The sequence below is a fragment of the Micromonospora sp. NPDC005215 genome (genome assembly GCF_040607915.1).
Lineage (GTDB): Bacteria > Actinomycetota > Actinomycetes > Mycobacteriales > Micromonosporaceae > Micromonospora.
In genome coordinates this window covers 18,174-75,515 of the sequence record NZ_JBEXHQ010000011.1, presented here as the reverse complement: position 1 = coordinate 75,515, position 57,342 = coordinate 18,174, and the positions used below count along the sequence as shown (strand labels likewise).

The 57,342-nt window shown below is 69.5% G+C and carries 50 protein-coding genes and 1 pseudogene (1 of these 51 cut by a window edge); 27 read left to right on the top strand and 24 right to left on the bottom strand.

Annotation, left to right across the window (positions count from 1 at the left end):
- Positions 1-2,438, bottom strand: partial view of an AAA family ATPase gene (locus ABZU25_RS11540; protein WP_355029253.1) — the 5' portion only. It extends 1,774 nt beyond the left edge of the window; the window shows 2,438 of its 4,212 coding nt (coding positions 1-2,438); the start codon lies at positions 2,436-2,438; its stop codon lies beyond the left edge, outside the window.
- Between the two features lie 36 nt (positions 2,439-2,474).
- A complete protein-coding gene (locus tag ABZU25_RS11535; RefSeq protein WP_355029252.1) occupies positions 2,475-3,326 on the bottom strand; it encodes a hypothetical protein in 852 nt (283 codons plus the stop codon).
- A gap of 309 nt (positions 3,327-3,635) precedes the next feature.
- Between ABZU25_RS11535 and ABZU25_RS11530 the strand changes: the two are divergent.
- From ABZU25_RS11530 to ABZU25_RS11520, 3 genes and pseudogenes are all read left to right on the top strand, one after another.
- A pseudogene (locus ABZU25_RS11530) lies at positions 3,636-3,812 on the top strand (site-specific integrase); the annotation flags it as partial.
- Between the two features lie 243 nt (positions 3,813-4,055).
- Entirely contained in the window at positions 4,056-4,556 is a 501-nt protein-coding gene (locus ABZU25_RS11525; protein ID WP_355029251.1) for a hypothetical protein, read from the top strand.
- Positions 4,553-5,248 (top strand): hypothetical protein, encoded by a 696-nt coding sequence (locus tag ABZU25_RS11520; protein ID WP_355029250.1) that lies wholly within the window; start codon positions 4,553-4,555, stop codon positions 5,246-5,248. Before ABZU25_RS11525 ends, ABZU25_RS11520 begins: the two co-directional genes overlap by 4 nt.
- Positions 5,249-5,516: 268 nt before the next feature.
- Here the strand turns inward: ABZU25_RS11520 and ABZU25_RS11515 are convergent, their stop codons facing one another.
- Entirely contained in the window at positions 5,517-6,995 is a 1,479-nt protein-coding gene (locus ABZU25_RS11515; RefSeq protein WP_355029249.1) for a tyrosine-type recombinase/integrase, read from the bottom strand.
- A gap of 2 nt (positions 6,996-6,997) precedes the next feature.
- The gene (locus tag ABZU25_RS11510; RefSeq protein ID WP_355029248.1) at positions 6,998-7,291 is read right to left on the bottom strand and encodes a helix-turn-helix domain-containing protein; all 294 of its coding nucleotides are present in this window, start codon (positions 7,289-7,291) and stop codon (positions 6,998-7,000) included.
- 6 nt (positions 7,292-7,297) lie between these two features.
- Here ABZU25_RS11510 and ABZU25_RS11505 point away from each other — a divergent pair, with 6 nt between their 5' ends.
- From ABZU25_RS11505 to ABZU25_RS11495, 3 genes are all read left to right on the top strand, one after another.
- Positions 7,298-8,008 carry a hypothetical protein gene (locus ABZU25_RS11505; RefSeq protein ID WP_355029318.1) on the top strand — a complete coding sequence of 237 codons (711 nt, stop codon included), beginning with the start codon at positions 7,298-7,300 and terminating at the stop codon, positions 8,006-8,008.
- A 413-nt stretch (positions 8,009-8,421) separates the two neighbouring features.
- On the top strand, positions 8,422-9,390 hold the full coding sequence (locus tag ABZU25_RS11500; RefSeq protein ID WP_355029247.1) for a replication-relaxation family protein: 969 nt from the start codon (positions 8,422-8,424) through the stop codon (positions 9,388-9,390).
- Positions 9,391-10,000: 610 nt separating this feature from the next.
- Entirely contained in the window at positions 10,001-10,936 is a 936-nt protein-coding gene (locus ABZU25_RS11495) for a replication-relaxation family protein (RefSeq protein ID WP_355029246.1), read from the top strand.
- A 304-nt stretch (positions 10,937-11,240) separates the two neighbouring features.
- Here ABZU25_RS11495 and ABZU25_RS11490 read toward each other — a convergent pair whose 3' ends face one another.
- Positions 11,241-11,411 carry a hypothetical protein gene (locus tag ABZU25_RS11490; protein WP_355029245.1) on the bottom strand — a complete coding sequence of 57 codons (171 nt, stop codon included), beginning with the start codon at positions 11,409-11,411 and terminating at the stop codon, positions 11,241-11,243.
- Between the two features lie 736 nt (positions 11,412-12,147).
- On the opposite strand from ABZU25_RS11490, the gene ABZU25_RS11485 reads away from it, so the two are divergent.
- Together ABZU25_RS11485 and ABZU25_RS11480 are read left to right on the top strand one after the other, a co-directional pair.
- Positions 12,148-12,756 carry a very short patch repair endonuclease gene (locus ABZU25_RS11485; RefSeq protein WP_355029244.1) on the top strand — a complete coding sequence of 203 codons (609 nt, stop codon included), beginning with the start codon at positions 12,148-12,150 and terminating at the stop codon, positions 12,754-12,756.
- A 386-nt stretch (positions 12,757-13,142) separates the two neighbouring features.
- Positions 13,143-14,459 carry an ATP-binding protein gene (locus ABZU25_RS11480; RefSeq protein ID WP_355029243.1) on the top strand — a complete coding sequence of 439 codons (1,317 nt, stop codon included), beginning with the start codon at positions 13,143-13,145 and terminating at the stop codon, positions 14,457-14,459.
- Here ABZU25_RS11480 and dcm read toward each other — a convergent pair.
- The 5 genes from dcm to ABZU25_RS11455 form a co-directional block, all read right to left on the bottom strand.
- Positions 14,449-16,341: a DNA (cytosine-5-)-methyltransferase gene (dcm, locus tag ABZU25_RS11475; protein ID WP_355029317.1), complete on the bottom strand. Its 1,893-nt coding sequence runs from the start codon at positions 16,339-16,341 to the stop codon at positions 14,449-14,451. The genes ABZU25_RS11480 and dcm overlap by 11 nt on opposite strands.
- 453 nt (positions 16,342-16,794) lie before the next feature.
- Positions 16,795-18,867, bottom strand: coding sequence for an AIPR family protein (locus tag ABZU25_RS11470; protein ID WP_355029242.1), 2,073 nt, complete (start codon positions 18,865-18,867; stop codon positions 16,795-16,797).
- 9 nt (positions 18,868-18,876) lie between these two features.
- The gene (locus ABZU25_RS11465; protein ID WP_355029241.1) at positions 18,877-19,836 is read right to left on the bottom strand and encodes a PD-(D/E)XK motif protein; all 960 of its coding nucleotides are present in this window, start codon (positions 19,834-19,836) and stop codon (positions 18,877-18,879) included.
- Entirely contained in the window at positions 19,829-22,537 is a 2,709-nt protein-coding gene (locus ABZU25_RS11460) for a Z1 domain-containing protein (protein ID WP_355029240.1), read from the bottom strand. The genes ABZU25_RS11465 and ABZU25_RS11460 overlap by 8 nt, the downstream gene beginning before the upstream one ends.
- Positions 22,534-23,997: an ATP-binding protein gene (locus ABZU25_RS11455; protein ID WP_355029239.1), complete on the bottom strand. Its 1,464-nt coding sequence runs from the start codon at positions 23,995-23,997 to the stop codon at positions 22,534-22,536. Before ABZU25_RS11455 ends, ABZU25_RS11460 begins: the two co-directional genes overlap by 4 nt.
- A 1,362-nt stretch (positions 23,998-25,359) precedes the next feature.
- On the opposite strand from ABZU25_RS11455, the gene ABZU25_RS11450 reads away from it, so the two are divergent.
- Together ABZU25_RS11450 and ABZU25_RS11445 are read left to right on the top strand one after the other, a co-directional pair.
- Positions 25,360-25,668 (top strand): hypothetical protein, encoded by a 309-nt coding sequence (locus tag ABZU25_RS11450; RefSeq protein ID WP_355029238.1) that lies wholly within the window; start codon positions 25,360-25,362, stop codon positions 25,666-25,668.
- A 168-nt stretch (positions 25,669-25,836) separates the two neighbouring features.
- Positions 25,837-26,919: an NAD-dependent epimerase/dehydratase family protein gene (locus tag ABZU25_RS11445; protein WP_355029237.1), complete on the top strand. Its 1,083-nt coding sequence runs from the start codon at positions 25,837-25,839 to the stop codon at positions 26,917-26,919.
- Here ABZU25_RS11445 and ABZU25_RS11440 read toward each other — a convergent pair.
- From ABZU25_RS11440 to ABZU25_RS11420, 5 genes are all read right to left on the bottom strand, one after another.
- Positions 26,913-28,112 carry a hypothetical protein gene (locus tag ABZU25_RS11440; RefSeq protein WP_355029236.1) on the bottom strand — a complete coding sequence of 400 codons (1,200 nt, stop codon included), beginning with the start codon at positions 28,110-28,112 and terminating at the stop codon, positions 26,913-26,915. The genes ABZU25_RS11445 and ABZU25_RS11440 overlap by 7 nt on opposite strands.
- Before the next feature lie 86 nt (positions 28,113-28,198).
- Positions 28,199-28,948 carry a ZIP family zinc transporter gene (locus ABZU25_RS11435; protein ID WP_355029235.1) on the bottom strand — a complete coding sequence of 250 codons (750 nt, stop codon included), beginning with the start codon at positions 28,946-28,948 and terminating at the stop codon, positions 28,199-28,201.
- Between the two features lie 54 nt (positions 28,949-29,002).
- On the bottom strand, positions 29,003-30,193 hold the full coding sequence (locus tag ABZU25_RS11430; protein WP_355029234.1) for a GNAT family N-acetyltransferase: 1,191 nt from the start codon (positions 30,191-30,193) through the stop codon (positions 29,003-29,005).
- Positions 30,194-30,281: 88 nt separating this feature from the next.
- Positions 30,282-31,001, bottom strand: coding sequence for a protein phosphatase 2C domain-containing protein (locus tag ABZU25_RS11425; protein WP_355029233.1), 720 nt, complete (start codon positions 30,999-31,001; stop codon positions 30,282-30,284).
- 115 nt (positions 31,002-31,116) lie between these two features.
- A complete protein-coding gene (locus ABZU25_RS11420; RefSeq protein WP_355029232.1) occupies positions 31,117-31,674 on the bottom strand; it encodes an XRE family transcriptional regulator in 558 nt (185 codons plus the stop codon).
- Positions 31,675-31,730: 56 nt separating this feature from the next.
- Between ABZU25_RS11420 and ABZU25_RS11415 the strand changes: the two genes are divergently transcribed.
- Positions 31,731-32,996, top strand: a complete 1,266-nt coding sequence (locus tag ABZU25_RS11415) for a benzoate/H(+) symporter BenE family transporter (RefSeq protein ID WP_355029231.1) — start codon at positions 31,731-31,733, stop codon at positions 32,994-32,996.
- A 25-nt stretch (positions 32,997-33,021) separates the two neighbouring features.
- On the opposite strand, the gene ABZU25_RS11410 is transcribed toward ABZU25_RS11415, so the two are convergent.
- The 4 genes from ABZU25_RS11410 to ABZU25_RS11395 all read right to left on the bottom strand — a co-directional run bounded on the left by ABZU25_RS11410 (position 33,022) and on the right by ABZU25_RS11395 (position 34,976).
- Positions 33,022-33,393, bottom strand: a complete 372-nt coding sequence (locus tag ABZU25_RS11410; protein ID WP_355029230.1) for a hypothetical protein — start codon at positions 33,391-33,393, stop codon at positions 33,022-33,024.
- A gap of 58 nt (positions 33,394-33,451) precedes the next feature.
- Positions 33,452-33,703, bottom strand: a complete 252-nt coding sequence (locus tag ABZU25_RS11405) for a hypothetical protein (protein WP_238678688.1) — start codon at positions 33,701-33,703, stop codon at positions 33,452-33,454.
- 82 nt (positions 33,704-33,785) lie between these two features.
- Positions 33,786-34,244: a large conductance mechanosensitive channel protein MscL gene (mscL, locus tag ABZU25_RS11400; RefSeq protein ID WP_355029229.1), complete on the bottom strand. Its 459-nt coding sequence runs from the start codon at positions 34,242-34,244 to the stop codon at positions 33,786-33,788.
- Positions 34,245-34,283: 39 nt separating this feature from the next.
- A complete protein-coding gene (locus ABZU25_RS11395) occupies positions 34,284-34,976 on the bottom strand; it encodes an FCD domain-containing protein (RefSeq protein WP_355029228.1) in 693 nt (230 codons plus the stop codon).
- Between the two features lie 179 nt (positions 34,977-35,155).
- Between ABZU25_RS11395 and ABZU25_RS11390 the strand changes: the two genes are divergently transcribed.
- Entirely contained in the window at positions 35,156-36,307 is a 1,152-nt protein-coding gene (locus tag ABZU25_RS11390) for an MFS transporter (RefSeq protein ID WP_355029316.1), read from the top strand.
- A 13-nt stretch (positions 36,308-36,320) separates the two neighbouring features.
- Here the strand turns inward: ABZU25_RS11390 and ABZU25_RS11385 are convergent, their stop codons facing one another.
- Positions 36,321-36,677 (bottom strand): STAS domain-containing protein, encoded by a 357-nt coding sequence (locus tag ABZU25_RS11385; protein WP_355029227.1) that lies wholly within the window; start codon positions 36,675-36,677, stop codon positions 36,321-36,323.
- Between the two features lie 163 nt (positions 36,678-36,840).
- Between ABZU25_RS11385 and ABZU25_RS11380 the strand changes: the two genes are divergently transcribed.
- Genes ABZU25_RS11380 through ABZU25_RS11355 form a run of 6 tightly spaced genes read left to right on the top strand, consistent with a single transcriptional unit; the run spans position 36,841 to position 42,438 of the window.
- A complete protein-coding gene (locus ABZU25_RS11380) occupies positions 36,841-37,701 on the top strand; it encodes an STAS domain-containing protein (RefSeq protein WP_355029226.1) in 861 nt (286 codons plus the stop codon).
- Positions 37,701-38,111, top strand: a complete 411-nt coding sequence (locus ABZU25_RS11375; protein WP_355029225.1) for an STAS domain-containing protein — start codon at positions 37,701-37,703, stop codon at positions 38,109-38,111. The genes ABZU25_RS11380 and ABZU25_RS11375 overlap by 1 nt, the downstream gene beginning before the upstream one ends.
- Positions 38,108-38,527 carry an ATP-binding protein gene (locus tag ABZU25_RS11370; protein ID WP_355029224.1) on the top strand — a complete coding sequence of 140 codons (420 nt, stop codon included), beginning with the start codon at positions 38,108-38,110 and terminating at the stop codon, positions 38,525-38,527. The genes ABZU25_RS11375 and ABZU25_RS11370 overlap by 4 nt, the downstream gene beginning before the upstream one ends.
- Positions 38,524-39,537, top strand: a complete 1,014-nt coding sequence (locus ABZU25_RS11365) for a SpoIIE family protein phosphatase (protein WP_355029315.1) — start codon at positions 38,524-38,526, stop codon at positions 39,535-39,537. The genes ABZU25_RS11370 and ABZU25_RS11365 overlap by 4 nt, the downstream gene beginning before the upstream one ends.
- Positions 39,534-40,895 (top strand): sensor histidine kinase, encoded by a 1,362-nt coding sequence (locus tag ABZU25_RS11360; protein WP_355029223.1) that lies wholly within the window; start codon positions 39,534-39,536, stop codon positions 40,893-40,895. Before ABZU25_RS11365 ends, ABZU25_RS11360 begins: the two co-directional genes overlap by 4 nt.
- 4 nt (positions 40,896-40,899) lie before the next feature.
- Positions 40,900-42,438 (top strand): SpoIIE family protein phosphatase, encoded by a 1,539-nt coding sequence (locus tag ABZU25_RS11355; protein WP_355029222.1) that lies wholly within the window; start codon positions 40,900-40,902, stop codon positions 42,436-42,438.
- A gap of 12 nt (positions 42,439-42,450) precedes the next feature.
- On the opposite strand, the gene ABZU25_RS11350 is transcribed toward ABZU25_RS11355, so the two are convergent.
- Complete coding sequence (locus ABZU25_RS11350; RefSeq protein ID WP_355029221.1) at positions 42,451-43,248, bottom strand: AraC family transcriptional regulator; 798 nt, start codon at positions 43,246-43,248, stop codon at positions 42,451-42,453.
- Between the two features lie 31 nt (positions 43,249-43,279).
- Between ABZU25_RS11350 and ABZU25_RS11345 the strand changes: the two genes are divergently transcribed.
- The 4 genes from ABZU25_RS11345 (at position 43,280) to ABZU25_RS11330 (ending at position 46,712) form a co-directional block, all read left to right on the top strand.
- Positions 43,280-43,861: a TIGR03086 family metal-binding protein gene (locus ABZU25_RS11345; RefSeq protein WP_355029220.1), complete on the top strand. Its 582-nt coding sequence runs from the start codon at positions 43,280-43,282 to the stop codon at positions 43,859-43,861.
- Positions 43,862-43,948: 87 nt separating this feature from the next.
- Positions 43,949-44,485 carry a PadR family transcriptional regulator gene (locus ABZU25_RS11340; protein ID WP_355029219.1) on the top strand — a complete coding sequence of 179 codons (537 nt, stop codon included), beginning with the start codon at positions 43,949-43,951 and terminating at the stop codon, positions 44,483-44,485.
- Complete coding sequence (locus tag ABZU25_RS11335; protein ID WP_355029218.1) at positions 44,482-45,183, top strand: ABC transporter ATP-binding protein; 702 nt, start codon at positions 44,482-44,484, stop codon at positions 45,181-45,183. Before ABZU25_RS11340 ends, ABZU25_RS11335 begins: the two co-directional genes overlap by 4 nt.
- The gene (locus ABZU25_RS11330; RefSeq protein ID WP_355029217.1) at positions 45,180-46,712 is read left to right on the top strand and encodes an FtsX-like permease family protein; all 1,533 of its coding nucleotides are present in this window, start codon (positions 45,180-45,182) and stop codon (positions 46,710-46,712) included. Before ABZU25_RS11335 ends, ABZU25_RS11330 begins: the two co-directional genes overlap by 4 nt.
- Before the next feature lie 64 nt (positions 46,713-46,776).
- Here ABZU25_RS11330 and ABZU25_RS11325 read toward each other — a convergent pair whose 3' ends face one another.
- The gene (locus ABZU25_RS11325) at positions 46,777-46,962 is read right to left on the bottom strand and encodes a hypothetical protein (RefSeq protein WP_355029321.1); all 186 of its coding nucleotides are present in this window, start codon (positions 46,960-46,962) and stop codon (positions 46,777-46,779) included.
- A gap of 143 nt (positions 46,963-47,105) precedes the next feature.
- Complete coding sequence (locus ABZU25_RS11320) at positions 47,106-49,202, bottom strand: S9 family peptidase (protein WP_355029216.1); 2,097 nt, start codon at positions 49,200-49,202, stop codon at positions 47,106-47,108.
- Between the two features lie 95 nt (positions 49,203-49,297).
- Here ABZU25_RS11320 and ABZU25_RS11315 point away from each other — a divergent pair, with 95 nt between their 5' ends.
- The 4 genes from ABZU25_RS11315 (at position 49,298) to ABZU25_RS11300 (ending at position 53,414) form a co-directional block, all read left to right on the top strand.
- Entirely contained in the window at positions 49,298-50,656 is a 1,359-nt protein-coding gene (locus ABZU25_RS11315) for an FAD-binding oxidoreductase (RefSeq protein WP_355029215.1), read from the top strand.
- A gap of 222 nt (positions 50,657-50,878) precedes the next feature.
- Complete coding sequence (locus ABZU25_RS11310) at positions 50,879-51,865, top strand: HIRAN domain-containing protein (protein ID WP_355029214.1); 987 nt, start codon at positions 50,879-50,881, stop codon at positions 51,863-51,865.
- Between the two features lie 431 nt (positions 51,866-52,296).
- On the top strand, positions 52,297-52,980 hold the full coding sequence (locus ABZU25_RS11305) for a DUF433 domain-containing protein (RefSeq protein ID WP_355029213.1): 684 nt from the start codon (positions 52,297-52,299) through the stop codon (positions 52,978-52,980).
- Positions 52,977-53,414, top strand: a complete 438-nt coding sequence (locus ABZU25_RS11300; RefSeq protein ID WP_355029212.1) for a hypothetical protein — start codon at positions 52,977-52,979, stop codon at positions 53,412-53,414. The genes ABZU25_RS11305 and ABZU25_RS11300 overlap by 4 nt, the downstream gene beginning before the upstream one ends.
- A 73-nt stretch (positions 53,415-53,487) precedes the next feature.
- On the opposite strand, the gene ABZU25_RS11295 is transcribed toward ABZU25_RS11300, so the two are convergent.
- Positions 53,488-55,542 (bottom strand): SpoIIE family protein phosphatase, encoded by a 2,055-nt coding sequence (locus ABZU25_RS11295; protein WP_355029211.1) that lies wholly within the window; start codon positions 55,540-55,542, stop codon positions 53,488-53,490.
- A gap of 297 nt (positions 55,543-55,839) precedes the next feature.
- On the opposite strand from ABZU25_RS11295, the gene ABZU25_RS11290 reads away from it, so the two are divergent.
- Positions 55,840-57,342 (top strand): HAMP domain-containing protein (locus tag ABZU25_RS11290; protein ID WP_355029314.1); only part of this gene is annotated, 1,503 nt, incomplete at its 3' end.

The window sequence follows — 57,342 nt, the reverse complement described above, 5'->3', positions numbered from 1 at the left end:
CGGTCCACCGGCTCCATCCGGTACAGGGCCAGCGCCGCCCCGCGGTCGAGCGCGATCAGCAGGGCGATGGCGTCGCCGAACGGCAGCGGATTCATCGGGACGAATCGAACATTGGCTGGTAGGTCGCGGCGGAGCTGCTGCGGCGGTCCGCCCGCGACCGTCAGGACCAGCGTCGTCGGGTGCCCAGGGCGACCGGCCAGCTCCATGACCAACGCGCCCAGCTCACGGTCTCGGAAGGCACCGTCATCGAGCAGGTGTTCCGCGGCATCGAGGATCACCACGACCGTGGTGTTCCGAAGTGCTGCCAGCACATCGGTCAGCTTCTGGCGCCACTCGACCGGGTCGTTCAGACGCTCCTCGAGCCGTGCCCGGCCCGAACTCTCCGGGAGTGCCCGGGCCAGGTCGGCGAGTACGACGGCCACGTTGATGGGACGGTATCCGTCGGCCGAGAGGTAGACGACGGCATCCGCCTCGGCCTCCGCCTCCCGCGCGGCGAGCCGGCGCCGGAGCTCCGCCGCGAACGCCGTCTTGCCCACGCCCGCGGCCCCGTGGACCACGACCACCCGGGTTGAGGCGTCGGCTATGGCCTCCTCTACCCGGTGCTTCTCGGACACCCGATCGTGGAACTCGGCCGCCGGGACGATCGGCGCCTGGTTGACCAGCCGGACGCGGCCGTCCGAGACGTTCTCCTGGGTGAGGTCTGCGGGCCCGGCCGCGTCACGACGGCGGCCGGCGGCGCTCCGGCGGCGAAGTTCGTCCTCCAGCCGCACCCGCTGCTCACGGTTGTGAATCGCGAGCCTTCGCCGCTGCGCGCCGTCCGCCCGTTGCTCCTCCGCCTCGGTCCGGGACAGCTTCTCCTCGAGCACCCGGCCCACTCGTCCCTGCATAGAGATCTCGGTGATCCGGCCAACGAGATCGGCAAAGCCCTCGTCTCCGCAGTCGAGCACCGGCGCCCCGCGCAGGTCTTCGTGCGGCACCTCGATCCCACCGGTCCGGAAACCGATCAGATCGATGGCGCCGGTCAAGGCTGCCCTGATCTCGCGCTTGCAGCCGGGGTCTATGGCGCTGCGCTCGGAGAGCAGGACCACCACAACGTCCGGACGGCGCAGACTGCGGGGCGACTCGCCGGCCTCATCCCGGTGCCACAGGACGTGAATCGTCCAGTTCGGCGCCCCTTTGACGACGTCAACCAGCCGGCGCTGCAGGTCGTAGGCGGCGGTCCGATCAGCCGCAGCCGACACCAGGGACACGATCACCTGCTCCGGCTTCTCGTCCGTCTCCGGCTCTGCCGGGATCATGTCCCTTTCTTCCGCGAACCGTAGGAACTCCGCCCCGGCCCTGGTCGCGACATGGAAGAACCAGCGCTGCACGGCATCGCTGTGGTTCCGGTAGGTGGTGTGCGCCAAGGCGCCGGCGAGCAACGAAAGCAGATACTGCGCCCGCCATTCGACCCGGAAGGGCGCGGGTTGTTCGGCCGCCCGTAGGACGGCCCTGAGGATTTTGCCCGTCTTCTCCTGTCCAGACGGTTCGCCGGTGCCGGCCAGGAGCAGACGGACCAGATCCTCCGATACCGACGCCTCAGGCGTGACGCCGAGCTCGGCCGCGGCGGCCGAGAGGCATAGCGCGACAAGATCGCGGGTCAGCGAAGCGGCCGGGTCGAACGCCGCCAGGTCGACGACCCTGATCCGCTTAGGCTCCAGCGGCAAGGCATCAGGGACGAGGATGTTCCCGCGGTGCAGGTCGCCGTGGCTCAGGCCATACATGTACTGGAACACGACATGCCGCACGGATAGGCCGGATCGGACCATCGCGACGGGATTGGGCAGCCGGTCAACGCCGACATGCTCGTCCCCGGGCCGCACCAGGCCGCGCTCGTCCGCCCAGCGCTCAATCCGCTCGACTGGCTCTCGTAGCTCGTGACGCAGATAGTTGTCGACGGCGTCCCGGTCGAGCGTCACTCGGTCCCGCCATCGGTCGCCGTTCCACTCGGTCAGGACTAGCCGCGCTACGGCCGCGCAGCCTGCCTCCTGAATCTCGGGAGATAGCTTGTCGATCGGGCGATAGTCCAGCAGGTCGCCCGCGATGTCCTGGAACATGATGTAGCGCCCGTCGCCCACCTCGCAGGGCCGGCCCAACTGGCGAACCAGATAACGCTTGGCGAACTCGGTGTTCTGCTTCCAGGCCAGCTCGTGCAGGCCCGTCTCCCACTCCTTGCCTGCCGGGATCACCTTGATGATCCGCTTACGCGAGCGCCACCTACCATCGGGGTGCCGATCCTTGAAGAGAATTGCGGTCACCACGGCACCGGTGAAACCCGACGCGCTCCATTTGTGGTCCGGCAGCTCGACGATGCCCCCACCGGCCGTAGCCCAGCGCCGCAAGGCCAGCGCCACCTCCGCACCCAGGAACTCGGCGAGCGGATCGACCGTCGGCGTCATCCGGTGCCGCCTCCTTGCATGATGTCGGCCACAGGGTCAGCGCAGAGCGGGCAGGTCTTCATGGATTCGGCGTGTGCTCAGTAGGAACGCCGACTGCGGACTGATCAGGAACTGCTCGCGGCGACCGTCCTCGATATCGGCGACCCGGGCGAGCACGATCTCGGTCTCCGCCGCGTCGTGCGCCAACTCCAGCATGCGGCGCCGCAGCTCGACGGCTTCGGGCGAGTCGAGGATCGGGTCGTACACCTCGAAGGACCGCATCGTGCGGTGCTGCTTGCCCGGCGTGGGCCGCGGCCCGTCGACGACCGACCTGATCAGCTCGAATCGAAGCTTGCCGGCCAGCGGCGCGAGTTCCGGGTGCCCGGCCTCGGACAGCTCCTCGCGCAGCTCCCGCCGCAGGCATTCGGGACCGGACTCGCGGCCGGTGCAGCGGTCGTACCAGCGCAGGAATCCGATGCCATGCCGGGTAGGGACAAATCCACGCAAGTCGCGTCTCATTGTCAGCTCGCGGCCGGCCGGGCGCTGCTCGACGAACCCCACTGCGTCTAGGGCTCCGCGCGCCTCGTCGGTGTACTTGACCACGCCGCCCGGCGGCCCGTACACGCCCGGCCGGAACGGATGGTGGATCAGGACATAACCGTCGTCGTCCTTGATGCGCAGCAGCGCCGCAACCGACACGCGCAGCCGCCCGGACGTCAGAGTGGTCCGCAGCAGTCCGAGGTGCTTGCGGTGGCGCAGGGCCAAGCCGCCGGCTGCGAGCAAGGCGGCCGTGATCAGGCCGGCCACGATGTTGATGAGCATGAAGCCCTCCCGCTCGCGACTACACAGTGACGCGACCTTGATGCTGCGGGTGATGCCGGCTCCCGTCAACCTTCGCCACTTGCCCATTCGCGCTCGCTCAGCCACGCCGGCCGGCGGCGATCAGTACGGCTGGAGAACCGCGGGGTCGATCGGCAGCGGATCGATCCGGTGGTCGACGCGGTCGATGCCTTCCTTCCCACCTTCAGTCAGGCGCGTTCGACGATGTAGCGGCGTGGGCTATGGCATAGCGGATCGCGGCGGATTTGGCGAACGTGGCGTTGATCTTCGACAAAAGAGGGCCTCGTTCGCATGGTGGTACCTCCGGCCCACCAGCACTGGCACCCGATCGTCGATCTTCACGTGGTGGACCGCCTTGGGTGGCCTCATGACGACGGCGACGTGGAGACGTCGACACGGCAGGAGTACGTCAAGAAGCTGAACAAGCACGTGCGGCCGTTGCTCGGCAAGCTGCCGGCGGGCCGGCTGGACACCGAGACGCTCAGGTCGTTCTATGCGGCGCTGCGAAAGTCCGGTAACCACCGTCGAGGAGCTTGGAGGGCAATCGAAGCCAAAGTCGATCGCCCTGCCCTGCATGCCCGGCGCCACCCCGGCCTGCATGAAGATGCGCTGCGATCCGGCGGCAATCCGCAGCCACCGGCAAGAATCGCCGTCGATCTTCGCTCCTCTGGCGGACCCGACTGGGCGAACAGAGGACGCAAATCGGGGGGCAGCCGATGGCCAGACTGACCACTATGGTGTTTGGTTGGACTGGGCTGGATGCCCTGGACATTGCCGAGATGTGGGAAGGCCCCAGCGATGGAGGCGTCAGAGTTGGCGCGGGTAGACCTGACTCTCAGGCGACTGTTCGCCGATCATGGATTGACCTGGGTGGTGGAGGCGGTGGATGCCGCCGTTGCTGAGGGCGCCGCCGAGTCGGTGACGGAAGGCAGCAGCAGCCACGGTCAGCGGCGCGGCGGCCGTCTTTTCGGGTATGGCATACGGCCGGACGAACGCAGCCGGATTGAGCCCGAAATTCGGTGGCGGCCGTACACGGATACAGAGCGGGTTCTGCTCTTGCTGGATGCAATGCTCGCGATCTACCGCGATCTGCCGAGCCTCCGCACGGAGACGGTGCGCGTGCTCACCGACGGCTTCCAGGGTCGAGTCGCGGTGCCTGAGCAGATCATCACGGCACTCGACGAGGACAACGAAGAAGCGGTCATCCTCTGGCAGCCCGACCTGGAAGCCGATGCGCAGGGCCGGCAGCGTGTTGTCGGCACCCTGATCGCCCTCCGAGCGGCGGTGGTCCCGGGATGACGGATCCCATCGGCGACTTACTCACTGAGCTGGCTGACGCGATGCAGGGGGTGACGACACCGTTCACCCGATCTGATGAGGCGGATCGCATCTACGAGGGTTACCTGTTCGCCCAGGTGATCGCTACGGCGGCCGAGTGCGGTGCCCGGGTCACCTACGAAGACTGCTACGAGAAGGAAGTGTCGGAGCTCGTCTTCCGAGGCGCCCCCGGCTTCATTCACGCTCGGCGACGACCGTTTACCCACGCGGTTCTGTACTTCGGAGACGCTCGCCCGATCGAGGTCCATCTCCGGGTGAGGGTGCAGGTGCAGGCCAAGAAATTCGACGCAGAATCGGACATTCTGCTCGTCGATACGAAAGCGGCGCGCGTATGCCGGGATAAGACGCAACTACCAAAGGCGTCCGGCTGTGTGCTGACGATCGAGGGCAAGTACTACCCGCTCGGCGTTCCACGAGACGAGGCACTGAAGTATGTCGGTGTGCGGGCCTACTTCCCGCGGACGATGGCGAGCCTGTTCGTGACCAACTCGTTCTCCCCGTCCGCCAACAAATGCCTGAGCCAGACAGCTGGCCATCTACCGTTCGAGTTCGGCGCGATGCCGGGAACCCGGTTCCAGACGTACGTCCGCACACATATCCGTGATGCTCTCAAGAAGTGGGTGGCCGGCTTCGATTTCGATCACCCCACCTGATCGCCGACCGCATGATCACAGCAGCCGGTCGGCCTGTGCGGCCTCCTCCGGGGTTCTGCCTGAAAGGCCCCTCTTCGTGGGGCGGCGGTTATCCGCAGCGGACCATCGGGCAAGGCCTGACGCGCCGTGGCCGCTGGAGTGGCGGACGGCTTGAGCTCCGTCCGCTACTCGCGGACACGGCGGGCAGCGTCGCAGCGGACGGCGTCGGGCTCGGCTGCGGAGGCGGCAGCTTGGGCTGCCGTCCCCGCCTGGCGGGTGCCTTGTCTGTCTATGCGGCGCGCTTGCGTCGGCGGGGGAGTAGTTCGGCGGCGGCTTCGGCTTTGGCGCGTTCGACGTCGAGTTCGGCGATGACCGAGGTGTAGACGTCGGTCATGGCGGCCGAGGAATGGCCGAGGAGTTCCTGGATGTCTTTGAGGTCGGCGCCGGCGGCTTTGAGGTAGGTGGCGGCGCAGTGCCGTAGGTCGTGTAGCCGGATCGGGGGTAGGTCGGCGTCGCGGACGAGGACTTCGAAGCGGTCGGTGACGGCGTTGGGGTGCCAGGGTTTTCCGTCGGGTTGGACGAAGAACAGTCCGGTGTCGGGCCAGGTGTGGCCGGCGGCGAGTTTCCACTGGGCTCGGCGGGCGTGGTGGGCGCGTAGGACGACGCGGGTGATGCTGGCCATGGCCATGATTCGGTTGCCGGACTCGGACTTGACCTTCTTGATCACGGGTGTGTAGCCGTGGGTGGCGATCTGTTGGGTGACGCTGATCAGGCAGCTGTCGAGGTCGACGGCGGCGTCGGTGAGTCCGACGGCCTCGCCTCGGCGCAGTCCCCGGTGCAGGATGAGCGCGAACAGTGGGTAGAGGGCGACGTCGTGCTCCTCGGCGTGGTCGAGGAACGCGCCGGCCTGCTGAGGGGTCCAGACCATGACCGGGCTGGGTCGCTCGCCGGTGTCGCGCCACCGTTGTACGGCTTTGGCGGTCCATACCCGGGCTTTGGGGCGTACCCCAGAGGGCAGTTCGATGTGGGCGGCGGGGTTGAAGTCGATGAGCCGGTTGTTGCCGCGGCGGATGGCGTCGTTGAGTGCCTTGCGCAGGGTGGCGCGAATGCGGTGCATGCTGGCCGGTTTGGTCGTGCGCAGGCCGCGGACGCTGGCGCGGATGGCGGGGTCGTCACTCTGGCGGGCGATCTCGATGGCGGTGCTGCGGTCGGCGATGGCGGCGAACATGGCCTCGACGTGCTCCACCCGTAGTTTCACCAGGGCGATGGCGCCGAGGTGCGGGACCAAGTGGACGCGGATGTGCGACTCGTACGCGATCAGGGTGTTGGGTTGGACGCTGCTGAGGCTGCGGCGGGACGCCAGCCACGACTGCAGGTACTCGCCGACGGTGGTCGTGACGGTGGCGGGCAGTCCTGCGCGGACCCGTCGGGCGATGGTGTCGCGGTCCGGCAGGGGTGCGCCGGCGGTGACGGCGAGGAGCATGTCGGCGATCTCGGCGGCGACTGCCGGGTCGTCAGCGGCGAGGGCGAGCAGGGCTTTGGCGTGGTCGCGGTCGCCGGTGGCGGCGTCGCGGGTGTCGAAGGTGCTGCGGCGTAGTTGCCGTCGCGCCTGGCCGGGGTGGGTGGGCAGTTCGAGTTGGTAGGCCCACCGTCCGTGGGTGGGATTCCACGCTCCGTTCGCCCGGCGCAGCTGCGGGCAGTGGTTGCCGAGTTTGCGCCGGTTGCCGTCGCGGCACGCGCAGCGTTTGAAGACGGATCCTTCCGCCATGATCAGTTGTCTCCCTCGGGTGGGGTGTTCGGCAGCCGGTGGCTGCGGATTGCGTACGGGGTGATCCACGCGTGCCTTCCGCCGCCGATCAAGTCGTCCCCCGGCGATTGGGGTGGCTGATGGCGGTCGTCGCCGTCGGGTAGGTGTAGGGCGTGGAGGATGGCGGCGACCGGCACCCGGTAGCGGCTGCCGAAGCGCAGCACGGCGACCGGGAACTCGCCGCGCTTGGCCAGGTCGTAGGCGACGGAACGGGACAGCCCGAAGATCCGGGCCGCGGTGCTCAGGTCGGTGACCATCCGGCGCTGCGGGACTGGCTGCTGGCGAACCCGCGCGCCTACACCACCCGCGACGCGGTGTGGCGGGAGCTGATCCGTCGTGCCCGCCTGGACGGGCCGCAGTGGGTCATCGCCGCGGTCGGCATGGCGATGCCGGCGCTGCGCCGCTACGCGAGGCGGTTGTCCGACGGCTACCGTGGTGACCCCGACGATATCGGCGCGGAGATCCTCGCGGGTTTCCTGGCTGCGCTGCGCGACCACGTGGACGTGGCTCGCCGGGCGCCGTACGCGTCGTTGTGCCGGGCAGGGTGGCGCGCCGGGCACGCGCTGCGCCAGCAGGCCAGCGAGTTCGTTCTGGTTGAGGACGTGGAGCGCGTCACGGGACCGCGGACCCCGCAGGTGCCCTACGGGCATCCGGACGTGCTGGTACGCCGCGCGGTGCGCCTGGGGATCCTCGACGCCGACGACGAGCAGCCCTACATCGACGTGCGGCTGGGACGGCGGGCCATGGATCCGATCGCGGCCCGGATGGGCATCAGCACCGACGCCCTGCGCATGCGGTTGGGTCGCATCGACACCCGCCTCGCCGAAGCCCTCGCCAGCGGCATGCTGACCGGCGCGGCGTCCCCGCAGGCCGCCGAGGTGTTGGCGGCGCGAGCCGAACGCCGGGCCAGTCTGCGCGCCGCCAGCCGCCGTCGCCTCACCACCACTGCCGCCACGTCGACGGCAGTCGCGTAGGTCGGCTCCCTCTTCTCGCGGCGCCGTCACTTCCCCCGGTGAGGGCTCCTGGGACGGATCACCTCAACTGAGAAACCCCTCGTTGTGAGTGGCTGTGAGTGGTTGTGAGTGGGGCAGGCGTTCGCCAGAGCACACAAGCGGCGGTTTGTTAATGACGGCGCCAGAAGCCGCGCTCGGATTCTCGCCGTACCGCATGAGCGCCGGTGATCCGGCCGCGCGGACCAGCCGGTTCCGTGCCCGGGCGGCCGTCCGGGCACACGGAACGGCGATCTGGCACCGCACTGTCACCCACTGCGATGCACGACCGCGGTGCGTGATCCGCCCGAGGTGTGCCGCACCGACGCGGTCACACAGGCATTCATCCACCCCTGCCACCCCAATTCGGGAGTGGCACCACCTTGGAGGTACCGGTCATGTCGACCACCTACCATCCCCAGTTCACTGTCCCGTCCACCCGACCGATCCCGACGGAGCTGCTCCTGGCCGAGAGCGGCCGCATGCGCCTGCCCGACTGGTGGGCCGTCGAGATGCTCGCCGAGCACCGCGTCCTGACCACCGCGCAGCTCACCGCACTCGGTTTCGCCACCACCACGGCGTCTGCCACCCGACGTCTGGCGATCCTCGCCCGACGCAGCTGGATCGACCGCCTCTGGAACACCGGCACCGCGGCCACCGCCGACACCTCGTGGTGCCTCGGCCCGATCGGCGCCCAACTCACCCCACTCGACGAAGACCTCGACGTCACACCGGCGCAGGTGTACCGGGCCCGCGACCGGCTCCGCGAACATCCGGGCCTGCCCGGCCTGCTGCAGGCCAACGACTTCTTCGTCGACCTGGCCACCCACGCGCTCACCGAACCCGGGAGCGACCTGCGCACCTGGTGGTCACCGCGCACCTGCCGACACGTCACCGCGGCGCGACATGCCGCCTGGCACGGCGAGTACATCCACGACCGCGACCGCCACGCGTTCTGGTACCAGCCCGACCCGGGCGAGATCCGTCCCGCCGACCTCGCCGACCGCATCCACGGCTACCGGCCGCTGGCCGAACAATCCGGCCTGGCGACCCTGCTGTTCCACGCCGCCGACCCGCAGCGAGAGCAGGACCTGCGCCGCTACCTCGAGCGCCGCAACACGCGGCGCCTCACCGTCGTCACCAGCAACCCCGAGCACGGCCACCCGGCCGACCCGGTCTGGCAGCCGATCGGCGAGACACACCGCCTCGCCCTGACCGACCTTCCCCACACCCCCGATCAGTGGCCGCCCGACACCGTGACCTTCAAGGAGGTACGGCCCCGAGCCCCACACCCCATCTACGACCCCGAGCGCCCCTACGAAGAATCCGTGGCCAACGGCGAGTACCACTACCTGCCGCGCCACTGACCAACCGACCGCTGCTCCTCGACCGGCCCACCCGGGCCGGTCGAGGGGCAGACCGGGGCGACCCAGCGAAGCGCTTACCCGGTCATTGTCGGGGGAGTGTCGCTTCGACCCCGGACGGCAACGCCTGCGGCTCACACCGCAGGTCGCAGCCGCTGTGACCAGCCCCGATCGACAGGCGACTTGCTGCCCGCGTCACCGGAAGTTCACCACACACGCGAGGCCAGGGAGGTTGGCGTGTCCCACCAAGCTTCCGGACAGCGACTGCTGACCTCCGCTTGCTCCCGCCCGCTGTGGCCGCGGCGCGCATCAACCTCACACCCGACTCGCACCTGCGAACTTGGAGCAACAACGATGATCACCCCGCACCGCGGACCTCACCAGCGTCACCGGCCCGACTCACACCCACCCTCACCGCACCGTCACACCGAACCCGTTGTGCCCGGCGCTTCAGCGGTCAGTGCCGATCTCCGTTCTACCGTCCGTCTTGATCCTGACCCCCAACCTGACCCCGCACGGCCGCTCACAGCCCAGGTCAGCCCCGCTGTCAGCAGTCCGGGACCGCTCCAGACAGACCCTCCAGTCTCGGGTCTCTCCCCCAGGGCTTGTGCCCATGGGTAAACACCTACCGACCGCGGACCCACTGCTGCGCCTGCAGGCCAGCATCACCGCCCGCGACGACCGGCTGCTGGGCTGGCTCTACGACCACGGCGTGCTCACCACCGACCAGATCGCCGCCGCCCTGTTCCCGTCCCTGGACTTCACCCAACGCCGGCTACGCCGCCTCACCGCCCTGCGGGCAGTCGACCGGTTCCGACCCAACAAAGCCGACGGAGGCTCGCACCCCTACCACTACGTCCTGGACCAACTCGGCTACGACCACGTCCACGCCCAACGCGGACTCCCACGAGGCCGCCGGGACCAAGCCCGCCGCCGCAAACACTCCCTCACCCGCCGGCCGGACCTGCCGCACCTGCTCGGCGGCAACCAGGTCTTCATCGACCTCGCCGCCCACGCCCGCACCCACCCCGACAGCGACCTCGTCCGCTGGCAGCCCGCGTCGGCCTACCACGAACCCGGCACCCTCTACCGCGAAGGCGCCAACCCGCACCTCATCCTTGCCGGAGCGACGGGCCTCCCCCGCCCGGACGGCGCCGGGATATGGACCGAGCACGAACGGTCCGTGCCGTTCTTCCTCGAATACGACACCAGCGGTGAAAACCTGCAGGTCCTCATCGACAAAATCATCAAATACGAGCGGCTCTACCTCCTGAGCACCTGGGCATGGCCGGTGCTGTTCCACCTCCCCTCAGCCCGCCGCGAGGCGAACCTGCACCACCGGATCGCCGGCACCGGCCCGGAGGCGGCCATCGCCACCACCACCGCCGAACTACGCACCGCCCTCGCCGCCAGCCCCGCCCACCAGATCTGGCAACTCCCCGGCCGTACCGGCCGTCACCGCCTCATCGACCTGCCCTACACCGACACCCACCACGACGACCAATACCCCACCCACGACCAGCCCACCTCGGACGAGCGGGCCGCCTAATGTGGGGGAGCGGAACACACGGCGCGCGCGGCGGCCTGCAGGCCGCAAACGCCGCCGAACCACCCCCACCCGCCAGCTCGCCGGGCCGGTAACCGTCACCCGCCCTACGGGCGCGCACCGAGGCGACCGGAAGCGGACCGCGCCTCGATTGGGAAGCTGTCAGGGTCTGTCAGCCACGCTGTCCGGGGACAGCGCCCGCGCCCGCATTCACACCGGCGGCACGCCGCTGTGAGCTGCTGTGAGTGGCGAACGTCTTCACGCGACCCGCCGCCGACTCCGGCGGGCGGAACCCGGCGATCAATCTTCAGCGAATTCCTACCACCGCCCGAAGCGGCGGATCAACCGCGGTGACAACTACCGCTGAAAAGTGACAGTTGTAGCTGACCGTCACAACAAGCTTCGCGCCGCCAGCCGGAAAGCCGAAGAGACCGGACGACTTGATCTCTGGGCAAAGGTGAGCGTCGATCGTGTCCACCGTCCGCCCAGTAGTCCGTGCCGGACGACGTGACCGTCGACGAAAGGGACTTCACCATGCCTCGTGAACGCCTCAGCCTGCTCGCCGTGATCCCCGGCGATGTGATCGACCCACTCCTGTGGCGGCTCGCCCTCGATGTCGCCGTCGCCCACCAACCCGACAACCACGGCAACTGCCGCAACTTGCAGTGCGCCGGCCAGCGCGGCATGTGCGCTGCCGCCCGCACCGCCCGCCGAGCCATGAACCTCGCGCGGCCAGCACGGCCAGCCGCCACCCAGCCCCCAACCCGGCGACCGCAGCGGCGCGCGACCGTGGCCGCCTCCCGGGCGCTGCCGTTTCGTGGCTGGTTCACCACCTCGCCGACACAACCAGCGGCGGACAGGCTCCCGCAGCGATCTCCTCGGCCATCCTTGTCGGCACCGACGGCCGCATAGGACGACACCCGACCTGACCGGCAAGATCCGCCAGCGATTGCCCGCATCTAGGACCGGGCCGTGGGCCTGGCCTGATCAATTGTCGTCTCCTTAACGCCGGGCCAGCGCCGGACCGCCCGCGCGACGGCGCCGAGAATTACCTGGCCGTCGACCTGCGCCCGCGTCATCGTTGGGTTAGCGGCGAGCCAGGGCTCAGGCTGCGTCTTCTCCCCTGCAGCCGAGGGCCTCGACCGCAGGGGATCGCCAGGTATGCCCTCAGAGTGAGCTGCATCCGGGCCTTCCGTCGACGTCGGTCGAGCCCAATGGGTGCTGGTAGACAGGGTGAGAGCTGGCTGGGGAGCCGGGTGGCCCTCTACCGAGATGCCGAGGTGACGACTGTGATGACGAGTGTCGATGGCGGCGACTCCCCGCCGTCTCGGGAAGGTTCTCGAGCCTGGGTGGCCACAGCCCAGGGTTCTCATTTGCGAGGACGGCGTACACGGAACACCGCACCCGAAATGGCGTTGCGCCGCGCCGTGCACGCACTGGGTCTCCGATTTCGCCTGGGGCGGACCCTGTTCAACCGTTGCCGGCCGGACCTCGTGTTCCCCGGTCCGCGCGTCGCGGTGTTCGTGAACGGGTGCTTCTGGCACGGATGTCCGCAGCACGGACCCTCCAGATTCCGTGGTCCCAACGCCGAGAGGTGGAGGACGAAGATCGCCACGAACAGGGCCCGTGATCAGCGGGTCGACAACGAGTTGATCGAGGCCGGTTGGCGAGTGGTCAGGGTGTGGGAGTGCGAGGTTCGTCGAGGGGTGGAAGAGCCGGCGCGTCGGGTTGTTGCCGAGGTGCGCGGCCCGTCATGCGCGGGCACCACTCCCGCGAGTCCGGTCGCCCGGACGGCCGCAAGTCAGAACCTCGCCGCTGGGTAGCTGGGCTGCCTCCTGCGTTCCGGACGCTGCACACCTGTTCCACCTGCGGCTGGCAGGACGAATGCGGTCGGTTCGCTGATCGTCACATCCACCGCGGTCCGCCTGACCGGCTCCAGTCGAGCGCTCTGGTCGTACCCCTGTTCTAATCTGGCGCACGTGTCGAGGGGAGGCGCCGTCATACATCGGAAAGCTCCGGTGAACTCTGCCGAGGGCAGGCAGAGTTCACCGGAATCTCATCCCAGTTCGCGCGCAGGCGACCGCTCGACCGCCCTGCCTTCCGTGTCAAAAGTTGGGCTTCAGGCGCATCGTTGTGCGTCCCATGAGGTGGGTCGCGCAGGAGTGTGACATCCTGGTCCCCGTCGTCGTTGTCGAACGGAGGAAGCGTCGTGAGCGTGCGAAACCTGTACAGCGTGGCGCCGTCTGCTGCGCGGTTGACCGACTCGCTGCGTGACATCGGTTACGACTTTCCGACTGCTGTGGCTGACGTCGTGGACAACAGCGTTGCTGCGGGCGCGAGTCGGGTCGAGATTGACGTCGTGTTCGATGGTTCCGACTCGTGGGTGATGATCGCCGACGACGGCGAGGGTATGAGTGCCAACGGTCTGTTGGAAGCGATGCGTTACGGCAGCCGACGCGACTACGGTCGCGGTGATCTCGGTCGGTACGGGCTGGGGTTGAAGACTGCCTCTCTGTCGCAGTGCCGGTCCCTGACGGTGATCAGCCGCAGGAGAGCGGCCACGGCCCGCACCGTCTCGCGAATGATCGATCTTGACCTGATCGCCGAGGTGGACGACTGGGTCATCGCCGAACCGGCAGACGACGATCAGGTCGCCCGAGCCCGCGAGACGGTGGCGGACACGGGAGGGACCGCTGTGCTCTGGCGCGGTCTCGACCGCGTTCTGCCGGAACGTAAGCCTGAGGGCGGCTGGGCGCGTCGCCGACTGGAGGCGCTGGCAGGCAGGACTGCAGACCACCTGGGTACGGTCTTCCACCGTTTCCTCGAGGGTGAGGTTGGCGGTGGTCTCGTAATCACGATCAACGGCGAGAAGGTCCGGCCGTGGAACCCATTTGCTCCAGATGAGCCCGCCCGCGAGGTGCTTCCTCCGCTGCGCTTCGAGGTCACAGTCGGTGAAGCCGCCGGCACGGTGGCACTACAGCGGTACGTCCTGCCGTCTCGCGATCAGTTCACGTCCCAGGCGGAGTTCGAGCGGCTGTCGGGCCCGCTGAACTGGAACCGTCAGCAGGGCCTGTACATCTACCGCGCCCAGCGGTTGGTCCAGTGGGGCGGCTGGAACGGGATGCGGGGCATCGACGAGCACACGAAGCTCGCGCGGGTAGCACTGGACTTCGACACGGACCTTGACGTGGTGTTCAACATCAACGTGGCGAAGATCAGGGTGGCGATGCCGCCGCAGCTGCGTCAGCTGATCGAACGTCCCGTTCACGAGCTGTGTATGCGGGCGGACGACGCCTACCGCAAGAACTCGCGCAGTGCCGCCGAGGGCTCGAAGGCAGGCTCCGAGCAATTGGCCGCCTTGTCTCGCGGTGAGGCGTCTGGGGCGGCGCCGCCCATGCCAGTTGTCGGTTTGGCGCTGCGCGCCGCAGCAATGCGTGCCGGCGAGTACGCGGCCCTGCAGCGCATCGGTGAGACGTTGCGGGCCGAGGCCCCTGACGTCGCTGCCGCGCTCGGCTTCAGGGACTGACCACCGGCTGCCCTGCGGTCCGATTGCCCCGTTTGGCAGCCTCGCTGCATGCTTCGATCAGCGGGCAGCGGGGACAGGCGGGGTCGGTGGGACGGCAGACTGACGTAGCCAGCTCGATCAGGCCTAGGTGCGCTCGCCGTGCGTTCTTGTCATCACCGATCATTCGGGCGACGGCGAGACGCCCAGCGGTCATCCTGTGGCTTCGTTCGACGTGCTCGCCGGTGAAGCGGGCGGCGACGCGGTGGGTGCCCTTGGTGATCAGCACAGGCTCCTCCGCGTCGTCCTCGCCGCGGGTCGGGATCGCGAGGACGGCGAGGTCGATTACCGAGGCGTCAACCCCGCGGAGGCCTTGGATCTTATCGTCGTCGAGCAGGTCCGGTTGCGACGTGAGCGTGCGCGCCAGTTCGAGCAGCCGCTCGGCTCGGTGCTCGCGGTTGACCCACCGCCCGATCTCGAGAAGTTCGTCGCCGGCGTCAACGGTGTCCTGCGGCTGCTCCCATCGTTCGAGCAGTGACCAGAGGATTCGGATCTGCTCGGGTGCCGCCCGGTCGAGGAGCATCTCGGCGGAGATTACCTGCCACCGCGTCCGGGCACGCAGCCACGGAAGGGTCGGCTCGCCTAGGCCGTCGAACCAGGTGGCGAGGGCCTGGGCGATGTCGTGGCTGCGGTAGGGGGCTGGCCTCAGGGCGTCCAGCGCCGTCATGACGGCGCGTCCGAGCTGGGTGCCGAGCGCCGGGGGTACGGCGTTGCCGATCTGGCGGAACGCCGCCGACGGTGGGCCGGCGAAGCGGAACCGGTCGGGGAAGGTCTGCAGTCGAGCGGCCTCACGCACGGTCAGCGTGCGGTCCTGTCGGGGATGGATGTACCAGTAGCCGTCCTTGGCGATGTGCGCGGTGATGGTGCGGGAGTAGGTGTCCTCGCTCAGGCGCTTGTACTTGTCGTCGAAGATGTCGTCGCGGTAGCGCTTGACGTCCTCCGGCAGGTCCGAGTACCTGGTGCCGGCGTCCATCATGTCGAAGGCGCGCAGGTCATCCTCGCGTACGGGTCGCGTGATGTGGTCGAAGACCTTGCCCGCGTCCGACGGTGCGACACCCCTGCGCATGTGCTTCTGAAAGGCAAACGTCGGACCGGCGTAATCCGTCCAACCGTCCGCCCCACCCTCGGGCCTCCAGCCGCCCTCAACCTCGGGTAGGTCGCTGATCGCGTTCCAGACCGACACCCGGTCCGGTACCTCCTCCGGCCAGTCGAAGGCGACCCCGTCTCGCAGTGCAACCAAGATCAGCCGCTGGCGGAACTGCGGCACGCCGTAGCGCAGGGTGTCGACAACTCGTTCCTCGACCGCGTAACCGATGGACTCCAACTCGTGGACCATGGTGCGGAGGATGAACATCTCCCGGTCGAGTGCCATGTCGGGGACGTTCTCCATGATCACAGCGGCCGGTCTGGCCAACTGGATCACTTCCAAGAACGAACGCCAGAGGTCCCGGCGTTCGTCGTGCGCTGGGCGAAGGCCGTGGCGGACTTGGTGACGGATCAGTGAGCGGCCCGCCCGGGAGAAGGGCTGACACGGCGGACCACCTGCGAGTAGCTCGATCCCCGCTTCCTTGACCAAGGCGGCGATCCGTCTGACATTGGCGGATTCGCCGAGGTCGCAGTCAAGGGTGAGGCCGGGGTTGTGGTGCCGGTGCGTCTCGACGGACTCAGGGTCGCGGTCGGCTGACAGGACCACGCGGAACCCAGCGTCGGTAAGACCCAGACTCAGACCACCGGCACCGCTGAACAGGTCCGCCGCCAGCCGGTCGCCTCGATCACGGCACGCCGCCGCGAAGCGGAGGAACTCGTCGTCATCCTTGCACGCCTGAGGGTGTGGTGCCAGGCGCACGAACGGGCCACGTACGAGCTTGACGCCGTAGCCTGCCCGACGCCGGTCGACGGTGTCGTCCGTCACCTGTGTTACCTCCCTGATCGATCAAAACGCCCTGCGCAGGTTACCTCTGTGGCCCGACGCCGCACGTCGGCTGCCCCCGGCGTCGCCACGACGGCTTGGCCGACGAGTTCGATGAGATTCGTTGGGCTAGACGGTATGAGCGGACCGCTTGACCGGGGCCCGGGCCCCTCACTCGCAAGTTGACGTGGATTGCCGGCGAGGGTGGGCCTCGCTGGTAGTGCCGACACTCGCGGCAGGCCCCGGTGTCGGGCGTATGAAGAGCCTCAAATGAGCTTCGATCCCTGGAGCAGTTGTGGCCTGCTCGTCATGAATCATCGCACCCGACGTTGAACATCTCCGGGCGAGCACGACCGGTCGGACCCGAAGGGAAGAGTCATGCCGTGACGATCAGTGGTCGAGCTCGAAGCCGTTCTCCTCTGCGGTCCTGAGTAAGCCGAGCAATACGGCGCTCTGCTTCTCGGATGGGATCCCTCTTTTTTGCCCGGTCGCGATGTCCAGGATGCCGAGGTGGGTGGGTGTCGCAAGACGCCGCGCCACGACGAACCGCCGCACCGACTCCCAAGCGAGCGCACCCATCTGGAGAACCGTGGTCTGAGCCATGATCCCGGAATCGATCTTCTGAACCGCGACCGCGTCGGCTCGGCGTTGGGCCACCCGCTCGCGAGATTCCAACGTTGCCAGGAAAGCTTCTGGTACGTCCACGGACGCCTTCCGGACCGACTCCCAGCACGCTTCCCGCTTGGCCCATTCCGTCACGTTCGCGATGGGACGGCGCTCATCGGTAAGTAGGTCGAAGACCTTCTTCGCCACAACGAGACTGGTTTCCTCAACCGCAGGTGACACTGCCTGCCGCGCCCAGATGAGGTCGAAGTCGAACGACTTGCCCGGCGCGTGGGTCTCGACGATCACCGCCAACTTGGCCATCGTGTACGTGACGATGTTCGCGAGGTAGCCGCTCTGGTACCAGCTCGCCTTCGCGGCCAGTGCGCGGATGCGGTGGTAGAGAAGCGCTTTCGCCACGAGGTGCTTGAAGTAGACCTCGTTAAAGCTCGCCTCCGAGGTCTCCCACTGGGCGGCCACCTGATCGGCGAAGGCTAGGAAGTTGCGTTGGGCGCCGGCGCTCACCAGATGGGGCTTCTTCGTCCAAGACACCTCGTATTTCGCCGCGTCGGTCTTGGTGATGACCTGCCCCCGAGGGAACAGGGCAGCGAACTTCTTGGCGTCAGCGACGCTCAGCTTACGTTGCTCGTTGGCGTACTGGCCCCGGGTGCGTTCGTAGAACCACTTGGTCTGGAAGTTCACACCGGGCTGTGCCGGCGCGAGAATCCGGCGCGACAGGTCCTCCAGCCTCACGTGGAAGGGGCTGTTGGAGAAGAAGTCCGCCTCACTGACCTTGTTCTGGCTATTCGCGTAACGGGAGATGCGCGGGACCATCTCGACCGCTTGTTCGGGCTGCACCACCACAAGCTTCGTCTGTACGAAGACATCCTCGAAGTGTGGGATGTCCTTGTTGTCGCGGCGGACGTAGAACAGCGTAGCGGTGGTCTGGCCGCCGTTGACGATCTGGAGGTCGCGGATAGTCTTGATCGCTCGTCCGTCGGCCGTCCACTCCAGGTCGGTAGCCGTCGCTGTGATGCCGTTGTTGTAGGCGAGGAACCGTGCCGGCTCCGACAGCAATGTCGAGCGTATTCCCTTGTTCACCTTGCCGGCCGTGCTCAGGTAGGAACGAACGTTGCCCTCCAAGAGCCGGCTTCCGTACCGCCCGTAGAGGTCCGCCAGCACGCGGGCAGGGATGGCGGTGAGGTAGGTCTTGACGTCGGAGGCCGTCTCGGAGGTCCGCAGAGCCTCGAGTCCGCTCGGGAGCCACTCTGAGAGGTCGATCTCCAGCTCCTCGCGGCCCTGACTGGACTCATGTACCTGGAGCAGCCGGCGCAGGTCCCAGATGTGGTAGTCGATCCTGATTCCGTCACGTTCTGAGCTGTTGAACGCCTTCGCGCGTCCGCTCATCTCCATGTTGGTGATGAGGTACATCCGGTAGCGGGTTACATTGCGGCCACGCATGCGGAGGTCCTCGGCGAGTTGGTACTCGGGCCCGCTCTCCTCTCGCCCCTCCTGGAAGACGCCGCGGACGGCCTCGTCGAGATAGTTGGCGAGCGACAGAAACGCCCTGCGGGCGTCGGCAGTGGACAGGGTCAGCGGCTCGTCGGAGTCCGCGAAGACTGACACCGCGAGCGCGACCGACCCGTCCTGGTCAGTCAGGTCGAAACCGTTCACCGCGACCGCTCGTTTACGCTCGCCGGTGCCGACGAAGTGCAGAATGGTGAGCTGCTCGACGTCCTCGGCTTCCGCCAAGCGGTCGGACACCTCGGCCAGGAACGCCGTCGATCGATAGTCGTTCTCAACCTCAGCCCGCGTATCCACGGTGTTCATGAGGTCCTTGTAGAAGTCCGCGAGGTCCATCAATGCCCCCTACTCCGCGGTTCTGCGCCAGCGGTCGGTGATGAAGTCCTTGATCGCGCTGATCCGGATGTCGTAGGTGGCGCCCACGACTGCCTCCGGGATGCCGGAGCGCCGTATGGCCGGGAAGTCAGGCGCCACGTTGTACTCGGTGTATTCCGTGGCGACGAACCAGTGGTCGGCGTAGCGGTGGTCGGCAGAGTCGACCTGGAGCGCGTCGAGGGCCTTGTCGAAGGCGAGCGCGGCGTCCCGGGTCGCAACAAGGTCCGCGCGGGTTCCATCGACCAGCATCGGGAGGTTGACGGCGTCAGCGGTTCCTGCATCGACCTCGACCAGCGTCACCGTCACCAGGATGATCCCGTCCGCGTCGAGTTGCTCGGGTGAGGAGATCCGGATGCTCTTCCCGTCAGTCCGCCGGGACTTGACCTCGTACCTCGGGCCCAACGGGAAGACATAGTCCTGATGACTGCCGTGCGGACCCCGCCAAGCCAGCGCGACCTTGGCTACATCCGCCCGCCGCCCTAGAACGTGGACGCCGAACCACAGCTCGGCGATGAGGCCTCGCAGGGCATCTTCGCTGAGCGGGGGTCGGGGCCCACGAGCGAACATCCGCTTCCACTCGGCGACGACCTTGAGCAGCGTCGCCACGCCCTGCGCCTCGGTGGCCGCATCGGCGGTGCGGGACACCAGGTCGGTAGAGAACTGGAGGTAGGGCTCGAGGAAACGGCGATCGGTCAGTGACAGCGCCAGCGTCCACTTGCGGTCGCCAGTCCGCTGCCGCCGCTCCACCTCGATGATCCCGGACAGATCCGGGAGTGGCGGTTTGTCCTTGACGATGACGAAGATCATCGGTTCACCGCTGTCGTTGACGCCGACGATGAACCGGAGGCAGTGGGAGGAATCGACCTCGAACTTCCCGGGACCCGGCGACGCTATGATCTCCCGCCAGCGCAGGACGAAGTTGTCAGTCATCGACCTCCTCCGCGGTCTCGGACTCGTCGATCTCAATGAACCACTTCCGCTGCGCGACCGTGTTGATGACGTACTCGACGTCGCCCCGTGAGTCCTTGGGATCGCCGGCCCTACCGGGTATGGCCAGCTTCACGGCAACGATGATCTTGTCGACATCGACACCCTGCGGAAGCTTTCCGTCGTCGTCCTGCGGCAGCAGCGGGTACAGCAGCATGGCTGGCCGGCGAAGGCGGCTGTAGAAGACTGTTTCCGGAGGATTCTTGCCTTTGCCATCGATACCTGCGTCGGCCACGGCGGCCTTGATGTCATCGTTAGACAGGAGCACGCGGACGTCGGTTGGGCCTGCTAGTCGGCTACTCGTGCCGCTTACGCGCAGCTCCTTGTCCGCCCCTCTGTCCATCGTTCGCCGCGGAGGGTAGAACTTCGCACCGGCGAACTCCTCCGGGGCCTGCTCCCTCCCGTTGACCACTACGACGTCCCAGGTCTGGAACTCAGGTGCGGTCGCGTGCCTGGCGAATGCACTGAGCGCCGACGCGGAGAAGATGGCGTCCGACGGGTGCGCCTGGTACTGGCGAAGGAAGTCGGCGATGACGCGCTTCGGCACGCCGGTCCATCGCGGCCAGCGATCCGTCCCGTTCCGGGTGGCGGTGCTCGTGGCGATCGCGTCGCCGAGCCGCTGGAACGCCGACCAATTATCGGAGATCACCTTCTTGTCAGGGGACAGCTTGGTGGTCTCGATGCGTTTACCGGCGAGAGAGATGGTCTTGCTTCGGGTCTCGGCGGCCTTCATCTTGTTCTTGGCGGTGATCAGCAGCGCGCCAGGGTGCTTCTTGACCGCAATACCAAAATCCTCCGGAGTGAGCTTCTGGCGGAGCATCAGCCGAAGATCGCGGCGGAGTTCCTCCACCGACTCCGCGACGTGCCGGTAGTCGGAGGCGGATGCCTTGTCGATCCAAACTCGGCAGATGTCCTTGTAGCCATCGCGGTAGCCGAACCAGCGCGCCATCTGCATCAAAGTGTCGGAGGCGACGACCCGGCGGTAGAAGTAGCTCACTGTCAGGCCCTGGAGTGTCAGCCCTCGGCTGAGCACGTCACCGCCGACGGCAATCATCCGCTGCGGCCGGTCCCAGTGCTCGTCCTCCTCGCCTAGGACGCGGTCCTTGTCCGAATTAAACAGCTGAACGCGGATGTCCGCCGCCGCGGCCGCGAGTACGTCCAGGACCTCCTCCCACGTCTCTGTGATGTCCGGGTACCGCCGATCGAAGGTTTCCTTGACGATGTCGAGGGTCCTGTTCGGGTGGCCCCTGCGGTACTGGGCTGCGTGGGCCTCGATCTCGTTACGCAGCGTGGAGACCTCGTCCTGCACCGCGTCGAATACCTGGCTCTGCACGCGCTTGAAACGGGAGACGTTCACGAGCATCGAGCGTGGCGCGCGTTGGCCTCGCAGGTCGCGGACCGCGTTGGCGACGAAGAAGGTGCGGATCGCCTCGCGGAGGGACTCGGGTACCTCTCCGATGTTCCAGTGCACCCTGTGCCCGAGGGGGGTGAACTCCTCGGCGTCGTCCAGCTCCACGAGCATCGCGTCGGAGGGCTCCTCAAGGGATCCGAAGGTGACCTGCGAGCCCACGTAGTTGGACGGTGACTCAAGGCCGTAGATGTAGTGGCGTGGGAATAAATCGTTCTCGACCTCGTGGTCGATGAAGATGTTCGCGAACGGGGTCGCGGTAAATGCGACGTAGGAGCTTCGCGAGAACAGGTCTAGGATGCCACGAATGCCGCTGTTGATGGTGGTCGGGTTGTGGTCCTCCCGTGTGTTGACCGAGGCGTAGTCGGACTCGTCGTCGAGGAGCAGCAGGGGAAGGGGCAGCTTGCCGCCGACCTTGCGTTGCCGGCCCAGCCATTCGGTGAGCGCTTCCAGCACCGCCTTGTTCTTCTTGACCACGAAGACGTAGGGCTCGGCTGAGTCGGTGCCGACCGTGATGTTGGATGCGGCGAGGCTGCTGGTCCGGAAGTCCTGGATTACCGTCGTCATGCCTTGGGCGTTCGCGAGCCGCGAGTCCAATGCCCCGACGCCGATGTAACGGGTCTGGGCGGGGATGCCGGGCCGGGCGACACTGAGGCTGGTGTCGCGACCGATGAGGCCCTCGTCGACGCGCTCCTGGGTCTGCTGGCGCAGCGATTCCGTGTTCCCCGCCAAGACGATGATCAGTCGGTAGCCGGCATCGACCGCCTTGTTGAAGAGCGCGAGGTACGTAGAGGTCTTACCGGACTGAACTTCACCGATGACGAGGCCCCGACGAGCCCACGGACCTGCGGCAGTGGGGTCCCCGGCGAAGTCAAGGATCTCGTCGGTGAGGTCGTCCATCTTGTCGATGACTCGGGGCGGCCGTCCGTCGTTCAACATCCACTGCTTGAAGTTGAGCCATCGCGACCAGTCCATCTGCCGCTTTTTGTCCTGGAGCCATGGCTTGAAGTCCTCGCCGACGATGGCGACGCCCTGCTCGACGTCGATGCTGAGCCGCTCCGTCAGGCGTCGGACCAATGCGGCGACATCCTCGTTGGTGGCGTCGGGCGCGGCCGCTCGGCGGTACTGCTCCACCATCTCGCTGAGGTGTGCCTCCGAGTGGGTCCTGCCAGCGAGCAATGCGCCGACGACCTTCTCCAAGGCCGCAATCTGCTCCTGCCTGTTTCCGTTGATCAAGATGCGGCCCTTCTCAACAGTGCTTCAGGGTTCTTCGAGAGTGTGAACGGTTCGACATACCGCAGTCGGGCGACGAAGTCGTCCGCGGACTCACCGGTTTGGGTGAACACGGACCACAGGGTGGCCGCGTAGTCGAGGAGCTCACCCTCGTCCGAATGCTGGGGCGCGTGGACGTTGTCACCTCCTAGGCGGTTATAGGCGTCCTCGACGGGAAAGGACGACTCGATGTTCCTCAACAGCTCACTCAGCAGCCGACGTGCGCCGTTGTCCAGTTGCTCGTCGAGAGCGGCGAGCAGCGGGTGCTCGCGGTTGAGCTCATATCGGAACGAGCCGCGTTCGTCGATGAGGTTCCACGTCCTGACGACCTTGTCCGAAGCCGCCGCGGGGCGGCCCCGGTACAGCTGAGCGCGCTGGCTCGGGTGAACGATTCGGTCCACCAGGCGCTTGAGCTGGTCTCTGATCTCCGTCGGCGGGACGGCCGCGGACTTCTTGATGTCAAGAGACCACAGGTGGTCGAGGGTGTTCGGGATGTCGACGCGGACGCGCGCCAGCTTGCCGAGGTCGTCCTTCGGCACTAGGCGGAACCACGTTCCCCAGATGACTAGGCGCCTGGCCCGGTAGATGTAGAAGCCCTGGCTGTCGCGCAGCCGGCCGGCGATCTGCGCGGTCTCCTTCTCGGCCGGCGTAAGCTTCGAGATGTAGGGCAGGGTGAACGGCTGCACGTCGATCCGTGCGCCGGCGACGGCAAAGTACTCGGCCGGCCCCCTCTGGGTGGCCCGGTGGGCCGTGAGGAAAGGGTCGACCACCTTCAGCCGGACGCCGTTCAGCTCCATCGTGACCTTGGGCTTGCCGTCCTCGCTCGAGAGGAAGCGATGGAAGACGAGTGAGAGGTGCGCCCGGGCGGAAAGCATCTGCTCGTTGAAGGCCTTGGCGAAGATTGTCTGGCTGGCTGAGGGGAGACGGTCGAGGTGCCGCCAAACGACCAAGGTCCCGCTCGGGTTCGCTTTGATCTCGCCGTAGCGGGGGAGGTTCGAGGCCTCCGCCTCGGAGAGGGTGAGCAGTGCCCAGCGCCTCGAGCGGCTGAGGTAGTCGAGGTCCCAGCGCAGCGCCGTCACCACACCGTCCCGTTTGGTGACCACTGTGAGCTCACGGCATTGGGAGAGTGACGCGGTCTTAAGTCCTAAACCGAAGCGACCAAGGTCGTCGGGCCGCCTGCTCCTAGTGGCGCTCGTGCCCGCCAGACACATCGCAGCGCGAGCCTCGTCGGCGTTCATGCCGGTTCCGTCGTCGACGACGGCGAGGTAGGGCTCAGCTTCCGCGCTGAAGAACACCTCGACACGGTTCGCCTGCGCGGTGATCGAGTTGTCGATCAGATCGGCGACTGCCGCCTCGAGGGAGTAGCCGACGGCTCTAAGCGACTCCATCAGCTGAGGCTCCGGAGGGAGTTCCTCCTCGTTCACACTTTCTCTCCCGCTGGTCAGGGCTGTTGCATAGCCGATTAAGGGATTCTTGACCTGCGGTTTCGTGTGGTGTGGGGTTCACTGGAGACGGGTTCGAGCCATCGGTGATCATGAGATCGTCTAAGCTTCGCGATCCTGGAAAGGGCCGCACCTGCGCATATAATCATCACCGATCAAGGTTCTGCTGCCAACCACCCAGGGGCCACGCCTCGCGCGCCGGTTACTGATCGTGAGCGGCCCGGGTTGCTGGTCGCCGCTCAGGTGGGACTTGCCGTAACGCACCCGCTGGCCAGATCGGTCAACGGCAGACCGGCTCCCTCCCGACGCCGACGCAACTCGGCGCCGAAATCATCCATTGCACACGCCCTCCCGTCACGCCACCGGCAACCGTTTCCCAGGCCCAGTACGAGATGGCATGGACAAACCCCGGTCAGGGATCGCGAAACAGCGACTCGAATGGTTGACGCAAAAACAGGGCTAGGCTGTCGGGTTCACGACGGACCGGTCCAGAAGTCGATCAAGACCGACCGGACGACGGGCAACGGTTGCCCAGCGGGCTCGTCGCGCCAGCCACCCGGACGATCCGTCCGAGCGTACGGGCGAGCCGGTCGGCCAGCAGTCGGGCGAATCGGGACGGGTTGGCCACCCCCACTTTGCCCAATGCCTCACAGGACGAGTTGCCCGGGTCGACCACCAAAGCCGCGCACGCGAACGCGCCACGCTGCTGGCCCAAGCTCTCGCGGAACCGTAGACTGACGCGGCGCGGTATTCACCGGATCTTGGCGAGGGCATGTCAAACCGAGCGAAGAATGCCCTGAGCAGAGCTACGCCCGCTCTGCCGATCTTCGGCAAGCGAGCGCAGTGACGGGCGAGTGCGACCCGCTGAGGTAAAAAGAACAGGAACCCGCAGGTAAAGAGCCCCTGGGTACAGATAGGGCGTCGTCTTAGGAAGCTGATGCTCGTTTCCGGTGGCTGCCTGGTCTGCCCGCACGGTGACGAATCCGCGTGGCAACCGAGCGGCCCACGAGCACCATGGGTCCAAAGTGGATCAGAATCTCTGCGTTTCTGCAGGTCATCGCATGACCGCGTCAGTCTTGGCGGATGAACCTATGGATTAAAAGTCCACAGCTCTGCCGTTGAGCTAGCGGCCCGCGCGCTCAGGTTACCCGACGGTGAGCGTCGGCGGCTCACGGCTTCCGGCCGCCCGTCAATGCCTGCGGCTTCCAGGTTCGACGCACCTGATCATCACCGGTTCGACGGGCTGGTGCCGTCCGGCACCTCGGACATCCCGGGTCGGAAACATGGAGTGGATCAAGCGACGTCGCCCAGTGGTGCATGGGACCGGGTGGATGGGGAACCGGGATGGGCATGAGATCGAGCCGTACCCCGTCGGTAGCCGCGTCCGGGGAGGAGATCGGGTCGGACGGCGTACGCCAGCCGGGCGGGGAGGTGCACGCCTGGCTGCCCGGTCAGAACCAGACGGTCTGCGGCCTGGCGCTGAGCCGGACCCGGTTGCGTCGCTTCCCGCACGTCAGTTTCGACTACTCCGGCACCGACGTGCTCACTGAGGCGGACGCGGTTGGCCGGATCTGCCCGCGTTGCCTGGCCGCCACCACCGGCCGACGGGGAGAGGGCGGGCGCGGCTGGGTCCGAGACTCCCCTCGCCCTTGATCAACTCGGAATGCCGGAAGTCGGGGCTGTCCCGCCCGCCGCGACACCGCGAGTTCCAGGAAGTCGAGTGGATCAAGCCGCGAGGCCACCCGCGAGGCCACCCGCGAGGCCACCCGCGGAGGACGGCGTGGGCGGTTGAGCGGCTGCTGGGCGGGTACGGGGTCGAGCATGCGGATCGTGGTGGTGGGGGCGAGCGGCAATGTTGGTACGGCGGTGCTGCGGCGGCTGCGCCAGGAGCGGGACGTGGAGTTGGCCGGGGTGGCCCGGCGGTTGCCCGGACCGGATGCCGGTGAGCCGTACGACCAGGTGCGGTGGCACTCCTGCGACATCGGCGCGCCGGGCGCGGCGGGGCAACTCGCCGAGGTGTTCGCGGGTGCGGATGCGGTGGTGCACCTGGCCTGGCAGATCCAGCCCAGCCACGATCAGCGGGTGCTGCGTCGGACCAACGTCGAGGGCAGCCGCGCGGTGTTCGAGGCGGTGATCCGGGCTGGTGTGCCGGCGTTGGTGTACGCCTCGTCGGTCGGCACCTACGCCCCTGGCCCGAAGGACCACCCGATCAGTGAGCGGTGGCCGGCCACTGGGGTGCCCGGCTCGTCGTACAGCGAGCACAAGGCCGAGGTGGAGGCGCTGCTGGACGGGATCGAGCGTGATCACCCGACGCTGCGGGTGGTGCGGATGCGACCCGGGCTGATTTTCCAGCGGGCCGCCGGTGCGGAGATCACCCGCTATTTTCTCGGCCCGCTGGCGCCGGTGCGGCTGCTGCGCTTCGGCCGGATTCCGCTGGTGCCGACGAACCGCCGATTGCGGATGCAGGCGGTGCACGCCGACGACGTGGCCGATGCGTACACCCGGGCGGTCTTGGGTGAGGTGCGCGGCGCTTTCAACGTCGCCGCGGACCCGGTGCTCACCCCGGAGCTGGTGGCTCGGCATTTCCACGGTTGGACGGTGCCGGTCGCCGCGCCGGTGCTACGGGTGGCGGCGGCGCTGACCTGGCGGGCGCGGTTGCAGCCGGTCGACGTGGGTTGGGTGGAGCTGGGCCTGAACGCGCCGCTGATGTCCAGCGAGCGGGCGGAGACCGAGCTGGGTTGGCGGCCCAGGATCAGTGCGCTCACCGCGCTCAAGGAGCTTTTCGCCGGGATGGCCGACGGCGGCCACACCGCAAGCCCTCCGCTGTCCGGCGCGCGCGACCTGCCGGGTCGCCCCGCCGCCCTTCTCCAGGCCCGCCCGCCGGGCCAGGGAAACCCCTACTGAAGCTTGGAGCCGGTCACCGTGGGGTTCTGGGCGCCCAGGAAGAAGATGCCGGGGAAGCCTCGGGTCTCGAACTTGGCGCTGGGGTTGCGGCGCAGGGTCGAGCTTTCGATCTTCATCGTGCCGGTGCGGTTGTTGCTGACGAAGAAGACCGCCCCGCCGCCCTCGTTGGCCTTGTTGTTCTCGATGATCGTGCCGGCGATCCGTACGGTGAACTCGTTGCCGTCGCAGTAGATCGCGCCGCCGCTGCCGCCGCCGGGCGTGCCGGACTTGGCCGGGTTGGCGCCGCTGCCGATCGCCTCGTTGTGGCTGAGCACGCTGTTCAGTACCACCCAGGAGACGCCGATGCTGCTCAACGCGCCCCCGTTGGAGCAGGAGCCACCCTGGCCGGACGCGCCGCCGAAGGTGCTGCCCACCACGTACACCGGCTTGTTCTCGAACTGGCTCAGCACCCGGATGGCCGCGCCGCCCAGGTCGGGGCCGGTGCGGTCGCAACGGTTGCGGACGAAGCGCGAGTTGACCACCTTGAACCGGCCGCCGCGGACGAAGATGGCCCCGCCGCCGCCACCCTCGGCCTTCTCGCCTGTGGAGTTGCCGTCGGCGAAGGTCAGGTTCTGCACTGTGAGCTGCGGGTGGTCCTGGTTCTGGCAGTGCGAGGTGGTGAAGCCCTGGGCCTGGTCGCAGGTGTTCAGGTAGAGGATGCGGCGCTGCCCCTGGCCGCTCAGGGTGACAGTGCCGCCGCCGTCCAGCACGACCTTCGGCCCGTTGGCGTTGCGGACCTTCGCGGTGGCGGTCATCTTGATCGTCACCGGGGCGGGTCCACAGTTGAACGTGATGACGCCGCCGGCCGCGACGGCCTTCACGACCGCCGCGGAGGTGCAGCTCGCCGGGGTGCCGGTGCCGATGGTCCGGGTCGGCTTCGAGGTGTCCACCGCCCGTGCCTCGGCCGGAACGGTGGCGTGGCCGTTCGGATTGCCGGCCGCGAGCACCTTCGCGGCGGGCTTCGGGCTCGCGCTGGCCCCCGGGCCACCCAGGCCGGCGCGGGCCTGCGGCGCGTCGGTCGGGGCGCCCGTCGGCGGGGCCACCGGCGAGGCCGACGAGCCGGGTTCGAAGGCGGGGGTCGGCTCGTTGGACGCGCAGGCGGGCAGGGTCGCCGTGGCGACACCGAGGACGAGCAGAGCGGCAAGCGACGTCATGCGCACCCCGTGATGCTAGGAGTCGCACCGGCGTCGCGGCGAATCCACAGTGCGGGATTAAGCAGTGGTTAAGGCGGGGCGCGCGGTCAGGCGTGGGAGAGGGCGAAGGCGGTCAGGAAACCCGCGACAGTGATGAGACCGACAAGCAGGTGGGCGTTCTCGAACGCCTCCGGGACCATGGTGTCGGTGATCATGGCGAGGATCGCCCCGGCGGCAAGCGCCGTGATGCCGGCCAGCACCTCCGGCGGCGCACCACCCAGCACCGTGTTGCCGACCAGCGCGGCCACCCCGCTGATCAGCGCGATCCCGATCCAGAGCAGGAAGACGTACCGCCGGGAGCGGCCGGCCTGGCGCATGCCGGCCGCGCTGGACAGCCCCTCCGGAATGTTGCTGAGGAAGACCGCCGCCACCGTGACCAGGCTGACCGCGCCGCCGCTGAGCAGGCTCGCGCCGATCACCACGGATTCCGGTATGCCGTCCAGCAGCGCACCCACCGCGATCGCCGACCCCGAACCGGGCTGCTCACCCTCGGAGGGCTGCTGGTCGCCGGAGCGCTTCCGGTGCCGTGCGCCGTGCCGGGCGAGGGCCAGATTGGCAAGGGTGTAGGCCACCGCGCCACCGCCCGCGCCGATCGCGGTGGGCAGCAGCCCGCCCTGGTCGTGCGCCTCGGCGATCAGCTCGAACGACACGGCGGAGAGCAGCACCCCCGCCCCGAACGCCATGATCGACGCGATGAGGCGCTGCGGGACCCGGGCGAACCAACCGGCCGCCGCCCCGAGCAGCAGGGCCGATCCGGCCAGCAGCCCCCACCCACCCGCCTGTAACCACTCCGGCATTCCCGGGACCATACCCACAGCAGTCAGGCCGGCAAACCCGGTCGTGAGGCAGGCTCAGAAGTCGACGAAGAGGTACGGCACCCGGCCGGGGAAGATGCCGCGCAACTCCGCGGCGGCGTCCACCGGCACCGCACCCAGGCCCCGCAACGGCAGCTCGGCCGGATCCAGCACCCCGTACGCCAGGGCGGAGAGCCCGGCCGCCGTGAGGGTGGCGGTCGGCGTACTGCCGGTGGTGTCGGCGACCACCTCCAGCGCGCCGGTCGTGCCGTCCAGCAGGTGGGTGCCGGCCAGCCAGCGGTCCCCGGTCAGCTCGATCCGTACCCGACCGGGGCCGGTCGGCAGCCCGCGCAACGCGTCAAGCGACAACAGTCGGGCCATCGGGGCGGACGAACCCGGGATGGCTATTCGGGCCTCGACGTGCACGTCCAGGTCGGTCAGCCACAGCTCCGGCAGCTCGTCCGGCGGGACCTGGACGGTGACCCGTTCGACCTGGTCGACGTGCCGGGCGAAGAACTGCAGCAGCAACGCCCGCGCGAGCGGATCGCTGGCCAGCAGTTCGTTGCCGTGCATCGTGCCGCCGTGCTCGTCGATCCGGTAGGTCACCGCGCCGGTGACCTCGCCGTCGACGCGGGCCGTGAGCAGCCAGTGCTCGTCCCGGTCGCGCATCCCGTTCGCCCGGTAGTCCGGGAACAGCGCGAAGCCGTGCCGCTCCTGCAGACACCGTTCGGTGAACGCGCGCCACGCCGGATAGCCGGCGCCGATGCGCTCCCAGCCCACCTCGCCGGGCAGGTCCGCGCGCAGCAGCGAGCCCAGGTGGGCCGGGGAGAAGGTGACAGTGCGCGACCTGGGCAACCCGGCGTAGCCGAACCGGGCGTAGAAGCTGGGCCGGAACGGGTAGAGCGCGCTGACTGGATGCCCCTCGTCGCGTACCTCGTCGAGGAGTTGGTGCATCAGCGCCCGCACGTGCCCCTGCCGGCGGGCCAGCGGATGGGTGGCGACCCCGGCGACACCCGCCATCGGCAACACCGCCCCGCGCAGGTTCTGCCGCATCGGGATGGACGAGACGGCGGCAAGCGTGACGCCACCCTCCTCGGCGATCAGCGTCCGGTTGCCCTGGTTGTAGGGCAGGTAGTCGCGGAACTCCTCGGTCCGGGCAGCACCGATCGGCGACGACTCGAAGGCGTACGCGGCCAACGGGAAGCTTGTGGTGAGACGCTCGTCAGCGGTCACCCGGCGGATGGTCATCCGCCCATCTCAACCTGCCGTGCCGGCCGGGGCAACCGGATTGACGGTATCCGTGGCCCGGACGCCAGCGTGGGCTGGTCGGCTGAACTCAGCGGGCGACGACGTCGGAGACCACGACAGTGACGTTGTCCGGTGCGCCGGCGTGGTGGGCGAGCTTCACCAACTGCTCGCCACACTGCTGGCGGTCGGCGTACATGCCCAGCGCCGCCGCGATCGCGTCGTCCTCGACGTAGTCGGAGAGCCCGTCGCTGCACAGCAGCAGCCGGTCGCCGGGGACCACGGTGAGCACACCGACCGCCGGTGGGGTGTCGGCGCCCTGCACGGCCCGGGTCACCAGCGACCGCTGCGGGTGGTGGCGGGCCTGCTCCGGGGAGAGGGTGCCCTGGTCGACAAGGGCCTGGACGAACGTGTCGTCCCGGGTGAGCTGGGTCAGCTCCCCGTCGCGCAACAGGTAGCAGCGGGAGTCGCCGACCTGGGCCAGGACCAGCGTCTCGCCGGCCAGCAGCGCCGCGGTGAGCGTGGTGCCCATCCCGTCGCGGCTCGGGTCGACGGTGATGGCGGCGTGGATGCGCTGGTTGGCGGTGCTGACCACGGCACGCAGGGCGTCGGCGGCGCCGTCGGGATCGGTGGGCGGGGCCAGCTCGTCCAGGATCCGGATCACGATCTCGCTCGCCACCTCGCCCGCGGGCAGCCCACCCATGCCGTCGGCGACGGCGATCAGGCGGTCACCGGCGAGGGCGGAGTCCTCGTTGTTGGTGCGGACCAGGCCGATGTCGTTGAGGATGACCGAGCGGAGGATCAGCGTCATGGGGTCAAGCTTGCCAAGAACACCCCGCCTTCGTCTCTACGCCTCCTGCGTGCGTCGAGAAATGATTGCGATTTCCGTCGTCGGGTCGGGCGATTCCCGGCCGATCGGCCGCGAATCAGCGCCGCGGGTAGCGCAGCAGCAGGCTGGCGGCGACCTCCTCGTCACCCACCGCCGCGTAGCTGTGCGGTACGTCGGACACCCAGCGGAGGTGACCGCCGGCCGGCGCGGTCAGCGGCGCGTCGGTCGGGCCCGCGCGCAGCACCCCGGCGAAGACTGTGACGTGCTCGGTGACCCCCGGCTGGTGGGCGGGGGAGACCTGCCCGGGGCCGGGCGCGACCCGCATCCGGTACAGCTCGTAGGTCGCGTCGGTGTCGGTGAACACCTCCAGCAGGGTGGCGGTGACAGCGGTGCCGTGCACGGTGGGCCCCGCGGCCGGCTCGGCCAGCACGGCGGTCAGCGGTACGCCGAGTTGCGCGGTGACCGCCCAGAGCGTCTCCAGGGTCGGGTTGCGGGTGCCGTTCTCCAGGCCGGAGAGGGTGGCCTTCCCGACGCCGGCGAGCCGGGCCAGGGTGGACAGCGAGATCCCCCGCTCCTCGCGTAGGGCGCGGACCCGGCGGCCGACGACGGCAGGAGCCACGTCGAGGTCGGGGCGGCGGGTTGGTGGCTGCGGCACCCGGCTATCGTGCTACACACTGTCGTTCCGTAAACGGAACACCCGGGGAGGGTGGCATGGCCGGACGCGTCCAACCGGTGTTGGCCGGCGTGGTGACCGCCCTGGTCGGCTTCGCCAGCTCGTTCACCGTCGTGCTGGCCGGGCTCCGCGCGGCCGGCGCGTCGGACGCGCAGGCCGCCTCCGGCCTGCTCGCCCTCTGCGTGGCGTGCGGGCTCGCCGCGGCCTGGCTGGGCTGGCGGCACCGGATACCGATGAGCGTGGCCTGGTCCACGCCGGGCGCGGCGCTGTTGGTGGCCACCGGACCACCGCCGGGCGGTTGGCCGGTCGCGGTGGGCGCCTTCCTCGTCTCCGGTGTGCTGATCGTGGCAGCCGGGCTGTTCCCGCCACTCGGCCGTGCGGTGGCGGCCATCCCCAAGCCGGTGGCCGGCGCGATGCTCGCCGGGGTGCTGCTCCCGTTGTGCACCGCCCCGGTCCGCGCACTGGTGGAGCTGCCCGCGGTGGCAGGTCCGGTGGTGATCGGCTGGCTGCTGCTGCACCGGTTCGCCCGCCGCTGGGCGGTGCCCGGCGCGTTGCTGGTGGCGGTGGTCGCGATCGCGCTGACCGCGCCGCCGACCGGCCTGTCCGGTGCCGCGCTGGCTCCGTCGATCACAGTGACCGCGCCGGCCTGGAACGCGTCCGCGCTGATCGGCCTCGCCCTACCGCTGTTCCTGGTCACCATGGCCGCACAGAACGTGCCCGGCATGGCGGTGCTGGCCGGCTACGGCTACCGGCCGCCGTTCGGCGCCGCGCTACGGGCCACCGGCCTGGCCAGTCTGCTCGCCGCCCCGGCCGGCGGGCACGCGGTGAACCTCGCGGCGATCACCGCCGCGCTGGCCGCCGGCCCGGACGCGCACCCGGACCCGGAGCGCCGATGGGTGGCCTCGGTCACCGCCGGCGCCGGCCTGGCCCTGCTCGGCCTCGGTGCCGGCGTGGCAACGGCGCTGGTCGCGGTCGCCCCGCCGATCCTCATCGAGGCGGTCGCCGGGCTGGCCCTGCTGGGCGCCCTCGCCACCGCGCTCGCCGCGGCGGTGACCGACCCGGCCACCCGGGAGGCCGCCGTGGTCACCTTCGTGGTGACCGCCTCCGGGGTGACCCTGATCGGCGTGGGCGGGGCGTTCTGGGGTCTGGTCGCCGGCTGTCTGATGCTGCTGCTCTTCCACCGCCGCCCATCCGCCGCACCCCGCGACCTGCCGACGGCCGCACCCGCCGACGAGCCGGAGAGATCAACACCAGCTCACGGAGACCGCGCTGTCCCAGCCGACCGGACACCGCAACCTCACTGATCCCGTGTGGATCTCGGGGCTGGGGCTACTCCTCGGGTGGCAGGTCCGCCACGCCCACGGCGAGGAGGACCCGGCCGTCGGCCACCGACCCGATCCGGTCGGCCGGTACGTAGACCGCACCCGTGCGGGTCAGCTCGGTGGAGACCTTCAGGTAACCGCTGTGCAGCAGCCGGGCCGCCAGATCGGCCGGAACGTCCGGCTCCTCGACCGCGGTCGCCTCGATCAACTCGTCCAGGCTGCTGCCCGGGTCGGCGGTCGGCGCCTGGACGGTCACCGCGTTCGGGTCGGCCCGCTGGACGAGGTCCACCGTGCCGACCTCGGTGCCGGCCGAGTCGATCACCGGCATCCCGGTGGTGATCCGTGAGATCGTCGCCTGCTGCTCGTCCTGCTGGTCCATCCCACAGCGGTTCCCTGGGCGGTACGCCGCTAAACGCCAGCGCCGACCGGCCGGCCGCTCAGCCGTTCGGGAGGGTCCAGCCGCCGGGCGGGCGGGGGGACAGCTCCCGCCAGGTGTCCGGGCCGTCGAGGAGCGCCCGGACGGTGTCCTCGGCCTCGTCCGCACTGCCGTACTCGTAGAACCGGGAAATGCCCTCGGCGCCGCCGGCCCGCTGCTCGACGTGCCACCGGTCGGCGTCCACCCGGAGGAAGACGTCCCGTCGGGCCAGCCGCCCCCATTTCCCGTTCCACCAGTGCTTTCGCTGCTCCATGGCGGGACTCTATCGAACACACGTACGAGAAGGTGCGGCCCCTGCGGGAATCCCGCAGGGGCCGATGTGCATCCGTTCGGTGTCAGCGTGGCGCCGGGGGTTCGGTGCGTCGGCCCAGCACGTCGTCGAGTGCCCCGCGCTGCTGGCCGGGGCCGGTGTGACCGGCGGAGACCAGCGCGTCCCGGATCTCGGTGAGCAGCTTGATCTCCTCGCTCGGCGCCGCCGGCGGCGGCTCCTCGCCCCGCTGCCGCCGCTCGGCCAGCTTGTTCATGGGGTACACCACGAGGAAGTAGAGCACTGCTGCGGTGAGCAGGAAGGTGATCAGGGCGTTGATGAAGTTGACCCAGGGAAAGTTCACCCCGCCGATGTCCCAGGTGCCCGACTTGAGTTCGCTGCCGCCGCCAATCAGCTTGATCAGCGGCTTGAGGAAGCTCTCCGTGAACGACGAGACGAGTCCCGTGAACGCGGCGCCGATGACGATACCGACCGCCAGGTCGACGACGCTGCCGCGCATGATGAAGTCTTTGAAGCCCTTGAGCATTCGTACTCCCGAGGTGTCCGCTTTTCTGTCCGGCACAACCTATGCCCCTGCGGCGGGCTCCAGAAAAGCGCCGGCTTCGAGCGCCGCCCGGCCCGGATCGCCGGCCCGGATCGCCTCGACCAACCGGGTGTGGTCGACGTAACGCTCGGGCGTGAGCGCGCCCCCCATCGCCTGGGCGACAGTGCTGCGCAGGGCGGTGCCGACCGAGGCGTACAGCTCGGCGAGCATGGCGTTGTGCGCGGCGGCGACCACCGCGACGTGCAGGGCCGCGTCGGCCTCGACGAACGCGTCGACCCGGCCGCCGCGCCAGGCGGCCTCGCGTTCGGCGAGCACGCCGTCGAGCGTCGCCAGGTCCTCCGGGGTACGCCGCAGCGCGGCGAGCCGGGCGGCCTCCACCTCGAAGGCGCGCCGCACCTCGATGACCTCGGTCATCCGGTCGTCGCCGAGCCGGCGGGCCACCACCGGTGCCAGTTCGTCGGTGGACACCACGTACGTGCCGGAGCCCTGCCGGCACTCCAGCACCCCGGCGTGCACCAGGGCGCGGACGGCCTCACGGACGGTGTTGCGCCCCACGCCCAGCGCGGCGACGAGCTGCGGCTCGGTGGGGATGCGCCCGCCGACTGGCCACTCGCCGCCGAGGATCCGGGCGCGGAGCTGCTCGATGGTCTGCCGGACCCGGTGGCCGCGGGGCGGCACCAGCGGTGCGGAGGGGGAACCGACCGACGGTGGCACTTGTTACATCACCGGTCCGAAATTCATCCCATGATTGTAGGTTAGCGGTCATGACCCCGCCACCCACCGCCGCTCCGGCGCCGCCCGCTCCCGTCCTCGTCGACCCACCCTCGACGCGCGACCCCGGTGCCGGCCGACGGACGCACCCGGCGACCGGTGGCGCGCTCGTGCTGGTCGGGATGCTGCTGGTCGCGCTCAACCTGCGCGCCGTGGTGACCAGCCTCGGCGCCCTGCTCGACGAGGTCCGCGACGGGCTGGGGCTCTCCGGCACCATGGCCGGCCTGGTCACCACCCTGCCGACAATCGCGTTCGCCGGCCTCGGCGCGCTCACCCCGTGGCTGGTCCGCCGGGTGGCGCCGGCCCGGGTGCTGGTGGTCGCCATGCTCGCCCTCGCCGCCGGCCAGGTCCTCCGGGTCGTCACCGACTCGGCCTGGATCTTCGTGCTCACCAGCACCCTGGCACTGTCCGGCATCGCGGTCGCCAACATCCTGCTGCCGATGCTGGTCAAGCAACACTTCCCGCACCGGACCGGGCTGGTCACCGGGGCGTACACGATGGCGTTGACCCTCGGCACGACGGTGGCCGCGGCCTCCGCGGTGCCGATCGCGCACGCCTTCGGCTCGTGGCGGGCGGGGCTGGGCGTCTGGGCCGCGATGGCCGCGGTGGCCGTACTCCCGTGGGTGCCACTCGCGCTGCGGACCCGGGCGGGCGCGCGGCGCTCGACCCCGACGGCGGCCGTCACCGCGCCGGTGCGCATCCGGCCGGCGCGGACCCGGCTCGGCTGGGCGATGGCCGTCTACTTCGGGGCACAGTCGCTCAGCGGGTACGCGATCATGGGCTGGCTGGCCCAGTTGTTCCGGGACGCCGGCTACCAGCCGGAGTCGGCCGGGCTGCTGCTCGCCGGAGTGACAGCGCTCGGTGTGCCGATCGCGCTGCTGATGCCCACCGTGGCCGGTCGACTGGGCAGCCTGCGCCCGCTGGTGCTCGGGCTGACCACCTCGTCGGCGCTGGCCTACCTGGGGTTGGCGTTCGCCCCGCGGGGTGCCGCGCTGCTCTGGGTCGCCCTGCTGGCGATCGGCCAGGGCGCGTTCCCGATGATCCTGACCGCCATCGGACTGCGCGCCCGCACCGCCGAGGGGACCGTCGCGCTCTCCGCATTCGCGCAGAGCACCGGATACGTGATCGCAGCCCTCGGCCCGTTGCTGGTCGGCATCCTCTACGAAGTCACCGGCGGCTGGACCGCGCCGATCGGGTTCCTGCTTGGCGCGCTCGCCGTGCAGACGACGGCGGGCCTGGCGATCGCTCGTCCCCGCTACGTCGAGGACGAGTGACGAACGTCTGCGGTCAGGAGGAGGCCGACGTCGGTTCGCCGGCGACTGCCTCGTCCACCGTCGGGTAGGTGTGCAGCACCTCGACCAGACCGCTCACCTCGAGGATGCGCAGCACGCCCCGCTGCGGGGCGGCCAGCCGCACCACGCCGCCGGCCTCGTCGCAGCTGTTCTTGGCGCGGACGAAGACCGACAGACCCGTCGAGTCGCAGAACGACACGTTTGCCAGGTCGAACACCAGCCGGTTGCGACCCTTGTCGAGCAGGTCGGTGATCTGGTCCTGTAGCTGCGGTGCGGTGGCCATGTCCAGCTCGCCCGCGACCGACACGACGACCACGTCGCCGCGCTGTTCCGTGTGTACCGTCAAGGACATTCGCCAGACCTCCTGTTATCGGGGGAACGGTATCCCACGGCGGGGGTCGTACGCAGAACGGGAGCCAGGATCCGGTGACCACGGTCATTCCGTTGCTACGGGGCAAGTAGTTGGTCAGGCCCCGGTGATAGAGTCCGCCCGGTCCAGGTCAAGGGGGTTCCAAATGGCGTTGAGCACCGAAGAAAGTGGTCGGCTCGTCGCGCTGCTCAGCGGGCAGGCCGAACGGGTCACGACTCGGTGGACCGAGATCGTCACCAGCTCGTTGCGGGGCCGACTGAGCCAGGCCGAGCTGCGCCGGCAGGTCCAGGACCTGCACGGTGCCATAATCATCACCGGTAAGCAGGGCGACGTCGACCTGTCCGCCGGCCACGCCGCCGAGCTGCGCGCCGCGCTGTCCGATCTGTCCCGTGGTCGGGCCCGGCAGGGCTTCTCCGCCACCGAGACCACCATCAGCGTCTTCGCGCTCAAGGACGTGCTGGCCGAGCTGGTGCAGGAGTCCGGCGGCGCCAACGGGCTGCACGACTACGTCGCCTTCTCGAAGCTTGTCGACGAGATGGGCCTGTTCACCTTCGAGAGCTTCGTCCGCACCCGGGAGAGCCTGATCGCCGACCAGGCCGAGCAGTTGCTCGAACTTTCCACTCCGGTGGTCAAGCTCTGGGAGGGCGTGGTCGCCGTCCCGCTGGTCGGCACCCTGGACTCCGCTCGGGCCCAGGTCGTGATGGAGCGGCTGCTGCAGACCCTGGTCGACACCGGCTCCCCGTACGCGATCATCGACATCACCGGTGTCCCAGCCGTGGACACCCAGGTCGCCCAGCACATCCTGAAGACCGTGGTGGCCGCCCGGCTGATGGGCGCCGACTGCATCATCTCCGGCATCCGCCCGCAGATCGCGCAGACCATCGTCGCGCTCGGGATCGAGTTCGGCGACATCGCCACCAAGGCGAGCCTCGCCGACGCGCTGCGCCACGTGCTGCGGCTGAACGGGGTGGAGACCGCCCGCCGCCAGCCGCGCCGGGGCGTCTGATGGAACGCGTACCGATCCTCAAGATCGGTGACATCCTGCTCGTCTCGATCCAGCTGGACATGTCCGACCAGACCGCGGTCCAGCTTCAGGAAGATCTCGCCGAGCGGATCGTGGACACCGGCTGCCACGGCGTCATCATCGACATCACCGCGTTGGACATCGTCGACTCCTTCGTCGGGCGGATGCTCTCCACCATCGCGTCGATCTCCAAGGTGCTCGACGCGGAGACGGTGGTGGTCGGGATGCGCCCCGCCGTCGCCATCACCCTTGTCGAACTCGGTCTGTCGTTGAATGGCATCCGTACCGCTCTGAACGTCGAGCGCGGCATGGAGCTGATCGCGGCGGCCCACGCCGACGAGCTCGATTACCAGCTCGACGACGATCCGGACGCCGAGACGGCCACGCCGTGACCACGGGTGTCGACCTGGGCCACCCGCAGGCACAGGTGATCCAGAGCGACGAGGACGTGGTGCGCGTCCGGCAGTTGGTCCGTGCCGTCGCGGTGGCCGTCAAGCTGTCCCTCGTCGACCAGACCAAGGTGGTCACCGCGGCGAGCGAGTTGGCCCGCAACACCCTGGTCTACGGCGGTGGCGGCTCGGCCGAGGTGGCGACAGTGGACAACGGCCGCCGTAAGGGCCTGCGGATCGTCTTCGCCGACTCCGGGCCGGGCATCGCCGACCTCAATCTGGCCCTGACCGATGGCTACACCACCGGCGGCGGCCTCGGCCTCGGGCTCAGCGGGTCCCGCCGACTTGTCGACGAATTCGAGATCGAGACCTCCGAGGGAACCGGCACGCGCATCACCATCACCAAGTGGTCCCGGTGAACGGCGACCCGGTCACCGACAGTGGAATCTGGTTCCGGGTGGAGGCCAGTAGCTCCGCGAGTGCCGTCCGGCGCGCCGCCGAACGCCTCGGCGCCCAGTTGGAGATGGGTGCGGCGCGCATCGCCGACCTGGCCATCGTCGCCGCCGAGCTGACCAGCAACCTGGTCAAGCACGCCGACGACGGCGTCCTGCTGCTTCGGCCGGTACGCCGCGCCGGGGAGGCCGGCGTGGAGTTGGTGGCAATCGACTCCGGACCCGGCATGGCCGACCTGACCGTCTCCCTGCAGGACGGGCACTCCACCACGGGCACGCTCGGCATCGGTTTGGGTGCCATCGTCCGCCAGGCCAGCTGGTTCGACGGCTACTCCCTGCCCGAGCGGGGCACCGTCCTCGCCGTGCAGGTCTGGCCGGCGGAGCCGGCGCGGCCGTCCTGGGCCGGCGCCCTCACACGCCCGATCACCGGCGAAACGGTCAGCGGCGACGGGTACGCCGTCCGGGTCGCCGACGGGCGACACCAGGTGCTGGTCAGCGACGGGTTGGGGCACGGCCCGCTGGCCGGCGCCGCCACCGACGCGGCGCTCGCCGCGTTCCGCAACGCCCCGGCCGGTCCCCCGGCGGCGGTGGTCGGTCACCTGCATCGGAGCATGTCGCACACCCGTGGCAGCGCACTCGCGGTCGCCGAGCTGGTGCCGGCGGCCGGCGTGCTGCACTACGCCGGCCTGGGCAACATCTCCGGTGCCGTCGTCGAGGGCGACGGCAAGCGCCGGGGGCTGGTGTCGCTGCCCGGCATCGCCGGCCACCAACGGCCGACGATCCGGGAGTACGACTACCCGTTCGGTCCGGGTGCCCGGCTGGTGATGCACAGCGACGGGGTGGTCGACCGGTGGCGGTTGACCGACTACCCCGGCCTGGCGGAGCAATCCCCGCTGGTCATGGCGGCGACCCTCCTGCGCGACGCCGGTGTGCGACGTGACGACGCCTGCGTACTTGTCGCGAGGTCCTGGGAATGACCGGCGAGCCGGCCGCGCTGCCGCTGCTGCAGATGGCGCTGCGGGTCGAGCAGGACATCTTCGTCGTCCGCCAGCGGGGCCGCGAGGTGGCCGCGGTGGTCGGTCTGGAACACCAGGACCAGGTGCGGATCGCCACCGCGCTCAGCGAGGTCGCCCGGGACCTGCTGCGAACGACCGGCGGCGCGGACGTCTCCTTCCACCTCGACGCGAATGCCGACGGCCGGTTCCACCTGCGCGCTGATCTGGCCCCGGTGACCCCGTTGCCGGACGGCCGCTACCAGCCGCAGTCCGGCGCGGTGTCCCGACTGGTCGACACGTTGAGCGTGTCGGCCGTCGGCAGGGTTACGGTCGTGAGGATGTCCCGACGAGTTCCGGCCAACGCGCCCACGCCGACCCCGGAGCGGCTCGCCGAGTTCCGCGCCGAACTCGGTCGTACCGCGCCGGCCAGCGCGCTGGACGAGTTGACCGTGCAGAACGGTCAGCTCATCGCCGCACTCGACGAGGTGCGCAGCCAGCGCGACGAACTGGCCGTGCTGAACGAGGAACTGGCCGAGACCAACCGCGGTGTGGTGGCGCTCTACAACCAGCTCACCGAGGAGTTGGAGGAGACCAACCGGGGTGTCGTCGCCCTCTACGCCGAGCTGGACGGGAAGTCGGCCCAGCTGCGCGCGGCGAGCGAGTCGAAGAGCCGGTTCCTGGCCAACGTGAGCCACGAGCTGCGCGCCCCGGTCACCGCGATCATCGGGTTGGGGCGGCTGCTCACCGACTCCGCCTCCGACCCGCTCACCGAGGAGCAGGGCCGCCAGATCGATCTGATCCGCTCGTCGGCGACAGACCTGCTCAACCTGGTAAACGAGTTGCTGGACCTGGCCAAGGCGGAGTCCGGCCGGATCGAGCCGGACTGGGCGGACGTCGACCTGCGTCCGGTCTTCGGCCAACTGCGCGGCACGTTGCGCGCGCTGGCCACCCGCCCGGACGTGGAGCTGGTGGTGGAGGAGCCGGCCGCGCCGGCCACGCTGCGCACCGACGAGGTGCTGCTCGGCCAGGTGCTGCGTAACCTGCTGCACAACGGGTTGAAGTTCACCGAGCGCGGCGAGGTGGGACTGCGCGCCCGCCGGCACGGCGACCGGTGGAACTTCGAGGTCAGTGACACCGGCCCCGGCATCGCTTCCGAGCTGCACGACCGGATCTTCGAGGAGTTCTACCAGGTGCCGGGGGTGACCCGGGTCGGCGGCACCGGCCTCGGCCTGCCGTACGCCCGGCGTCTGGTGACGCTGCTCGGCGGGACGCTGGAGTTGACAAGCGAGCCGGGCGGGGGCAGCACGTTCACCGTCTCCCTGCCCACCGGCGGGGCGTGACGGCGTGGACGGCGCGCCGACGACCATCCTGGTGGTCGATGACAACCCCACCAAGCGTTACCTGCTTGTCAGCTGGCTGACCCGGGCCGGGTTCACAGTGCTCGAGGCCGAGAACGGCACCGAGGCGTTGGATCGGGTCGAGGTGGACCGGATCGACCTGGTGGTCCTCGACGTCCGGCTGCCCGACCTGAGCGGGTACGAGGTCTGCGAACAGATCAAGGCCCGGCACCCGGCGATGCCGGTGATCCACGTGTCGGCGCACGCCGTCGACGTGGCCGACCGTGCCCAGGGGCTGACCCGGGGCGCGGACGCGTACCTGACCGAGCCGATCGAGCCGGAAGAGCTGATCGCGACCACGCGGGCGGTGCTGCGCTACTACCAGGCCCGCCAGCGCGCCGAACTGCTCGCCGAGCGCCTGCTCGGGCTTGCCGACACGACAGTGGCGGTGCACGCCGCGCCGACCTTCGCACGCCTGCTGGAGGCCGCCGCGGAGGGAGCCGCCCAGATCTTCAAGAGCCCGGCGGCGGTGATCGCCGAGACGTTCGACGGTGACTGTCTCGCCGGGACCTGCGCCGGTCCCGGCGCTTCGGCCGAGGTGGTGCCGTGGGTCGTCGACGACACCGGAGTGCCGACCGGTGCCACCGTACGGGTGGAGACCCCGGCGAACTGGGCACTTGTCGACTGGCCGACGGACGACACGGTGACGGTCGCTGCCGCCCGGCTGCGCGAGGATCGGGCCCCGCTGTACGTGGTGGTCCCGACCGCCACCCAGACCGCTCAGACCCCGGTGCTCAAGCAGCTGGCCCAGGCGGTGGCGGCGGCCGTGGAGGGGCAGCGCTCCTTCGACGAGGAGCACCGGATCGCTGTCACCCTCCAACGCAGCCTGCTCCCGCGCGGGCTGCCCACTGTCGCCGGACTCGACTTCGCGGTGCGCTACGAGCCGGCCAGCGCGCAGACCGAGGTGGGCGGCGACTTCTACGAGCTGGTGATGCTCGACGGGCACCTGCTGCTGGCGATCGGCGACGTGGCCGGGCACTCGCTACACGCGGCAACCGTGATGGCTGAGCTGCGACACGCGGTGCGGGCGTACGCCGTGGAGGGGCACCAGCCCGGCGAGATCCTGCACCGGGTCAACGAGCTGATGCGGACACTGTTGCCGAACGAACTGGCGACGCTCTGCGTACTGCTGCTGCACCCGCCGACCGGGCGGATCCGGCTGGCCAGCGCCGGGCATCTTCCCCCGGTGCTCAACCTGGGTGGCACTGTCGAGTTCGTGCAGCACTCCGCGCCGCTGCTCGGCGTCCGCGCGCCTCGACCGGCCGACCTGGAATTCGTGCTGCCGGCCGGTGCCACGCTGGTGTTCTACACCGACGGGCTGATCGAGCGGCGGGACGCCACAATCGACGAGGGGTTGGCCGCGCTGGCCGCGGTCTGCGCCACGGTCGACGACGACCTGGACCGGTTCTGCGCCCGGCTGCTGGTGGAACTGGCCCCACCGGAGATCCAGGACGACGTCGCAGTGGTCGTCGTGCGCCGCCGCTGAGCCGGTGCGGCCTCAGTGCACCGAGCGGGCGTACGCGGCCGGTGACACCCCGGCCACGGCGGTGAAGTCGCGAACCAGGTGAGCCTGATCGCTGTAGCCCAGGTCGGCGGCGAGATCCGCCCAACTCAACGGGCCACCGGCGGCCTGTTCGACGGCCTCCTGGAGTCGGTAGCGCCGGATCACCCACTTCGGCCCGACCCCCACGTACTCCACGAAGAGTCGCTGCAACCGGCGAACCGGAAGGTCGTGCCGCGCGGCGAAGTCGTCGACCCGCAGCACGGTCCGGTCGGTGCGGATCGCCTCGGCCAGCCGGACGGCCTCCTCGGCCATCGGGTCCGGCTCCGGGGCCCAGGCGGTGAGCAGGGCGTCCAACGCGCGGCAGCGCTCGTCGTCGGTGGCCGCGCACACCGGGAAGTCGGGGCGGACCAGCCGACCGGCGGGCAGCGGCACCCGGCGACCGGTCAGTTCGGTGACGGGCCGACGCCAGAACGAGTGGAACCCACCGGGGCGGAACTGCACTCCGCAGACCCGGCCGGTGCCGGTGAGCGTGATCCGGAACAGGTCGTTGCCCACCCCGGCCACCTCGCCGGACTCCGGTCCGTCACCGTCCCGCCGGAACACCACGTTCACCGCCGGATGCGGCACGACGCGCTGCTCGAACGGTGTGCTCAACGCCCAGTCGATCAGCCAGTAGTGCTCCACCCAGGGGCGTAGCGACTCCACCGGCAGGTGCCGACGGAACCGCACCTCGCGCAGCATGCGTCCGGGGTCGAGAATCCCCCGGCTGTCGCCACGCGGTCGGTGTCGCATTTATTCAAGACCACCCTCATACGCTGGCTCTATGACCACTCAGACTAGCGACCTGCTGGCGGCTGCCGCGCCGCGAACCGTCGATGTGGTGCGCGGCATCGCCGACGACCAGTTCGATCTGCCCACCCCGTGCCGCGACTACCTGGTCCGCGATCTGCTCAACCACCTGTTCGAGGTGGTGGTCAACTTCCAGGACCTGGCCGTGAAGCGGCCGGTGGAGTGGGCCGAGAAGCCCGACCACCTGGGCGACGGCTGGCAGGACCGGTTCGAGGAGGAGACCGGTCGGTTGGTCGCCGCCTGGTCGGACCCGTCCACCCTGGAGGGCGTGTCGCCGGGCATGGGCATGCCGCAGACCGTCATCGGCGGTATGGCCCTGCTGGACCTGACCGTGCACGGTTGGGACCTCGCCGTCGCCACCGGCCAGGCGTACCAGCCGGCCCCGGAGGCGGTGGCCGAGCTGCACGGGCTGGTCGAGCAGTTGGGTCCGACCGCCCGCAAGATGGGCGTCTTCGCCGAGCCGGTGCCGAGCCCCGCAACCCCGACCCCTACTCCCGACCTGGCCCACCTGCTGACCCAGACCGGCCGCACTCCCACCTGGCCCACCACCCCGTAACCCACCCCCCACCCCGCCTCCTCCTGATCAACCAGGTGGGGGCGTGGGGTTGTTGACGTGGCTATTCGCTCGGTGAATAGTGGGCGGGTGTCCACGCCGCATGTTCTGCTCGGGTTGTTGGCTGCCGGCAGCCGGCACGGCTACGAGCTGAAGCGTGCACACGACGAGCGGCTGCCCGGGGCTCGGCCGCTGGCCTTCGGGCAGGTCTACGCCACCCTCGGCCGACTGGAACGTGACGGCCTGGTGGCCACCGCCGGGCAGGACCGCGCGGCCGGGCCGGATCGCACGGCGTACGCGCTGACCGACCAGGGGCGGGCCACGCTCGACCAGTGGCTCACCACTGTGGAACCACCCATGCCGTACGTGGCCAGCACGCTCTTCGCCAAGGTCGTGGTGGCGCTCCTGGTCGCCGACGTCGACCGGGCCCGGTCCTACCTGATCGCCCAGCGCGCCGCGCACACCGCACGGCTGCGTGAGCTGACCGCGGTCAAGGTCAACCCGACCGCCACTCTCAGTGACGTGGTCGCGGCCGACTACGCGATCACCCACCTCGACGCGGACCTGCGGTGGCTGCACGCCACTCTGGGCCGGGTCGCCGACTGGCACCGGGAGGTGCATCCGTGACGCAACTCCAGGCTCGCGGCGTGGTTCGGGCGTATGGCCCGACACCCGCGCTGCGCGGCGTGACGCTCGACGTGGCCGAAGGTGAGATCGTCGCCGTCACCGGCCCGAGCGGCTGCGGCAAGTCGACCCTGCTGCACTGCCTGGCCGGGATCCTCCGGCCGGATGTTGGCGAGGTCACCTGGCGGGGGCACCGCATCGACACCTGGTCGGAGGCGGCCCGTTCCCGGCTGCGGCGCACCGAGTTCGGGGTGCTGTTCCAGTTCGGCCAACTGGTCGCCGAGCTGACCGCCGCGGAGAACGTCGCACTGCCCCTGCTCCTCGCCGGCACGGGGCGGCGAGAGGCACGGACGGCGGCGCTCACCTGGCTGGACCGGTTCGGTGTGGGGGAGTTGGCCGACCTCCGGCCGGGTGAGATGTCCGGTGGTCAGCAGCAGCGTTGCGCCACCGCCCGGGCGTTGGTGACCGAGCCGCGGGTGCTCTTCGCCGACGAGCCGACCGGTTCGCTGGACACGCTCACGGGCGAGCAGGTGCTGACCCATCTGGTCCGGCTCGCCCGTGAGCAGCGCACCGCCGTCGTGCTGATCACCCACGAACCGCGAATCGCCGCGTACGCCGATCGGGAGATCATGTTGCGCGACGGCCTGGTGGACCACACGGGCCTGGGGCTCGACGTGCCGCTGGCCGGTGGCGCCCGGTGAGACCGGCGACGCTGGTCCGGCTCGCGCTCGCCGGCAGCCGCACCGACACCGCCCGGGTGGTGCTCACCGCCCTCAGTGCCCTGCTGGCGACCCTGGCCGGTCTCGCGGCGCTCACAGTGTTGGCCATCCCCACGCCCCTGGCGACGGATGAGAACCGGAACAGATGGTCGGAGCAGTACCACAATGCGCTGCTCGTGGAGCCCGGGTTGCGTGGCGGGACGGCGTTCGCGCTGCTCATGCTGATGATTCCGGTGCTGGCGCTGGCCGGCCAGTGCGCGCGGCTCGGCGCGCCGGCGCGGGATCGCCGGCTGGCCGCGATCCGGCTCGCTGGCGCCACGCCCGGCCAGGTCACCCGGTTGGCCGTGCTGGAGACCGGTGTGGCCGCTCTGCTCGGCACGCTCGTCGGGCTGGGTGCCTACCTGGTCGGCCGCGATCTGTTGCACCGACCGGACGCGCAAGGTCGACTGGCCCTGCCGACCGATGTGCTGCCGTCGCCCGGAGCGGTGGCCGCGGTGGTGCTCGGCCTGCCGGTCGTCGCGGCGCTGACCACCGCCCTGATGCTGCGTACGGTGACCATGAGCCCGCTCGGGGTGAGCCGTAAGGCCGCCCGCGAGCGTGGTCCGGGCCCGTGGGCCGGGCTCCTGATCGGGCTGGGCCTGGCCTCGTTCCTCGCGGTCCGTCCGGCCATGTACCAACTCGACGGCAACGCCGAGGTGCTCGGCTGGCTGGTGCCGCTGCTGTTCGCGGTGGGTGCGCTCGCGGCGATGATCGGGGTGGTGATCGGCACCGGCTGGATCTCGTACAACTGCGGGCGGTTGTTGCGTCGGCACGCCCGCCGGCCCGCGGCCCTGCTCGCGGCGGGCCGGTTGATGGCCGACCCGTGGGCGGGCAGCCGCACGTTCGCGGCGCTGCTCGCCGCCCTGATCTTCGGCGGGGGTGCCGCCGCCCAGCGCGCCTACTTCGCCACAGTGGACCAGCTCGATCGGGAGCAGAACCGGCTCGTCGGTGCGGACGGTGGCGCTGACCCCTTCTATCTGTCCACAATGCATCTGGTCGATGCCACGGTCGCGGTGGCCATCCTGATCGCGACCGGTGGGCTGATCGTTGCGCTGGCGGAGGGAATTGTGGCCCGGCGACGGGCGTATGCCGCGTTGGTCGCCACCGGGGTGCCCCGTGCGACGCTGAGCCGGTCGGTGGCCTGGCAGGCGCTGGCCCCGGCGGTGCCGGCGATCCTGCTCGCGCTCACCGTGGGCGCGCTGCTCGGTCGAGGGCTCTTCCCCACAGCGGGAACGGGCGGGTCGTCGACGTCGGTCTGCGACGCCTCGGCGGCGCTGTGTGCCGACCCGGCCACTCGCGAGCAGTACACCCGGATCATCGAGACCCCCGGGTCGGAGCAAGCGGTGCCGGTGCCCCTGGAACAACTGGCCTGGCTCGGCGCCGGCGCCCTGGCCGCCGTGCTGGTGACGGTCGGTGTCGGGCTGCTCTTCCTACGCGCCAGCACGGCCCTGGACGAACTCCGCACGACGTGAGCCGCGTTTCCGTCGGACTCGCTTTGATCCACTCGGGTTGGCCGGGTTGGCGAGTTCAGCCGGGTCAGGCGGTGAGCAGGCCGGAGGAGAGTGCCACCAACGTGCCAACCACCGCCGAGCAGCAGCAGACCAGGAGGCCGGCGACCACGGCGAGGATCAGCCAGACCCGACGGTCCCGCGCCAACGCCGCCATGCTCGGCCGGCGGACGTCCTCGGCGGCCCCGCCGTCACCATCCGTAGCCCCGGTCACCCCGGAAGTCTAGGCCCCGACATTCGCGCCGACCCGGGAACGCCCGCGCCCGATCATGGACGTAGTGGCCTCCCCGAAACGCCGAGGGGACTACGTCCACGATCGGGCGCGATCACGCCGTGCCAAGCCAGGCGCGGCCCGGATCAGGCGCGGCCGATGCGGTCCAGGATCCAGGCGTTGATGAACGCCTCCTCACGCCAGGCGTCGTAGCGACCGCTCGGACCGCCGTGCCCGGCGCCCATCTCGGTCTTGAGCAGGTAGTCGCCGCCCGGGGCGACCGCCCGCAGCCGGGCGATCCACTTCGCTGGCTCCGAGTAGAGCACGCGAGTGTCGTTGAGGCTGGTCACCGCGAGGATCGCCGGGTAGTCCACCGCGGCGACGTTCTCGTACGGCGTGTAGGACTTCATGTACGCGTACACCTCGGGGTCCTCCAGTGGGTTGCCCCACTCCTCCCACTCGGTGACGGTCAGCGGCAGCGACGGGTCGAGGATCGACGTGAGCGCGTCCACGAACGGCACCTGCGCGACGATGCCGGTGAACGCGTCCGGTGCCAGGTTGGCCACCGCGCCCATCAACAGGCCGCCGGCCGAGGCCCCGCGGGCGATCAGCCGGTCGCTGCCCGTCCAGCCGGCCTTGACCAGGTGCCGGGCGCAGGCGACGAAGTCGGTGAAGGTGTTCTTCTTGGCCAGCAGCTTGCCCTGGTCGTACCAGCGTCGACCCAGTTCCCCACCGCCCCGGGTGTGCGCCACCGCGAAGACCACGCCCCGGTCCAGCAGCGACAACCGGGCCACCGAGAACCACGGATCCATGCTGGCCTCGTACGAGCCGTACCCGTACAGCTCGCAGGGTGCCGAGCCGTCCCGGGGGGTGCCGACCCGGCAGACCAGCGAGATCGGCACGCGGGTGCCGTCGTCGGCGAGCGCCCAGTCACGGTGCTGCTCGTACTCGGCCGGGTCGTACGGTCGTCCGTCCGGGCCGGGCAGCACCGGCTTCTGCTTGCGCAGCACCATCTGCCGGGTGACCAGGTCGTAGTCGTACACCGAGTCGGGTGTGACCAGCGAGGAGTACCGCAGGCGGACCTGTCCGGTGCGGTACTCCGGGTTGGCGTCCAGACCGACGCTGTACAGCGGCTCCGGGAAGTCGATGTCGTACGAGTCGTCGCTGCCCACCGGCAACACCCGTAGCCCGGTGAGCCCGTCGGTGCGCAGTGACACGACCAGGTGGTTGGCGAAGGCGTCCACGGCTTCCAGCCGGGTGCCGGGGGTGTGTTCGATCACCGGCACCCAGTCGCCCGGCGTGTCCGCCGAGGTGAACGCCAGCGCGAAGTCCTCCGCGCCGTCGTTGTGCAGGATCAGGAAGCGGTGACCGTGGTGCTCCACCGCGTATTCGACGCCCTGCCGGCGGGGGGCGATGACGGCCGGCGCGCCGATCGGGTTGCCGGCGGGGATCACCAGGACCTCGCTTGTCACCTTGCTGTGGATGTCGATCAGGATGAACTTCTCCGACCGGGTCAGCTCCACGCCCACCCAGAACCGCTCGTCGTCCTCCTGGTGGACCACCACGTCGTCGGCGGCGACCGAGCCGACGGTGTGCCGCCAGACCCGGTTGGGCCGCCAGGCGTCGTCCACTGTCACGTAGAACAGCACCGAGGCGTCGGTCGACCAGGCGGTGCCGTAGAACGTGTCAGGTACCTCGTCCGGCAGCAACTCGCCGGTGCTCAGGTCCTTCACGCGCAGGGTGAACCGCTCGTCGCCGGAGAAGTCGGTGGAGTAGGCCAGCCAGCGACCGTCCGGGCTGACGTCGAACGCGCCCAGCGAGAAGAAGTCGTGCCCTTCGGCGAGCAGGTTGCCGTCGAGCAGTACCTCCTCACCGTCGAGCGGGGCGCCGTCCGCGCTGACCGGCGGCTCGATCTCGCCGTCGCGTACCGCGCGCCGGCACTGCACTCCGTACTGCTGTCCCTCGACGGTCCGGGTGTAGTACCAGTGCCCGCCCTTGCGGGTCGGCACGGACAGGTCGGTTTCCCGGGTGCGTCGGCGGGTCTCCTCGAACAGTTCCTCGCGGAGCGCGGCCAGGTGCGCCGTACGCGCGTCGGTGTACTCGTTCTCGGCGGTCAGGTAGGCGATCGTCTCGGGGTCGTCCTTGGTGGCGAGCCAGGCGTACTCGTCGACGACGGTGTCGCCGTGGTGCCTGCGCTCGCTGGGCACCCGCTTCGCCGCGGGCGGGGCAGTCTCGGTGGTCACGGCGCCACGTTACCGGCCGACGCCTGCGGTGAGCCGTACCAGCGGCATCCCGATCAGCATCACCTCGACATTCGAACACATGTACGATAGCCGGCATGGCGGCAGCAGCGAGTTCCCTCGGCCGGTCCGGCGCTCTTGAGATCACCCGGCGATTGGCGGCGATCTGCGGTCCGCCGTTCTCCCGGCTCGGCGGCGCGGCCGACGAGGTGGCCGGGCGGAGGGCGCGCTGGGTGGCGGTGCCGGGCGGTCCGCACGCCGCCGCCGAGGTGCTGCGGCTGGCTGCCGCGCACGACCTGGCGGTGGTTCCCCGAGGTGCCGGCACGAAGATCGATTGGGGTGCCACACCCGTGCAGGTCGACATCATGCTCGACACCGGCCGGCTGGCCGGCATCGGTCACGAGCCGGTTGGCGCGCCGGTGGCCGAGGTGGGTGCCGGCACCCCGTTGCGAGCGGTGCAAACCACGCTGGAGCGCACCGGGCTGCGGCTGGCGATGGACGCCCCGTCACCAGGCGCGACCCTGGGCGGGGTGCTCGCCGCCGGTGAGGCCGGTCCGCTGCGCCACCGCCACGGCAGCCCCTGCGACCAACTGCTCGGTCTCCGTTACCTCTCCGCCGACGGTGAGTTGGTCAGCGCCGGGGGTGGTTCGCCCGGTCTCGACCTGGCCCGGCTGCTCTGCGGCTCCCAGGGCGCGCTCGGTGTGCTGGTCTCGGCGAGTCTGCGGGTCCAACCGATGCCGGCGAGCCGGCTCTGGGTGTCCCGCCCGGTGTGGACGCCGCTGGAGGTGCACGACCTGATCCGGACGATCCTCGCCGCCCGACTGGAGCCGGCGGCCGTCGAGCTGGACCTGCCGGGAGGCACCCCCCGACCACGTACGCCGTACCCGCCCGGCCACCCGTCGGCGACGGCCCGGGAGCGGCACCCGTCGATGTCCGGGAGGGCCGGGGCCCCGTCCCGGGCGGGCAGCCTGGTGGTGCTGCTGGAGGGTGGCCCGGCCGACGTCACCGAGCGCGCCGAGCAACTGGTCGGCCTGCTGCACGGGGAGGCGACCATCGCCCACTCCGCGCCGACGTGGTGGCGTCGCTACCCGTTCGCGCCCGGCGACACGGCGCTGCGCCTGGAGGTGCCGATCGGCGATCTGCACGCCGCCGTCTACGCGCTACGCGACGCGGCCGGCGCGCCGGTGCCGGTGCGCGGTTCCGCCGGGCTGGGTGTGGTGCACGCGGCACTGCCCGGGGCGTTGGCGCCCGACCGGGTGGCGTCCATCCTGGCCGCTGTCCGGGGGGTGCTGCTGGCCCGGCAGGGCCGGTGCGTGGTGGTCTCCGCTCCGGCGGCGGTCCGCCAGGCCGTCGACCTCTGGGGCGAGTTGGCCGGCCTGGCCCAACTGCGGGCGGCCAAGGAGCACCTCGATCCGGAACACCGGCTCGCCCCCGGACGCCTCCCCGGCGGCCTCTGAGACCGCCATCGACCGGTGGCGCGAGTCGAGGTGTTGGGCCTGCTCCTCGAACTCGACCAACGACGCGCGCGTTGCGTGTTGAAAACTGGGATGGGCGGCGGCTTCTTCCCTGCGCGGGCCCCATTCCAAACGTTCGACAAGTGCAGCCTGTCGATTTTCTGACATTGCTGGTGACCATTCAGGGGAACGCAGTTTGGATCATTCAGGCGGTACCTTGCCTCGATGACTCGACTGTTTGACCTCTGGGGCCAGCGCGGATGGTGCGACCATGAGGTCGCCGGTGAATCCAATTACGCGAGGGACATCCGGGCTCTCTTCGGGCGAGACTTCAAGCCTTACGGCAACGAGATCATGTTGCAGGCCCACCTCCTGCCGGAGCCTGCCAACAAGTTCGATCGAAACGCGGTCAAGGTGGTCTGCTCGGGTCGCCACGTCGGCTACCTGCCGAAGGAGCAGGCAGTACGGTATTCGCCTGTCCTGACCGCGCTGCTTGACCAGGGGTGGACACCCCAACTCCAGGCCCGAGTGTGGGCCGAGGAGCGGGAAGATTGGGACAACCCGCGTCGCCGGAACTTCATTGGTTCGATACGGCTCGACCTCGCCGAACCGCACATGATCGTCCCGACAAACGTGCCTCCTCCGGAGCTGCACACCGTGCTGCCGACCGGACGCTCCGTTCAGGTGAGCGGCGAAGAGAAGCACATGGCACATCTCGCCGCGCTGGTTAGCGCGCAGGGCGAATCGTGGGTCTACGTGACGTTGCACGAGGTCGAGATTCAGCGGGCGCGATCCACCCGCACGCTCGTCGAAGTCAGGATCAACGGTGCCGCAGCAGGCACCTTAAGCCCGGCGACCTCGGACGAGATCCTGCCGGTGATCACCCACTTGAGCGGCATGGGTCTGACCACGGCAGCGCGCGCGATCCTCAAGGGCAACCGCGTCAAGGCCGATATCGCGGTGAAGATGTCGAAGGCAAGCGAAATCTCCGATGCCTGGCTTGACGCGCCGCCCAGCGCCGCTGGCGTTGTCCCGACGGCCGTAGCCGAACCCTCAACCGCCCAGGACGTGGTGCCGGCACCGGCGTGGCGGTTCGTCGTTCCGTCGACTTGGCCCACGCCCCCTGCCGGTTGGGTGCCTCCTGAGGGTTGGCGCCCGGATCCGACCTGGTCACCCGTGCCGCAGGGATGGCAGTTCTGGATCCAGGCGTGACGTAATTCGGGCCGTGCCTCGAAGACAGGCGGCGATACTCGACGGGCTCGGTCCAGACGGAACTGGCGCTTCCCAAGCGGGGGAGCGTCGGGTGGCAGCGTTGATCAGAGACACAGGTCCGATCCAGCCCGCAGCGCGGCCACGAAGCCAGACCAGGCCGGCCCGTCGAAGACGAGCACCGGCCGCGTCCCTGGGCGCTGGCCACCCTCGCGGCAGGCGGGTACGGGTTCGGCCGCTACTACGCCGGGCTGGGCACGCTGGACGAGGACGGCGAGCCGGACCGGGCTACAGCGCACGAGGACATCGACTGGTCTGGCAGTGCGGTCCTGGTCCCGGTTGTGGGTCAGCAGACCGTCAGCGACAGTGAATGAAGCGACGATGTGCGGTCCTGGCAACCACCGGTCGGGTCGCCGGGATGCCATCATGACGTCATGACCAGCGTGCTCGACCGCGAGATGTACACCGAGGCCGAAGCGGCCCGGCTGCTACGCGTTCGTCAGTCGACCCTGCACTACTGGCTCGAAGGGGCCAAGGGCCCCAAGAAGGAATACAAGCCCATCCTTCGAGACAAACCACGCGGAAGTCGCACCGTTACCTGGGCAGAGTTCGTCGAGGCAGGCTTTCTCCGCGAATACCGACGCACCCACAACGTGCGCATGGCTGAACTACGCAAGTTCATCGAGCTACTCCGCGAGCAGTTCGGGGTGCCCTACCCTCTGGCGGACCGGCGTCCCTTCGTGTCCGGAAAGGACCTCGTCTTCGACGCCCAGACCGCAGCGGGCCTCGGTGTGGATTACTGGATGGTTACTGTCGCCGGTAACCAACTACTACTCACCACTCCGGCGGACTCGTTCAGCCGCCGGGTCGATTGGACCGACAACGTCGCGGTCGGCTACAGCCCCGACGCCAACTCCGATTCGCCCGTACGAGTGCAGCCCGACATTCGCTTCGGGAAACCCTCGATCAAGGGCGTGAGCACCGAGGTCATCGGTGAACAACACGACGCGGGCGAGGACACCGACACCATCGCAGAGATGTACGCCCTGGAGGCGAGCGATGTCGCATGGGCGCTGGCGTACGAGTTTTCCGTCCGAGCGACCACCCAAGCAGCGTGACCCGGGCCAAACCCGCGGATGTTCGCCTCTATTTTGACGCTGACATCCGTGGCCTGGGGATCCTGCTGTCCACCATCCGGCCCGACGTCACCTATCCAGGCGACCCTGGCGGTGAAGTTCACAAGCGCGCCCGGCCGCAGTGCGTCGTGGCGGATGTGGCGACTCCGGATGATATCTGGATCCCCCAGGTGACCGAACAAGGATGGTTGATCGTTACTCGGGATCGGCACATTCGCACCCGCCCTCGTGAGATCGCGGCTGTTCGCGAGTACGGCGCTCGCCTGGTGGCCCTCACCGCCACCGAAGCGACCAACACCTTCAGTCAGCTCGAAGTCGTCATGTGCCGTTGGCGCGACATCCTCAAGTGCCTCGACCGACCTGGCCCCTTCATCTGCACCGCGACCCGATCCACGTTCGACCAGTTGCCGATGTAGCTGCTCCCACCGCAGGAACCCTCGTCCGTCAATCTGCCGAGCAGAGCCGACATTCGAGGGCCACGCGCAGCGGTCAGGTCGCGTCGTTGCGGAGCACCAGGATGGCGATGTCGTCCCGGGGCGGCTCCACCGAGAAGTTGATCGCGGCGGAGCGCAGCCTGGCGGCCACCACGTCGGCCGAGTATCCGGCCAGGGGTGCTGTCGCGTCCCGCAGTCGGTCGGTGCCGAACAGTTCCCGGCCGCGCCGTCGTTCGGTGACGCCATCGGTGTAGAAGATCAGCGAGTCGCCCGGCGCGAGCGTGATCTTCGCCGTTGGCGAGGTGATCGTGTCGAGCAGGCCGAGCGCGGTGCCGCTGGTGCCGACGAAACCCGCGCCACCCGCACCGGCCAGCAGCACCGGCTGGTCGTGCCCGGCCAGATGCAGCGACACGTCCAACTGGTCGCCCTGGCCCGGCCCGACCGCCGCCAGCGCCAGCGTGCAGTATCGCCCGCCACCCCGCTCGACAAGCGTCTCGTTGAGCCGCGCCAACGCCTCGGGTAGCGGTTTGCCGTCGCCGACCAGCACCCGGATCACGTCCCGGACCAGCCCGGTCACCGCGGCGGCCTGGACGCCCTTGCCCGAGACGTCACCGATCACCACCAGCCAACGCCCGTCGGGCAGCGGCACCACGTCGTAGAAGTCGCCCCCCACCTCGGCGTCGTCGCCGGTCGGGACGTACTCGGCGGCGAAGCCGATCCCGTCCACGAGCGGCAGCACCGGCGGCAGCAGAGACTGCTGAAGCGTCTGCGCCACGCGGCGACGCTCGGCGTGGATCCGGGCGTTCTCGATGGCCAGCGCGGCCCGCCGGGCCACGTCCTCCAGCACTGCCACCTCGTCCGGGTCGTGCCGGTGCCGCTGGTGCCGGCCCACCGCCAGAGTCCCGAGCCGCTGCCCCCGCGCGATCAGCGGGACCGCGAAACCCTCCATCGGCCCGCCCAGGGGGATCTGCGCGGCGCTGCGGGACGCCTCGCGCAGCCGGGCCTGGATGGAATCCGGCCCGGTCTCGGCCAGCACCTTGTGCAGCTGCGGCAGCATCGACTCGTCGGCGTGGCTGGCCGCGGCCAGCCGGAGCCGGCCCCACTCGTCGGCGGTGTGCACCGCGCACCACTGGCCGAGTCGGGGCACCACCAACTGCGGGACCAGGGCCATGGTCAGGTCGACGTCCAACGACTGGGCGAGCAGCTCGCTCGCCTCGGCCAGGAACGTCAGCCACACCTGCCGGCGGACGTCGGCCCGGCGCAGCCGGTCGTTCTCCAGGTGCAGCGACAGCCGCTCGGCGGTGAGCACCGCCAACGGCCGGGCGTACGCCGACGGCGCGGCGTCCAACTCCAGCTCCCCGGCGTACGGGCGGTGCACCGTCAGCGGCACCCGGAGCAGCTCGCTGCCGGCGCGGGGTGGTCGACCGAAGCGGGCCAACACCTGGTGCCCCTGCCCGTCGCCCCGGTCCAGGCGGATCGTGCCGCCGGCCGCTCCCACCATCTCGGCGACACGACTGAGCAGGTTGGTGGCGAAGTCGGGCAGCGGATCGTCCGCGTACAGGTCGGGGGCGGTTTGCATGAGTTCGCTCATCGCGCTGGCGCTCGGCGCGGATTTGTCGGTGCTCACCAGGGGGTCGCCACCGGTGGCGCCCTCGGTCTGCGGGTCGGCGCCGGGGCGGTCCAGCCGGAACCAGACGCCCTTGCCGGTGGGCAGGTACGTGGTGCCCCAGCGGCTGGCGAAGTGGTCGACAAGCAGCAGACCTCGGCCCCGTTCGGAGACCTCGTCGATCTCGCTGGAGTCGTTGCGGGCGCCGACGGTCAGTTCGTCGCCGGAGCCGGGGGCGAAGTCGGAGACGGTGACGGTCAGCCCGATCTGGTCGGCCACGACCTCGATGTCCAACTCGGTGCGGGCGTGCTCGACGGCGTTGGTGGTCAGCTCGGTGGTGAGCAGCAGGGCCTCGTTGACCAGTTCGTCCAGGTGTGACTCGGTCAACACCGAGCGGACCACGGCGCGGGCGGCGGCCGGCGTTCGGCGGTCGGCGGGCAGGCGGACGCGCCGGGTAGCCCCGTCCCGGGCCCCGGCCGTCGCGGGCCCCGCCTCGGCTGACACCCTCGTATCCTCCACCGTTCCCCCGTCGGGTGCCAAGCCGATCATCAGTAACGCGTCCTCTTTCCCCACCATCGGAGGCTGATCGCCCACACTGCGTCGCGCTGTGTCGATCGGAGGGTTGGGCCGCCGTGCGAGGTGTGCGGGGCCTCGGGCCAGCGTCGCCTCGATCGGGCGGATCGGAGGGCGGTCGGGGCCACCTGGCGGGTCGCGCACCCTGGCACTACGGCGCGCGCGGGCACAATATGGGATGCCGGTGTGTCCGTACGGACCGGCAGCCCCCGAGTGGAGCGAGGAATGATGACCACGGCGAAGCAGTCGGTGGCGGATCCGTCCGCGCCCGACCACGAGGCGCTCCTCGGTGAGTTGACCGAGGCACTGCGACGGATCGGTCGCGGCGACCTGAAGGTCCGGCTTCCCCGCCGCGCCGGCGCGGCCGGTGAGGTGGCGGACGCCTTCAACGAGGTGGTCTCGCTTCAGGAGCGCCAGTACCTGGACCTGCGGCGGATCAGCCGGATCGTCGGTCGCGACGGCCGGCTCACCGAGCGGCTCGACGACGAGGGGCTGGACGGCTCCTGGGCGGAGGGGCAGCGGGCGATCAACTCGCTGATCGACGACCTGGGTCGGCCGACCACCGAGATCGCCCGGGTCATCGTGGCGGTCGCGGACGGCGACCTGTCCCAGCACATGGCGCTGGAGATCGACGGTCGGCCGCTGCGCGGTGAGTACCTGCGCATCGGGCGCACCGTGAACACGATGGTGGATCAGCTGTCCTCGTTCTCGAACGAGGTGACCCGGGTGGCCCGCGAGGTGGGCACCGAGGGCAAGCTGGGTGGCCAGGCTGACGTGCGGGGTGTCGCCGGCACCTGGAAGGACCTCACCGACTCGGTGAACACCATGGCGTCGAACCTGACCGGCCAGGTGCGGTCGATCTCGCAGGTGGCGACGGCGGTGGCCAAGGGCGACCTGTCGCAGAAGATCACGGTCGGCGCGCGCGGTGAGGTCGCCGAGTTGGCCGCCACGATGAACTACCTCACCGACACGCTGCGGCTCTTCGCCGAGCAGGTGACCCGGGTGGCCCGCGAGGTGGGCACCGAGGGCAAGTTGGGCGGTCAGGCCGAGGTGCCGAACGTGGCCGGCACCTGGAAGGACCTGACCGACAGCGTCAACTCGATGGCGTCGAACCTGACCGCCCAGGTCCGCAACATCGCCCAGGTCTCCACGGCGGTGGCGCGTGGTGACCTGTCGCAGAAGATCACGGTCGCGGCGCAGGGCGAGATCCTGGAGCTGAAGGACACCGTCAACACGATGGTGGACCAGTTGTCGTCGTTCGCCGACGAGGTGACCCGGGTGGCCCGTGAGGTGGGCATCGAGGGCAAGCTCGGCGGTCAGGCGCAGGTGCGCGGGGTCTCCGGCACCTGGCGCGACCTCACCGAGAACGTCAACCAGTTGGCCGGCAACCTGACCAGTCAGGTGCGGAACATCTCCCAGGTCTCCACTGCGGTGGCGAAGGGTGACCTGAGCCAGAAGATCACCGTGGACGCCCAGGGCGAGATCCTGGAGCTGAAGAACACCGTCAACACCATGGTCGACCAGTTGTCGTCGTTCGCCGACGAGGTGACCCGGGTGGCGCGCGAGGTGGGCACCGAGGGCAACCTGGGCGGTCAGGCGCAGGTCAAGGGCGTCAGCGGTACGTGGCGCGACCTGACCGACAACGTCAACTCGATGGCGTCGAACCTGACCAGCCAGGTCCGCAACATCGCCTCGGTGACCACGGCGGTGGCGAAGGGTGACCTGTCGCAG

What these genes read in the sequence shown, in the direction of transcription:
- ABZU25_RS11315 (WP_355029215.1), top strand. Translation starts at nt 49,298, where the DNA reads ATGGCGGCAGCAGCGAGTTCCCTCGGCCGGTCCGGCGCTCTTGAGATC.
- ABZU25_RS11430 (WP_355029234.1), bottom strand. Translation starts at nt 30,193, where the DNA reads ATGACCATCCGCCGGGTGACCGCTGACGAGCGTCTCACCACAAGCTTC.
- ABZU25_RS11405 (WP_238678688.1), bottom strand. Translation starts at nt 33,703, where the DNA reads ATGGAGCAGCGAAAGCACTGGTGGAACGGGAAATGGGGGCGGCTGGCC.
- ABZU25_RS11435 (WP_355029235.1), bottom strand. Translation starts at nt 28,948, where the DNA reads ATGCCGGAGTGGTTACAGGCGGGTGGGTGGGGGCTGCTGGCCGGATCG.
- ABZU25_RS11385 (WP_355029227.1), bottom strand. Translation starts at nt 36,677, where the DNA reads ATGTCCTTGACGGTACACACGGAACAGCGCGGCGACGTGGTCGTCGTG.
- ABZU25_RS11350 (WP_355029221.1), bottom strand. Translation starts at nt 43,248, where the DNA reads ATGCGACACCGACCGCGTGGCGACAGCCGGGGGATTCTCGACCCCGGA.
- ABZU25_RS11520 (WP_355029250.1), top strand. Translation starts at nt 4,553, where the DNA reads ATGACGGATCCCATCGGCGACTTACTCACTGAGCTGGCTGACGCGATG.
- ABZU25_RS11375 (WP_355029225.1), top strand. Translation starts at nt 37,701, where the DNA reads ATGGAACGCGTACCGATCCTCAAGATCGGTGACATCCTGCTCGTCTCG.
- ABZU25_RS11360 (WP_355029223.1), top strand. Translation starts at nt 39,534, where the DNA reads ATGACCGGCGAGCCGGCCGCGCTGCCGCTGCTGCAGATGGCGCTGCGG.
- ABZU25_RS11425 (WP_355029233.1), bottom strand. Translation starts at nt 31,001, where the DNA reads ATGACGCTGATCCTCCGCTCGGTCATCCTCAACGACATCGGCCTGGTC.
- ABZU25_RS11410 (WP_355029230.1), bottom strand. Translation starts at nt 33,393, where the DNA reads ATGGACCAGCAGGACGAGCAGCAGGCGACGATCTCACGGATCACCACC.
- ABZU25_RS11310 (WP_355029214.1), top strand. Translation starts at nt 50,879, where the DNA reads ATGACTCGACTGTTTGACCTCTGGGGCCAGCGCGGATGGTGCGACCAT.
- ABZU25_RS11470 (WP_355029242.1), bottom strand. Translation starts at nt 18,867, where the DNA reads ATGGACCTCGCGGACTTCTACAAGGACCTCATGAACACCGTGGATACG.
- mscL (WP_355029229.1), bottom strand. Translation starts at nt 34,244, where the DNA reads ATGCTCAAGGGCTTCAAAGACTTCATCATGCGCGGCAGCGTCGTCGAC.
- ABZU25_RS11390 (WP_355029316.1), top strand. Translation starts at nt 35,156, where the DNA reads ATGCTGCTGGTCGCGCTCAACCTGCGCGCCGTGGTGACCAGCCTCGGC.
- ABZU25_RS11415 (WP_355029231.1), top strand. Translation starts at nt 31,731, where the DNA reads ATGGCCGGACGCGTCCAACCGGTGTTGGCCGGCGTGGTGACCGCCCTG.
- ABZU25_RS11380 (WP_355029226.1), top strand. Translation starts at nt 36,841, where the DNA reads ATGGCGTTGAGCACCGAAGAAAGTGGTCGGCTCGTCGCGCTGCTCAGC.
- ABZU25_RS11465 (WP_355029241.1), bottom strand. Translation starts at nt 19,836, where the DNA reads ATGACTGACAACTTCGTCCTGCGCTGGCGGGAGATCATAGCGTCGCCG.
- ABZU25_RS11500 (WP_355029247.1), top strand. Translation starts at nt 8,422, where the DNA reads ATGTCGACCACCTACCATCCCCAGTTCACTGTCCCGTCCACCCGACCG.
- ABZU25_RS11445 (WP_355029237.1), top strand. Translation starts at nt 25,837, where the DNA reads ATGCGGATCGTGGTGGTGGGGGCGAGCGGCAATGTTGGTACGGCGGTG.
- ABZU25_RS11510 (WP_355029248.1), bottom strand. Translation starts at nt 7,291, where the DNA reads ATGGTCACCGACCTGAGCACCGCGGCCCGGATCTTCGGGCTGTCCCGT.
- ABZU25_RS11535 (WP_355029252.1), bottom strand. Translation starts at nt 3,326, where the DNA reads ATGGGCAAGTGGCGAAGGTTGACGGGAGCCGGCATCACCCGCAGCATC.
- ABZU25_RS11485 (WP_355029244.1), top strand. Translation starts at nt 12,148, where the DNA reads ATGGGTGCTGGTAGACAGGGTGAGAGCTGGCTGGGGAGCCGGGTGGCC.
- ABZU25_RS11525 (WP_355029251.1), top strand. Translation starts at nt 4,056, where the DNA reads ATGGAGGCGTCAGAGTTGGCGCGGGTAGACCTGACTCTCAGGCGACTG.
- ABZU25_RS11495 (WP_355029246.1), top strand. Translation starts at nt 10,001, where the DNA reads ATGGGTAAACACCTACCGACCGCGGACCCACTGCTGCGCCTGCAGGCC.
- ABZU25_RS11440 (WP_355029236.1), bottom strand. Translation starts at nt 28,112, where the DNA reads ATGACGTCGCTTGCCGCTCTGCTCGTCCTCGGTGTCGCCACGGCGACC.
- ABZU25_RS11515 (WP_355029249.1), bottom strand. Translation starts at nt 6,995, where the DNA reads ATGGCGGAAGGATCCGTCTTCAAACGCTGCGCGTGCCGCGACGGCAAC.
- ABZU25_RS11345 (WP_355029220.1), top strand. Translation starts at nt 43,280, where the DNA reads ATGACCACTCAGACTAGCGACCTGCTGGCGGCTGCCGCGCCGCGAACC.
- ABZU25_RS11450 (WP_355029238.1), top strand. Translation starts at nt 25,360, where the DNA reads ATGGGCATGAGATCGAGCCGTACCCCGTCGGTAGCCGCGTCCGGGGAG.
- ABZU25_RS11305 (WP_355029213.1), top strand. Translation starts at nt 52,297, where the DNA reads ATGACCAGCGTGCTCGACCGCGAGATGTACACCGAGGCCGAAGCGGCC.